55 protein-coding genes, 3 tRNA genes and 1 other annotated feature (2 of these 59 running past the window's edge) are annotated in these 57,341 nt (G+C 54.0%); of the genes, 22 read left to right on the top strand and 36 right to left on the bottom strand.

From position 1 onward, the window contains the following. Together dnaJ and dnaK are read right to left on the bottom strand one after the other, a co-directional pair. Positions 1–784, bottom strand: the 5' portion of a protein-coding gene (gene dnaJ / locus AC07RN_RS12230; RefSeq protein WP_012015988.1) for a molecular chaperone DnaJ. It extends 365 nt beyond the left edge of the window; 784 of the gene's 1,149 nt are visible here — the first part of the coding sequence; it begins with the start codon at positions 782–784; its stop codon lies beyond the left edge, outside the window. 86 nt (positions 785–870) lie between these two features. Further along, on the bottom strand, positions 871–2,793 hold the full coding sequence (gene dnaK / locus AC07RN_RS12225) for a molecular chaperone DnaK (protein ID WP_012015987.1): 1,923 nt from the start codon (positions 2,791–2,793) through the stop codon (positions 871–873). A 295-nt stretch (positions 2,794–3,088) separates the two neighbouring features. Between dnaK and satP the strand changes: the two genes are divergently transcribed. From satP to AC07RN_RS12200, 5 genes are all read left to right on the top strand, one after another. Continuing rightward, complete coding sequence (gene satP, locus AC07RN_RS12220) at positions 3,089–3,655, top strand: acetate uptake transporter (protein WP_012015986.1); 567 nt, start codon at positions 3,089–3,091, stop codon at positions 3,653–3,655. A gap of 116 nt (positions 3,656–3,771) precedes the next feature. After that, on the top strand, positions 3,772–5,022 hold the full coding sequence (locus AC07RN_RS12215) for a chloride channel protein (RefSeq protein WP_478336476.1): 1,251 nt from the start codon (positions 3,772–3,774) through the stop codon (positions 5,020–5,022). Between the two features lie 184 nt (positions 5,023–5,206). Then, positions 5,207–6,280 (top strand): FecCD family ABC transporter permease, encoded by a 1,074-nt coding sequence (locus tag AC07RN_RS12210; protein WP_478336475.1) that lies wholly within the window; start codon positions 5,207–5,209, stop codon positions 6,278–6,280. Next, the gene (locus tag AC07RN_RS12205) at positions 6,277–7,053 is read left to right on the top strand and encodes an ABC transporter ATP-binding protein (RefSeq protein WP_478336553.1); all 777 of its coding nucleotides are present in this window, start codon (positions 6,277–6,279) and stop codon (positions 7,051–7,053) included. Before AC07RN_RS12210 ends, AC07RN_RS12205 begins: the two co-directional genes overlap by 4 nt. A gap of 24 nt (positions 7,054–7,077) precedes the next feature. Then, positions 7,078–8,202 (top strand): ABC transporter substrate-binding protein, encoded by a 1,125-nt coding sequence (locus AC07RN_RS12200; protein WP_478336474.1) that lies wholly within the window; start codon positions 7,078–7,080, stop codon positions 8,200–8,202. Here AC07RN_RS12200 and AC07RN_RS12195 read toward each other — a convergent pair. The 3 genes from AC07RN_RS12195 to tal form a co-directional block, all read right to left on the bottom strand. Beyond that, complete coding sequence (locus AC07RN_RS12195) at positions 8,189–9,490, bottom strand: MFS transporter (RefSeq protein ID WP_478336473.1); 1,302 nt, start codon at positions 9,488–9,490, stop codon at positions 8,189–8,191. The two genes, AC07RN_RS12200 and AC07RN_RS12195, sit on opposite strands and share 14 nt — an antisense overlap. A gap of 119 nt (positions 9,491–9,609) precedes the next feature. Continuing rightward, complete coding sequence (mog, locus tag AC07RN_RS12190) at positions 9,610–10,197, bottom strand: molybdopterin adenylyltransferase (RefSeq protein ID WP_041689271.1); 588 nt, start codon at positions 10,195–10,197, stop codon at positions 9,610–9,612. A gap of 111 nt (positions 10,198–10,308) precedes the next feature. Then, a complete protein-coding gene (gene tal, locus AC07RN_RS12185) occupies positions 10,309–11,262 on the bottom strand; it encodes a transaldolase (RefSeq protein WP_133631746.1) in 954 nt (317 codons plus the stop codon). A 262-nt stretch (positions 11,263–11,524) separates the two neighbouring features. On the opposite strand from tal, the gene AC07RN_RS12180 reads away from it, so the two are divergent. Continuing rightward, a complete protein-coding gene (locus AC07RN_RS12180) occupies positions 11,525–12,955 on the top strand; it encodes an alanine/glycine:cation symporter family protein (RefSeq protein WP_478336472.1) in 1,431 nt (476 codons plus the stop codon). A gap of 66 nt (positions 12,956–13,021) precedes the next feature. Further along, positions 13,022–13,795: a peroxide stress protein YaaA gene (yaaA, locus tag AC07RN_RS12175; RefSeq protein ID WP_478336471.1), complete on the top strand. Its 774-nt coding sequence runs from the start codon at positions 13,022–13,024 to the stop codon at positions 13,793–13,795. A gap of 96 nt (positions 13,796–13,891) precedes the next feature. Here yaaA and AC07RN_RS12170 read toward each other — a convergent pair whose 3' ends face one another. The 7 genes from AC07RN_RS12170 to yjjY all read right to left on the bottom strand — a co-directional run bounded on the left by AC07RN_RS12170 (position 13,892) and on the right by yjjY (position 20,673). Further along, entirely contained in the window at positions 13,892–14,188 is a 297-nt protein-coding gene (locus AC07RN_RS12170) for a DUF2502 domain-containing protein (protein WP_449554735.1), read from the bottom strand. Between the two features lie 213 nt (positions 14,189–14,401). After that, positions 14,402–15,688, bottom strand: coding sequence for a threonine synthase (gene thrC, locus AC07RN_RS12165; RefSeq protein WP_478336470.1), 1,287 nt, complete (start codon positions 15,686–15,688; stop codon positions 14,402–14,404). Between the two features lie 3 nt (positions 15,689–15,691). Continuing rightward, positions 15,692–16,621, bottom strand: a complete 930-nt coding sequence (thrB, locus tag AC07RN_RS12160) for a homoserine kinase (RefSeq protein ID WP_012015974.1) — start codon at positions 16,619–16,621, stop codon at positions 15,692–15,694. A gap of 1 nt (position 16,622) precedes the next feature. Next, on the bottom strand, positions 16,623–19,085 hold the full coding sequence (thrA, locus tag AC07RN_RS12155) for a bifunctional aspartate kinase/homoserine dehydrogenase I (protein WP_478336469.1): 2,463 nt from the start codon (positions 19,083–19,085) through the stop codon (positions 16,623–16,625). 25 nt (positions 19,086–19,110) lie between these two features. After that, positions 19,111–19,229, bottom strand: a sequence feature (Thr leader region). Next, positions 19,168–19,236: a thr operon leader peptide gene (gene thrL / locus AC07RN_RS12150; protein WP_107704209.1), complete on the bottom strand. Its 69-nt coding sequence runs from the start codon at positions 19,234–19,236 to the stop codon at positions 19,168–19,170. (Overlaps the previous feature by 62 nt.) A 210-nt stretch (positions 19,237–19,446) precedes the next feature. Further along, a complete protein-coding gene (locus AC07RN_RS12145) occupies positions 19,447–20,133 on the bottom strand; it encodes a tRNA/rRNA methyltransferase (RefSeq protein WP_478336468.1) in 687 nt (228 codons plus the stop codon). Between the two features lie 399 nt (positions 20,134–20,532). Beyond that, the gene (gene yjjY, locus AC07RN_RS12140) at positions 20,533–20,673 is read right to left on the bottom strand and encodes a YjjY family protein (protein ID WP_042998021.1); all 141 of its coding nucleotides are present in this window, start codon (positions 20,671–20,673) and stop codon (positions 20,533–20,535) included. Between the two features lie 95 nt (positions 20,674–20,768). Here yjjY and arcA point away from each other — a divergent pair, with 95 nt between their 5' ends. After that, the gene (arcA, locus tag AC07RN_RS12135) at positions 20,769–21,485 is read left to right on the top strand and encodes a two-component system response regulator ArcA (protein ID WP_006174002.1); all 717 of its coding nucleotides are present in this window, start codon (positions 20,769–20,771) and stop codon (positions 21,483–21,485) included. A gap of 45 nt (positions 21,486–21,530) precedes the next feature. On the opposite strand, the gene creD is transcribed toward arcA, so the two are convergent. Genes creD through creA form a run of 4 tightly spaced genes read right to left on the bottom strand, consistent with a single transcriptional unit; the run spans position 21,531 to position 25,554 of the window. Next, a complete protein-coding gene (gene creD / locus AC07RN_RS12130) occupies positions 21,531–22,898 on the bottom strand; it encodes a cell envelope integrity protein CreD (protein ID WP_478336467.1) in 1,368 nt (455 codons plus the stop codon). Between the two features lie 57 nt (positions 22,899–22,955). Beyond that, entirely contained in the window at positions 22,956–24,380 is a 1,425-nt protein-coding gene (gene creC, locus AC07RN_RS12125) for a two-component system sensor histidine kinase CreC (RefSeq protein WP_478336466.1), read from the bottom strand. Then, a complete protein-coding gene (creB, locus tag AC07RN_RS12120; protein ID WP_407436942.1) occupies positions 24,380–25,069 on the bottom strand; it encodes a two-component system response regulator CreB in 690 nt (229 codons plus the stop codon). The genes creC and creB overlap by 1 nt, the downstream gene beginning before the upstream one ends. Positions 25,070–25,083: 14 nt before the next feature. Further along, positions 25,084–25,554, bottom strand: a complete 471-nt coding sequence (gene creA, locus AC07RN_RS12115) for a protein CreA (RefSeq protein WP_012015968.1) — start codon at positions 25,552–25,554, stop codon at positions 25,084–25,086. A 211-nt stretch (positions 25,555–25,765) separates the two neighbouring features. Between creA and robA the strand changes: the two genes are divergently transcribed. Continuing rightward, a complete protein-coding gene (robA, locus tag AC07RN_RS12110) occupies positions 25,766–26,635 on the top strand; it encodes an MDR efflux pump AcrAB transcriptional activator RobA (protein WP_012015967.1) in 870 nt (289 codons plus the stop codon). Here the strand turns inward: robA and gpmB are convergent. Beyond that, complete coding sequence (gene gpmB, locus AC07RN_RS12105) at positions 26,632–27,279, bottom strand: 2,3-diphosphoglycerate-dependent phosphoglycerate mutase GpmB (RefSeq protein WP_012015966.1); 648 nt, start codon at positions 27,277–27,279, stop codon at positions 26,632–26,634. The genes robA and gpmB overlap by 4 nt on opposite strands. Before the next feature lie 49 nt (positions 27,280–27,328). Here gpmB and yjjX point away from each other — a divergent pair, with 49 nt between their 5' ends. Next, a complete protein-coding gene (yjjX, locus tag AC07RN_RS12100; RefSeq protein ID WP_478336465.1) occupies positions 27,329–27,844 on the top strand; it encodes an inosine/xanthosine triphosphatase in 516 nt (171 codons plus the stop codon). Here the strand turns inward: yjjX and trpR are convergent. Together trpR and sltY are read right to left on the bottom strand one after the other, a co-directional pair. Further along, positions 27,835–28,164 (bottom strand): trp operon repressor, encoded by a 330-nt coding sequence (gene trpR / locus AC07RN_RS12095; RefSeq protein WP_478336464.1) that lies wholly within the window; start codon positions 28,162–28,164, stop codon positions 27,835–27,837. The two genes, yjjX and trpR, sit on opposite strands and share 10 nt — an antisense overlap. Positions 28,165–28,226: 62 nt before the next feature. Beyond that, positions 28,227–30,164, bottom strand: coding sequence for a murein transglycosylase (gene sltY / locus AC07RN_RS12090; RefSeq protein ID WP_012015963.1), 1,938 nt, complete (start codon positions 30,162–30,164; stop codon positions 28,227–28,229). A 227-nt stretch (positions 30,165–30,391) separates the two neighbouring features. Between sltY and ettA the strand changes: the two genes are divergently transcribed. Continuing rightward, the gene (ettA, locus tag AC07RN_RS12085) at positions 30,392–32,059 is read left to right on the top strand and encodes an energy-dependent translational throttle protein EttA (RefSeq protein WP_012015962.1); all 1,668 of its coding nucleotides are present in this window, start codon (positions 30,392–30,394) and stop codon (positions 32,057–32,059) included. Between the two features lie 319 nt (positions 32,060–32,378). Here the strand turns inward: ettA and AC07RN_RS12080 are convergent, their stop codons facing one another. Then, a complete protein-coding gene (locus AC07RN_RS12080) occupies positions 32,379–33,278 on the bottom strand; it encodes a LysR family transcriptional regulator (protein WP_235134698.1) in 900 nt (299 codons plus the stop codon). Positions 33,279–33,384: 106 nt separating this feature from the next. Between AC07RN_RS12080 and AC07RN_RS12075 the strand changes: the two genes are divergently transcribed. Further along, positions 33,385–34,386: a zinc-binding alcohol dehydrogenase family protein gene (locus AC07RN_RS12075; protein WP_478336463.1), complete on the top strand. Its 1,002-nt coding sequence runs from the start codon at positions 33,385–33,387 to the stop codon at positions 34,384–34,386. Between the two features lie 521 nt (positions 34,387–34,907). Here AC07RN_RS12075 and nadR read toward each other — a convergent pair. The 3 genes from nadR to serB form a co-directional block, all read right to left on the bottom strand. Beyond that, positions 34,908–36,140 carry a multifunctional transcriptional regulator/nicotinamide-nucleotide adenylyltransferase/ribosylnicotinamide kinase NadR gene (gene nadR / locus AC07RN_RS12070; protein ID WP_012015959.1) on the bottom strand — a complete coding sequence of 411 codons (1,233 nt, stop codon included), beginning with the start codon at positions 36,138–36,140 and terminating at the stop codon, positions 34,908–34,910. Between the two features lie 67 nt (positions 36,141–36,207). Beyond that, positions 36,208–37,593, bottom strand: coding sequence for a DNA repair protein RadA (gene radA / locus AC07RN_RS12065; protein ID WP_131487351.1), 1,386 nt, complete (start codon positions 37,591–37,593; stop codon positions 36,208–36,210). Positions 37,594–37,604: 11 nt separating this feature from the next. Then, positions 37,605–38,573, bottom strand: a complete 969-nt coding sequence (serB, locus tag AC07RN_RS12060) for a phosphoserine phosphatase (protein ID WP_133631764.1) — start codon at positions 38,571–38,573, stop codon at positions 37,605–37,607. Positions 38,574–38,690: 117 nt separating this feature from the next. Between serB and AC07RN_RS12055 the strand changes: the two genes are divergently transcribed. Then, entirely contained in the window at positions 38,691–39,335 is a 645-nt protein-coding gene (locus tag AC07RN_RS12055; protein ID WP_012015956.1) for a YtjB family periplasmic protein, read from the top strand. A 39-nt stretch (positions 39,336–39,374) separates the two neighbouring features. Further along, the gene (lplA, locus tag AC07RN_RS12050; RefSeq protein ID WP_478336462.1) at positions 39,375–40,391 is read left to right on the top strand and encodes a lipoate--protein ligase LplA; all 1,017 of its coding nucleotides are present in this window, start codon (positions 39,375–39,377) and stop codon (positions 40,389–40,391) included. Positions 40,392–40,448: 57 nt separating this feature from the next. Here the strand turns inward: lplA and deoD are convergent, their stop codons facing one another. The 4 genes from deoD to deoC all read right to left on the bottom strand — a co-directional run bounded on the left by deoD (position 40,449) and on the right by deoC (position 44,741). Then, positions 40,449–41,171, bottom strand: coding sequence for a purine-nucleoside phosphorylase (gene deoD, locus AC07RN_RS12045; protein ID WP_012015954.1), 723 nt, complete (start codon positions 41,169–41,171; stop codon positions 40,449–40,451). A 136-nt stretch (positions 41,172–41,307) separates the two neighbouring features. Continuing rightward, positions 41,308–42,531 carry a phosphopentomutase gene (deoB, locus tag AC07RN_RS12040; RefSeq protein ID WP_012015953.1) on the bottom strand — a complete coding sequence of 408 codons (1,224 nt, stop codon included), beginning with the start codon at positions 42,529–42,531 and terminating at the stop codon, positions 41,308–41,310. A 52-nt stretch (positions 42,532–42,583) separates the two neighbouring features. Continuing rightward, on the bottom strand, positions 42,584–43,906 hold the full coding sequence (deoA, locus tag AC07RN_RS12035) for a thymidine phosphorylase (RefSeq protein ID WP_235134695.1): 1,323 nt from the start codon (positions 43,904–43,906) through the stop codon (positions 42,584–42,586). Between the two features lie 55 nt (positions 43,907–43,961). Then, a complete protein-coding gene (gene deoC / locus AC07RN_RS12030) occupies positions 43,962–44,741 on the bottom strand; it encodes a deoxyribose-phosphate aldolase (RefSeq protein ID WP_012015951.1) in 780 nt (259 codons plus the stop codon). Between the two features lie 262 nt (positions 44,742–45,003). Between deoC and AC07RN_RS12025 the strand changes: the two genes are divergently transcribed. Then, a complete protein-coding gene (locus AC07RN_RS12025; protein ID WP_478336461.1) occupies positions 45,004–46,551 on the top strand; it encodes a YjjI family glycine radical enzyme in 1,548 nt (515 codons plus the stop codon). Then, positions 46,526–47,386 carry a YjjW family glycine radical enzyme activase gene (locus AC07RN_RS12020; RefSeq protein ID WP_235134693.1) on the top strand — a complete coding sequence of 287 codons (861 nt, stop codon included), beginning with the start codon at positions 46,526–46,528 and terminating at the stop codon, positions 47,384–47,386. Before AC07RN_RS12025 ends, AC07RN_RS12020 begins: the two co-directional genes overlap by 26 nt. Here AC07RN_RS12020 and AC07RN_RS12015 read toward each other — a convergent pair. The 8 genes from AC07RN_RS12015 to AC07RN_RS11980 form a co-directional block, all read right to left on the bottom strand. After that, entirely contained in the window at positions 47,381–48,163 is a 783-nt protein-coding gene (locus AC07RN_RS12015; RefSeq protein ID WP_478336460.1) for a TatD family hydrolase, read from the bottom strand. The genes AC07RN_RS12020 and AC07RN_RS12015 overlap by 6 nt on opposite strands. Next, positions 48,160–49,230 (bottom strand): patatin-like phospholipase family protein, encoded by a 1,071-nt coding sequence (locus AC07RN_RS12010; protein WP_478336459.1) that lies wholly within the window; start codon positions 49,228–49,230, stop codon positions 48,160–48,162. Before AC07RN_RS12010 ends, AC07RN_RS12015 begins: the two co-directional genes overlap by 4 nt. A 148-nt stretch (positions 49,231–49,378) precedes the next feature. Beyond that, on the bottom strand, positions 49,379–49,540 hold the full coding sequence (locus AC07RN_RS12005; protein ID WP_012015946.1) for a DUF1328 domain-containing protein: 162 nt from the start codon (positions 49,538–49,540) through the stop codon (positions 49,379–49,381). Positions 49,541–49,623: 83 nt separating this feature from the next. Continuing rightward, positions 49,624–50,241: a molecular chaperone OsmY gene (gene osmY, locus AC07RN_RS12000; protein WP_012015945.1), complete on the bottom strand. Its 618-nt coding sequence runs from the start codon at positions 50,239–50,241 to the stop codon at positions 49,624–49,626. A 303-nt stretch (positions 50,242–50,544) separates the two neighbouring features. After that, positions 50,545–52,134 carry a peptide chain release factor 3 gene (gene prfC, locus AC07RN_RS11995; protein ID WP_012015944.1) on the bottom strand — a complete coding sequence of 530 codons (1,590 nt, stop codon included), beginning with the start codon at positions 52,132–52,134 and terminating at the stop codon, positions 50,545–50,547. A 91-nt stretch (positions 52,135–52,225) separates the two neighbouring features. Beyond that, entirely contained in the window at positions 52,226–52,903 is a 678-nt protein-coding gene (gene yjjG, locus AC07RN_RS11990; protein ID WP_478336458.1) for a pyrimidine 5'-nucleotidase, read from the bottom strand. A 14-nt stretch (positions 52,904–52,917) separates the two neighbouring features. Beyond that, complete coding sequence (gene rimI / locus AC07RN_RS11985) at positions 52,918–53,361, bottom strand: ribosomal protein S18-alanine N-acetyltransferase (protein ID WP_449554750.1); 444 nt, start codon at positions 53,359–53,361, stop codon at positions 52,918–52,920. Then, on the bottom strand, positions 53,330–53,743 hold the full coding sequence (locus AC07RN_RS11980; RefSeq protein WP_235134688.1) for a DNA polymerase III subunit psi: 414 nt from the start codon (positions 53,741–53,743) through the stop codon (positions 53,330–53,332). The genes rimI and AC07RN_RS11980 overlap by 32 nt, the downstream gene beginning before the upstream one ends. Before the next feature lie 102 nt (positions 53,744–53,845). Between AC07RN_RS11980 and rsmC the strand changes: the two genes are divergently transcribed. From rsmC to AC07RN_RS11960, 4 genes are all read left to right on the top strand, one after another. Beyond that, a complete protein-coding gene (gene rsmC, locus AC07RN_RS11975; protein ID WP_478336457.1) occupies positions 53,846–54,874 on the top strand; it encodes a 16S rRNA (guanine(1207)-N(2))-methyltransferase RsmC in 1,029 nt (342 codons plus the stop codon). A gap of 155 nt (positions 54,875–55,029) precedes the next feature. Continuing rightward, a tRNA-Leu gene (locus AC07RN_RS11970) sits at positions 55,030–55,116 on the top strand. A gap of 28 nt (positions 55,117–55,144) precedes the next feature. Next, positions 55,145–55,231: transfer RNA gene (locus AC07RN_RS11965), tRNA-Leu, on the top strand. Positions 55,232–55,262: 31 nt separating this feature from the next. Next, positions 55,263–55,349, top strand: a tRNA-Leu gene (locus AC07RN_RS11960). 40 nt (positions 55,350–55,389) lie between these two features. On the opposite strand, the gene AC07RN_RS11955 is transcribed toward AC07RN_RS11960, so the two are convergent. Next, on the bottom strand, positions 55,390–55,620 hold the full coding sequence (locus AC07RN_RS11955) for a DUF1435 domain-containing protein (protein WP_407436902.1): 231 nt from the start codon (positions 55,618–55,620) through the stop codon (positions 55,390–55,392). Positions 55,621–55,875: 255 nt separating this feature from the next. On the opposite strand from AC07RN_RS11955, the gene AC07RN_RS11950 reads away from it, so the two are divergent. Together AC07RN_RS11950 and fhuF are read left to right on the top strand one after the other, a co-directional pair. After that, positions 55,876–56,940 carry a GGDEF domain-containing protein gene (locus tag AC07RN_RS11950; RefSeq protein WP_478336456.1) on the top strand — a complete coding sequence of 355 codons (1,065 nt, stop codon included), beginning with the start codon at positions 55,876–55,878 and terminating at the stop codon, positions 56,938–56,940. 98 nt (positions 56,941–57,038) lie between these two features. Beyond that, positions 57,039–57,341, top strand: the 5' end (the start) of a protein-coding gene (gene fhuF / locus AC07RN_RS11945; RefSeq protein ID WP_478336455.1) for a siderophore-iron reductase FhuF. Its footprint extends 486 nt past the window's final position; only the first 303 of its 789 coding nucleotides appear in the window; its start codon is at positions 57,039–57,041; its stop codon lies off the right edge, out of view.

The raw sequence follows: 57,341 nt of genomic DNA, 5'->3' as shown, positions 1-57,341 counted from the left end.
AAATAGCGTGCTGTTTTACCTGAACCTGAACGTACAGATCGCCTGCCTGCGCACCGTGTTCACCCGCTTCGCCTTCACCCGCCAGACGAATACGGTCACCGGTATCAACGCCTGCCGGAATTTTCACGGACAGGGTTTTGGTTTTCTCGACGCGGCCATGACCGTGACATTTGTTGCACGGATCTTTGATAAGCGTACCGCGACCATGACAGTGTGGACACGCCTGCTGCACCGCGAAGAAGCCCTGACGAATCTGGACCTGGCCGGAACCATGACAGGTTGGACACGTCTGCGGTTTGGTGCCGACTTTCGCGCCGCTGCCATGGCAGATATCACACTCTTCCAGCGTAGGAATGCGGATCTCTTTGGTCACGCCACGTACCGCTTCTTCCAGCGTCAATTCCATGTTGTAGCGCAGATCTGCGCCACGGGATGCACGCTGGCGTCCACGGCCACCGCCGAAGATATCGCCGAAAACGTCGCCAAAGATATCGCCAAAATCAGCACCGCCGCCACCAAAGCCGCCGCCACCGTAACCACCACCGCCCATACCGCCTTGTTCAAACGCGGCATGACCGTACTGATCGTATGCCGCACGCTTCTGCGCATCGGTCAGGATCTCGTAGGCTTCTTTGATCTCTTTAAATTTGGCTTCGGCCTCTTTGTCACCCTGATTACGATCCGGGTGAAACTTCATGGCCAGGCGCTTGTACGCCTTCTTGATTTCACGCTCTTCCGCGGTTTTCGGAACGCCTAAAATCTCGTAAAAATCTTGCTTTGCCATTGGTTTTTTCAGCCCCTTAACATGCGAGCACGGGCGGAGAGGAAACCTCTTCGCCCGTGCCGATTAATTACCCTGCATCAGGGCGATTACTTTTTGTCTTTAACTTCTTCGAACTCAGCGTCAACAACGTCGTCGTCTTTCGCATGGTTCTGAGAAGCGTCAGCGCCTGCTGCACCAGCCTGCTGCTGTGCGTGCTGTTGCTGAGCAATTTCCATCAGCTTCTGGGACGCTTGCGCCAGTTCCTGCATTTTCGCTTCGATATCCGCTTTGTCTTCGCCTTTCAGAGACGTTTCAAGCGCGCTCAATGCAGTCTCGATAGCGGTTTTATCATCAGCTGGCAATTGATCACCTGCCTCTTCAACCTGCTTACGAGTGCTGTGCAGCAAATGGTCACCCTGGTTACGGGTCTGAACCAGTTCTTCGAACTTACGGTCAGACTCGGCGTTAGCTTCCGCTTCACGCACCATTTTCTGGATCTCTTCTTCGTTCAGACCAGAAGACGCCTTGATGGTGATCTTCTGCTCTTTACCGCTGTTTTTGTCTTTCGCGGAAACATGCAGGATACCATCAGCATCGATGTCAAAAGTCACTTCGATCTGAGGCATACCGCGCGGTGCCGGGCTGATACCGTCGAGGTTAAACTGGCCCAGATCTTTGTTGTCCGCAGCACGTTTACGCTCACCCTGCAGCACATGGATGGTTACCGCAGACTGGTTGTCTTCAGCGGTAGAGAACACCTGGCTGTGCTTGGTCGGGATGGTGGTGTTTTTGCTGATCAGCGCCGTCATCACGCCGCCCATGGTTTCGATACCCAGAGACAGCGGGGTAACGTCCAGCAGCAGTACGTCTTTCACTTCACCGGTCAATACACCACCCTGAACAGCAGCACCGATTGCAACGGCTTCGTCCGGGTTAACGTCTTTACGCGGCTCTTTACCAAAGAATTCAGCAACTTTCTTCTGAACCATTGGCATACGCGTCTGACCACCGACCAGGATAACGTCCTGGATATCAGATACAGACAGACCCGCATCCTGCAGAGCAACTTTCAGTGGCTCGATAGAACGGTTCACCAGGTCTTCGACCAGGCTTTCCAGTTTCGCACGGGTCACTTTGATGTTCATGTGTTTAGGACCGCTCGCGTCTGCAGTGATGTACGGCAGGTTAACGTCGGTCTGTTGCGCAGAAGACAGCTCAATTTTCGCTTTTTCTGCGGCTTCTTTCAGGCGCTGCATGGCCAGCGGATCGTTACGCAGGTCAATGCCCTGATCTTTCTTAAATTCGTCAACGAGATAGTTGATCATACGGCTGTCGAAGTCTTCACCACCCAGGTGGGTATCACCGTTGGTTGCCAGAACTTCGAAGGTTTTTTCGCCGTCAACTTCGTCGATTTCGATAATAGAGATATCGAAAGTACCACCACCGAGGTCATAAACCGCGATAGTACGGTTGCCAACTTCTTTGTCCAGGCCGTAAGCCAGAGCAGCAGCAGTTGGTTCGTTGATAATACGTTTGACTTCCAGACCCGCGATACGACCGGCATCTTTCGTTGCCTGACGCTGTGCATCGTTGAAGTATGCAGGTACGGTGATAACCGCTTCAGTTACCGGTTCGCCCAGGTAATCTTCAGCCGTTTTCTTCATTTTCTTCAGCACTTCAGCAGAGATCTGCGGTGGTGCCATTTTCTGGCCCTTCACGTCGATCCATGCATCACCGTTGTCTGCACCGATGATTTTGTACGGCATGATGGCTTCATCACGCTGCACTTCTTCGTCCTGGAAGCGGCGACCAATCAGGCGTTTAATCGCAAAAAGCGTGTTTTGCGGGTTTGTCACGGCCTGACGTTTAGCCGGCTGGCCAACCAGAGTTTCACCGTCCTGGGTATACGCAATAATAGAAGGCGTGGTGCGATCGCCTTCGGCGTTCTCCAGCACACGAGCAGTAGTACCATCCATAATCGCTACACAAGAGTTGGTAGTACCCAAGTCGATACCAATAATTTTACCCATCTAAACGTCTCCACTAAAAATTTGTTCATCATGTGGTTGTGAATCTGTAATAAGGGCGAAACGTGCGGTTTCAACTGCCCAGATTTGATTTTTTTCAGCTTCACTCACTGCGGTTGACTACAAGATGGGGTCGTAACCGCATCCATCAAGGGGGAAGCATAAAAAATATTTTAAATTCCCCCTGTTCAGATCATAGACGCCGAGTGTTGTGCCCTTTATGATGCCGCGCCCCGCCAGGGAGAGTTGGCGGGGCTTAACCACTTCACCATTTAATGATGATTTATTTTGAGGACTTATGGGCAACACTAAGTTGGCTAATCCGGCTCCGCTGGGCCTGATGGGTTTTGGCATGACCACAATTCTGCTGAACCTGCATAACATCGGTTTCTTCCCGATGGATAGCATTATCCTGGCGATGGGCATTTTTTACGGCGGTATCGCGCAAATCTTCGCGGGCCTGCTGGAATATAAAAAAGGCAATACTTTCGGTTTAACGGCATTCACCTCTTACGGTTCATTCTGGCTGACTCTGGTCGCTATTCTGATTATGCCGAAAATGGGTCTGGCTGACGCGGCAAACGCGCACTTCCTGGGCGTTTACCTGGGTCTGTGGGGCGTCTTCACGCTGTTCATGTTCTTTGGCACTCTGGCAGGCAACCGCGCGCTGCAGTTCGTGTTCCTGAGCCTGACCGTTCTGTTCGCCCTGCTGGCGATTGGTCATCTGGCGGATAACGAAGGTATCGTTCACATTGCAGGCTGGATTGGTCTGGTGTGTGGCGCAAGCGCGATCTACCTGGCAATGGGTGAAGTGCTGAACGAACAGTTTGGCCGCACCGTTCTGCCGATTGGTGAAAAACACTGATCCCCCTTCGTGCCCGCCTCGCGGGCACGAAATCTCCCGCTTTATGCTTCTGATTGATATCCTGTTAATGCGCTTTGTGGAACACTGGTTCTCACTCTTTTCTTAAAGATGCTCATATGACGGCGAATGTCCCCTCTCGTTCTTACTGGCTGCAACGCTGGACCGCATTATTGCTCACCGGAATTTTAGCCGGGCTGGGTGGTATGCTGCTCGCCCTGCTGTTGCACGAAATCCAGCATCTCGTTTACGGCTATAGCCAGAAAGCGCTCATTAGCCCGCAATCGTTTTTAGAAGGCGTGATGGATGCCAGTGCGCAGCGGAGATTTCTCGCTCTGCTGGCTGCGGGCCTCATTGCGGGCTGTGGCTGGTGGCTCCTTGCCCGCTACGGTAAAAAACGCGTCAGTATTATCGCCGCCGTCAACCAGCCCGATAAACCGATGCCGGGCATCACCACGCTAATTCACTCCCTGCTGCAAATTATCACCGTTGCGATGGGCTCACCGCTGGGTCGCGAAGTCGCACCGCGTGAACTGGGTGCGTTATTTGCCGGAGGGATTGCCCGGCGTTTGCACCTGACGACAGCAGATATCCAACTCATGATTGCCTGCGGCGCGGGCGCGGGGCTGGCTGCGGTGTACAACGTTCCGCTGGCTGGCGCGATATTCACCCTCGAAGTGCTATTAATCAGCTTTAGCTGGGAAGCCGCCATTGCTGCTCTGGTCACGTCAGCCCTTGCGGCGTGGATCGCCACGCTGGGACTGGGCGATGAGCATCAATATCGCTTTACGACCGAAATGGCCGCCACCTCGCTGGTGTTCTGGGCGGCGCTTTCAGGCCCATTGTTTGGCATTGCTGCCTTCTGGTTTCGCCGCATCACCCAGCGCGCACGCAGCAAAGTGCGCAGTAACTGGCAGATGCCGGTGTTCAGTCTGGTGGCATTTGCGGCGCTCGGCGCGTTATCGATGTGGTTTCCGCAGTTGCCCGGCAACGGCAAAGGCCCGATTCAGCTCACGCTTGCAAGCGACGTCACGTTAAAACTGGCAGCCGCGATTCTGTGTCTCAAAATCTTCGTGATCTGGGCCGTTTTGCGCGGCGGTGCGGAAGGGGGATTACTGACGCCCGGTCTCGCCGTTGGTGCACTGCTGGGTTCGCTGCTTTTTATGCTGCTTGGCCGCTTCTTTCCCGGGAGCGATATGGCCAGTTTTGCGCTCACGGGCGCGGCAGGTTTTTTATCGGCGTCGATGCAAATGCCCGTTACCGCTATCGCACTCATGATGGAATTCACCCGCATGGACCATAGCTTCCTGGTCCCCTTGGCCCTGAGTGCAGCCGGGGCGTACATGACGTTTCGAAAACTCGACGGTTAATTTTCGTGCGAAATTGCAACCGTAGCTAAACGACTTCTCTGATTCCTGTTTTTTCAATTGATAAGCATTATCATCCGGAATATTGTCACCGGCAGCATCCCCCAGATATTGGATATCAGGCAGCCTTTGTACAGGAACGTTTAGGGATAAAATACGGTTCTGATGTGTTGCATAAGGTAAGCCAATGAGTTCCATTTTAGCCAGCCGGGATAATCCTGACGGCGCGGCTGTCGCGTCGCATTACAAAAAAATCATCTTGCGGCGCTTTATCGTCGCAGGTGTCCTCCTGCTGTTGATCCTGCTCTCGCTGCTGCTTGATTTTACCCTCGGCCCGTCCGGAATTTCCGTCGCCACACTTTGGCATACGCTGTTTGATGCCGCCTCCGCTGACGCAGGCACGCGCGTGATCGTCTGGGATTTACGGCTGCCTTTCGCGCTGATGGCGGTGGTCGTCGGCCTGGCGTTGGGTTTAGCCGGTGCCGAGATGCAAACCATCCTGAATAACCCCCTCGCCAGCCCGTTTACGCTGGGCGTGTCGTCTGCTGCCTCGTTTGGTGCCGCACTGGCGATCATCCTCGGCCTTGGAATTCCTGGCGTGCCCGACCAGTGGTTTATCTCGGTGAACGCTTTTGTTTTTGCACTGATGGCCTGTTTTATTCTCGACGGGATCAGCCGCTGGACGCGCGTCGCCACCTCCGGCGTCGTGCTGTTTGGGATTGCGCTGGTGTTCACGTTCAATGCGTTGATTTCGATTCTGCAGTTTGTCGCCAGCGAAGACACATTACAGGGTCTGGTGTTCTGGACGATGGGCAGCCTGGCCCGCGCGTCGTGGGACAAACTGGCGATTCTGGTCGTGGTGTTGCTGATCGTCGTCCCGCTCTCGCTGAAAAACGCGTGGAAGCTCACCGCCCTGCGCCTGGGTGAAGATCGCGCCGTCAGCTTTGGTATCAACGTGCGCAAGTTACGGCTCACCACCCTGCTGCGCATTAGCATCATTTCGGCGCTGACGGTGGCGTTTGTCGGCCCGGTCGGCTTTATCGGTCTTGTCGCCCCGCATATTTCCCGCATGATGTTTGGCGAGGATCACCGCTTTTACCTGCCGGGCAGTATGCTGATCGGCGCGCTGGTGCTTTCCCTGGCCTCCGTCCTCTCAAAAAATATCGTGCCTGGCGTCATCATTCCCGTCGGGATTGTCACGTCACTGGTCGGCGTACCTTTCTTCCTGAGCATTATTATTCGCCACCGGGGAACGCTCTGATGGACGGTTTACTCGTTACCGATCTGCACACCGGTTATCGCAAAAAGAAAATCATCGACGGGCTAACCACCCCACTGCTGCCGCGTGGCAAAATCACCGCCCTGTTAGGACCCAACGGTTCGGGGAAATCAACCCTGCTGCGCGCGCTGGCAGACCTCAATCCGGCGCAAGGCAAAATCGCGCTCAACGGCGAGGATCTGATGACCCTGCCGCCCGCGAAGCGTGCGCAAAAAGTGGTGTATTTGCCGCAGTCGCTTCCGGCAGGTGTGCATTTGCACGCCCTGGAATCGGTGATTGTTGCGCGCCGCGCCAGTGGCAGCGATACCCACGGCAATGCCGAACAAGAAGCCTATGACATTCTGCATAAACTCGGCGTCTCGCATCTGGCGATGAGCTATCTCGACCAGCTTTCCGGCGGCCAAAAACAGCTGATCGGTTTAGCGCAGTCGCTGATCCGCCAGCCGGATTTACTCCTGCTGGATGAACCGCTTAGCGCGCTCGACCTCAACTATCAGTTTCACGTTATGGATATCGTTGCCCGTGAAACACGTCAGCGGAATATCGTCACCGTCGTGGTGATTCACGACATCAACATCGCGCTGCGCCACGCGCAATATGCGGTGATGTTAAAAAACGGCGCGCTGATTGCCAGTGGTGTTCCGGGTGAGGTCGTCACCCCCGCCAATCTGGCGACGGTTTATGGTGTGCAGGGGCGTGTAGAAACGTGTTCGCAAGGACTACCGCATGTGGTGGTCGATGGTTTAACAACATAAAAATAAAGGAATGACGGGGAAATAATGACACTGAAGAAGGCATTACTTGGCGCAGCGCTGCTGCTCTCACCGCTGCTGGCGATGGCGCAAAACTGGCCGGTGACGGTCAACGATATTGATAACCGCACGGTGACGATCCCACAGGAGCCGAAGCGCATCATTTTACAGGATGGCCGCGATATCCTGACGCTGGCGATGCTTGAGCGCGACAATCCGTTTGCCAAAGTGGTGGCGTGGAATAATTTGCCGAAAAAACAGGACACCGAAACCTGGAACGTGCTGAAGCGCAAATGGCCGGAAGCAGAAAACATCCTCGATATGAAATTCTCCGATCAGGGGAATGTGGATCTGGAAACGGTGATCTCACGCCAGCCGGACCTGATGATCGCCCAGCTCCGCGCCAAGCCGTCGCTGGTACAGAGCGGCGTATTAGCCAAACTTGAGGCACTACACGTTCCCGTGGTCTTCGTGGATTACGAATTGCACCCGGTTGAAAACACCGTCCCGAGCATTGCCCTGCTGGGTAAAGTGTTGGGGCAACACGAGCGAGCGCAGGCGTATATTGATTTTTACCAGCAGCGTCTGGACCGAATTCACCAGCGTCTGGCGAAAGCAGAGAAAAAACCGCTGGTATTTATTGAGCCGATCGCAGGGGTTGCCGGGCTGGATAACGGCTGCTGCTTTACTCATGCGCGCAACGGCTGGGGAGGTTTGGTTGAAGCGGCTGGCGGTGTGAATATTGGTTCACAGCTGCTGCCAGGTGCGAGCGGAAATGTCTCGGTCGAAAAGATTATCTCTCTTAACCCCGATTATTACCTGATGACCGGCTCAAAACGTCCGGCTAAAGGCACGGCGATTATTCCGTTTGGCTACAACGTGGCGGAAAGTGATGTGGCTGCGGCCTTTAACGCGCTGGTGTCGCGCCAGGGCGTGAGCAGCATTCCGGCCGTGGCGCAAGGCAATACCGGCGCGCTTTATCATCACTTCTATAACAACCCGTACAACATTATCGCCATTGAAGCGTTGAGCAAAATTTTCTACCCAACGCTTTTCAATGACGTCGACCCGCTGGCGGATTATCACGAGCTGATTAAAAACTTCACGCAGATCCCGGATGACAACATCATCCTGAGTTTTACCCCTCACTAACCGGCGTATGCGCCATCAGCTGATGGCGCTCACCGCGCAACCAAATCCCTAACGCCAGCCCCATCAGTGACAGCGCCAGCACATACCAGGCCGGAGCGATCGGCGACACGCCCATCAGCAGCGTGACGGCAATCGGCGTCAGGCCACCAAAGATGGCGTAGGAGACGTTATAGGAAAACGAAATGCCGGTGAATCGCACTTCTGCCGGGAACGCGCGGACCATCACATACGGCACTGCGCCCACGACGCCGACGCAAAGCCCCACCACGCCATACAGCAGGAAAAGCTGTTCCGGATGACTTCCCGCAAGGTGATAGAACGCCCAGCTTGATCCCGCCAGCAACAGGCTGCCGACGATAAACGTCAGGCTCGCGCCAAAGCGATCCGCCGCAACACCGGCAATCAAACAGCCAAAGCACAGCATAATGGTCGCGATACTGTTCGCCTGCAGCGTGACCGCTGGGGCAAAACCGTACTGTTTTTGCAGCCAGACGGGCGACATAAGAATCACCACCACAATCCCGGCGGAAAGCAGCCAGGTCAGGAGCATAGAAATCACCACGGCTTTTTTGTGATGCGCCACAACGGCCTTGACAGGCAGATCCTGCGCCAGCGCTTTACGCTGCTGCATTTCGAGGAAGATAGGGGTTTCCTGCAACCAGCGGCGGAGATACATCGCCACCAGGCCAAACGCACCGCCGAGCAGGAACGGGAGACGCCAGCCCCACTCATGCACCGCCTGCGTGGTCATACTGGTGTTGATGAGCGTCGCGACGACGGATCCGAGCAAAATCCCGACGGTCAGGCCCGCGGTTAACGTTCCGCACGCGATGCCGATGCGGCGCGCCGGTACGTGTTCTGCTACAAAAACCCATGCGCCTGGCACTTCTCCGCCAATCGCTGCACCCTGCAAAATACGCATCAGCAGCAGCAAAACAGGGGCGAGAATGCCCATCGTGGCGTACGTCGGCAGCAAACCAATGGCCAGCGTTGGCACGGCCATGAGCAGGATGCTGAGGGTAAACATTTTTTTACGCCCGACCAGATCGCCAAAGTGGGCCATGATGATGCCGCCGAGCGGACGCGCAAGATAACCCGCCGCAAAAATGCCGAAGGTCTGAACCTGGCGCAGCCATTCCGGGATATCCGCCGGGAAGAAGAGTTCTCCCACAACGGCCGCGAAAAAGACAAAAATGATGAAATCGTAGAACTCCAGCGCGCCGCCAAGGGCTGCGAGCGTGAGCGTTTTGTAGTCCTGACGATTCAGAGGCCGGGTGTAATGTGACATAGCGAACCTTTCCAGCGTTGTTGATTTAATTTTACAGTGATCGTAAAGAAAAAATTACTATACCGTAAATCTAACACCACGCTATTCCGGCTGTAGCTTATGTCATAGATGCGTTAATTTCAGGAGATTGTTTCGCGCCTTGCGCTTTTAGGCCGAAATGCTGCTACCACTTGTGGATCGGTTTCGACGTAAGGCCCATCAAGCAACTGTATACAATACGGTACACTGGCGAAAATACCCGCGACAACCACATTGCCATCTTCACCTTTCACGCCTTCCAGCGTCTCTTTGATCGACTTCGGCTGGCCTGGCAGATTCAGAATCAACGCCTGTTTGCGAATCACACCAACCTGACGGGACAGGATCGCCGTCGGCACGAAGTGCAGGCTTATCTGGCGCATCTGTTCGCCAAACCCTGGCATCTCGCGATCGGCAATCGCCAGCGTCGCATCTGGGGTGACATCCCGGCGCGCCGGACCCGTTCCGCCGGTGGTGAGCACCAGATGGCAGCTCATTTCATCCACCAGCTCGCACAGCGTCTGTTCAATGATCGCCTGCTCGTCGGGGATTAAACGCGTCTGGATTTCAAAAGGCGTTGTGAGCGCCGTCGCCAGCCACGCTTCCAGAGCCGGAATGCCTTTATCTTCGTAAATACCGCTGGAGGCGCGGTCAGAAATCGACACTAAGCCGATGCGTAATGTATTCATAGCCATTTCCATTCAAACAATACTGATTAACGGGAATGATACACGCAGAGGGGGAATTCAGACAGGGTAGGAAAGAAGTCGCGTGACCGGAGGCCCGGTCACGCAGAATGATTACAGCAGATCGCCGATCATTTTTTCCAGTTTTTCCTGGTCAACAGCAAACTTACGGATACCGTCCGCCAGTTTGTCTACGGCCATTGGATCCTGGTTGTGCTGCCACAGGAACTCGGATTCAGTGATGCGTTCTGGACGCGCTTTCACTTCACCGGTGTAGGACAGTTTACGCTCCAGCGCGCCTTCGCTCTCTGCCAGCTCTTTCAGCAGTGCAGGGGCGATAGTCAGGCGGTCACAACCAGCCAGCTCGATGATTTCACCCACGTTACGGAAGCTTGCGCCCATAACGACGGTTTCATAGCCGTGCTGCTTGTAGTATTCGTAGATTTCAGTCACAGAAACCACGCCTGGATCTTCTGCAGGTGCGTACTCTTTCTTATCGGTGTTGGCTTTGTACCAGTCCAGAATACGGCCCACAAACGGAGAAATCAGGAACACGCCTGCTTCAGCACATGCACGCGCCTGCGCGAAGGAGAACAGTAGCGTCAGGTTACAGTTGATGCCTTCTTTTTCCAGCTGTTCAGCAGCACGAATGCCCTGCCAGGTAGATGCCAGTTTGATCAGAATGCGATCGTTGCTGATGCCAGCATCGTTATACAGTTTGATCAGGTGTTTAGCTTTGGCGATTGAAGCTTCGGTGTCGTAGGACAGACGCGCGTCAACTTCGGTAGAAATACGGCCCGGCACCAGTTTCAGGATTTCCAGACCGATGTTTACTGCCAGTTTGTCAGTCGCGTCCACAACCTGCTGCGCACGATCGTTGCTCTGGCCTTTCGCCCAGGTGACAGCTTCGTCGATCAGTTTGCGGTACTCAGGAATCTGTGCAGCGTTAAGAATCAGAGAAGGGTTGGTTGTTGCATCCTGCGGCTGGTACAACTTCATTGCCGCGATATCTCCGGTGTCAGCTACGACAGTGGTGAACTGACGAAGGGAGGTCAATTTATCCGTCATGATAGTCTTTCTCTTTTTACGTGCCCTGGATAATTCACGCCACCGACAGCATGCCAGCAACGGAAAAATGACAGGTTTACTTGTTAGGGGGATGTAACCGGTCTGCCCTGATGATAACACGACGGAATAGCAGCGCAACCGCAGACAGTGCGCTTACGGATAGTATGATAAACTCCGAATATTAACAGCCTGCTAAGTACCACTCCGTTCATTCAATGGTAGCGCTTACAATTTCACTTTGGCATCAACAAGAGGGACGTTAATGCCTGATTTCTTTTCCTTTATCAATGAGGTCCTGTGGGGCTCAGTGATGATCTATTTGCTGCTGGGAGCCGGAATATGGTTCACGGTACGCAGCGGATTTATTCAGTTTCGCTATATTCGCCAGTTTGGCAAAAGTCTGAAAAACAGCGTCAGCCCGCAACCCGATGGATTAACCTCTTTTCAGGCACTCTGCACCAGCCTGGCCGCCCGCGTGGGTAGCGGTAATCTGGCAGGTGTGGCGTTAGCCATTGGCGCAGGTGGCCCGGGTGCCGTGTTCTGGATGTGGGTCACGGCGCTTATCGGCATGGCGACGTCGTTTGCCGAATGTTCACTGGCGCAGCTCTACAAAGAGCGGGATCGGCACGGTCAGTTTCGCGGCGGCCCGGCCTGGTACATGTCGCGCGGCCTGGGTATGCGCTGGATGGGCGTGCTGTTTTCTGTTTTTCTGCTCTTGGCTTACGGTCTTATTTTCAACACGGTACAAGCCAACTCGGTAGCGCATGCCCTGCGCTACGCGTTTGATTTCCCGGAATGGATAACCGGCGCGATGCTGGCTATCGCGACCCTGCTGGTTATCGTGACGGGCATCAAAGGCGTTGCGCGCCTGATGCAGTGGCTGGTGCCGGTGATGGCGCTGTTATGGGTCACCACCAGTCTGGTCGTTACCGCAATGCACATTGGTCAGCTTCCGGATGTGATCGCCACCATTTTCAAAGCCGCTTTCGGCTGGCGAGAAGCCGCAGCAGGGGCGCTGGGATATACCCTTAGCCAGGCGCTGACGGCGGGTTTCCAGCGCGGCATGTTCTCTAACGAAGCCGGAATGGGTTCCACACCGAATGCCGCTGCGGCAGCGGCTTCATGGCCCCCACACCCAGCCGCGCAAGGTATCGTGCAGATGATTGGGGTATTCATCGACACCATCATTATCTGTTCCGCCAGCGCCATGATTGTGCTGCTCGCGGGCCCTGTCGCGCATACCAACAGCCCAGAAGGCATACAGATCGTTCAGCAGGCGCTGGTGAATCTTGCGGGTAGCTGGGGCGCTGGCTTTGTGTCGCTTATCGTGATCCTGTTTTCGTTCAGCTCGATTGTCGCCAATTATATTTATGCTGAAACGAACCTGATTTTTCTGCGTTTTGATTCGCGCAAAGCACTATGGATTCTGCGGGTCGGAATCGCTGGAATGGTGATGGTCGGGTCGATGCTGAGCCTGCCGCTGGTCTGGCAACTGGCGGATGTGATTATGGCGCTGATGGCGATCACTAACCTGACGGCTATTTTGCTGCTGTCCCCGGTTGTCGCGCTTATCGCCAGCGACTATTTACGCCAGCGTAAACTGGGTCTGAAACCGGTGTTTGATGCGGCTCGTTATCCCGAAATCGAGTCACAAATTGCGCCGGGCACCTGGGATGATTTGCCACGGCAATAGCAGCCATCGATCAACTGAGGCGGATTTTTTGCTAAAGTCGCCCTAAATTTCCTGCAAGGACTGGTTATGCTGATTCTGATTTCACCTGCAAAAACGCTCGATTACCAGAGCCCGCTCGCCACCGAGCGCTATACCCAGCCCGAACTGCTGGATCATTCGCAACAGCTAATTCGTGAGGCGCGCAAACTTTCCGCCCTGCAAATTGGCAAGTTGATGAGCATCAGCGACAAACTCGCCGATCTCAATGCCACCCGTTTTCACGACTGGCAGCCGGATTTCACACCGAAAAATGCCCGCCAGGCGATCCTCGCGTTCAAAGGTGACGTGTATACCGGCTTGCAGGCCGAAGAATTCAGCGAGGCCGATTTTGATTTCGCCCAGCAGCATCTGCGTATGTTATCGGGTCTGTACGGCGTGCTGCGCCCGCTGGATTTGATGCAGCCGTACCGTCTTGAGATGGGCATCCGCCTGGAAAATGCCAAAGGCAAAGATCTGTACCAGTTCTGGGGCGATATCATCACTGAGAAGCTCAACGACGCGCTGAAAGCCCAGGGTGACAACATCGTCATCAATCTGGCATCCGATGAATATTATCGATCAGTTAAGCCGAAAAAGCTGAATGCGGAGATTATTAAGCCCGTCTTCCTCGACGAGAAAAAGGGCAAATTCAAAGTCATCAGCTTCTACGCCAAAAAAGCGCGCGGGCTGATGAGCCGTTACATCATTGAAAATCGTCTGACAAAACCTGAGCAACTCACCGCATTTAACAGTGAAGGCTATTTCTTTGACGGCGACGCGTCCGAGAAAGGCGAGCTGGTGTTTAAGCGACACGAGCAGTAATTCCGCCCCTCACCCTAACCCTCTCCCCAAAGGGAGAGGGGACTGTTTTGTGCACGCTTTTCCCCCTCGCCGCTTTGGGGGAAGGGACGAGAAAAATCAGCGATGCTTCCAGTCCGGGCCGTGTCCGCGATCGTCATGAGGCTTGTCGCGGCGGTTATCATGACGATCGCGGTGTTCGTCATGCGGATGCCAGCGGTTATCTCGCCACTCGTAATGCGATTTCCACCAGTCGTTGTCGCGCCAGCGGCCGCCATCCCAGTGGTGACCCCGATCGTCTCGATCGCCAATCTGTAATTTTACGGCTGGCACTAACGTGATTTCGGCTGCCTGCACCACCGTGGGAGCCACCAGCATCAGTGAAAGTGCAAGCAAAGCAGGTTTCAGTTTAGACATCGGGTACTCCTTCTCATTCTTGCCCTATGCGGGCCGATGGAAGGAGATTACGTGAGGTGAATGCGGGTTGTTATCCTCTGCAATCCTATTCTCTAAGTGAGCGCATTTATTGGGAATTTCTGCTTTTTCCCTACACTTTCTCTCCTTATTTTCTCCGTATTTCGGCATAAAAAAGGCCGGATATCATCCGGCCTAAATCATCGCGCGTTAAAACTATCCGCGGGTCATCATCAGCTTACGCAGCGCGGCAAATTCCGCAGGCAGAGAGTGAGACAGCAGCGGCAAATCGGCGCGATCCGCCAGCTCTTTTGGCAGCGGCAGCGACTCGCCCAGAATCTCATCCACGCTCTCTTTAAATTTCGCCGGATGCGCAGTGCCAAGGAACAATCCGTACTCACCTGGATTGAGCTGGTCACGCAGCGCGCGGTACGCAATCGCCGCATGCGGTTCAGAGATGTACCCCACCGCTTTCAGCTCGCGCATCGTCGCTTTGGTGGTTTCGTCGGTAACGGCGGCATAACCCAGATCGCTCAGACGCCAGATTTTACGGCGGAACAGCTCCTCTACACGCGGCCAGTTGTTCGGCTGTGACACATCCATCGCGTTAGACAAGGTCGCTTTGGTCGCGTTTGGCGTCCATTTGCCCTCTTTCAGGAAACGGGGAACCGTGTCATTGGCGTTAGTGGCGGCGATAAAACGCTTCACCGGTAAACCGAGGGATTTCGCCAGCAGGCCTGCGGTCAGGTCGCCGAAGTTACCGCTTGGCACGGAGACAACCAACTGGTTACGTGCTTCCTGTGGGAGCTGCGCGACCGCTTCGAAGTAGTAGCAAATCTGCGCCAGCAGGCGGCTAATGTTGATGGAGTTGGCGGAGTTTAAGCCCAGAGCCACTTTCAGCTCTTCGTCGTCAAAGGCCTGTTTCACCAGTGCCTGACAAGCATCAAAATCACCGTCGATAGCCACGGTTTCAATATTGCCGCCCAGCGTACAGAACAGTTTCTCTTGCAGCGGGCTGATTTTGCCCTGCGGATAGAGGATCACTACGCGCACGTTTTTCAGACCGTAAAATGCGTGAGCCACTGCCGCGCCGGTGTCACCGGATGTCGCAGTCAGGATAGTGACCGGTTTATCACCGCTGATGTGCGTCAGCATTTGCGCCATAAAACGGCCACCGAAGTCTTTAAACGCCAGCGTCGGACCGTGGAAAAGTTCCAGACAGCCAATGTCCGGCTCAACCGATTTTACCGGTGCCGGGAACGCAAACGCTGCGCGAACACGCTCTTCCAGCTCTGCTTGCGGAATTTCATCGCCAATAAATGCTGAGACGATTTTGGCGCTGCGGCTGACAAAATCCTGCTTCAGCATTTCATCGATTTCGGTCAGGCTAAATTCCGGCAAGTCGTGCGGAAAGAACAACCCCTGATTTTTGCCCAGGCCCTGAGTCACCGCCTGCGCGAAGCTGACCTGCTCGTTATGATCTTTCAGATTGTAGAGTTTCATCAATTATCCCAGTACTCGTGCGCCTGCCGTGTCCAGCCGGCAAATATGAACAAAGCCTTCCTGATTTTGCAGGTAGTTTTTCGCCAGCCAATCCGCCACGCGCTGCGCGGTGTCAGGCTTATCGCATAACGCGAACAGCGTCGGGCCGGAGCCAGAAATGCCGCACGCCTGCGCGCCGATATCCAGCGACGCCTGACGCGCTTCAGTGAAGCCCGGCAGAAGTTTGGTGCGGTACGGCTCGGCGATGACGTCTTTCATCAGCTTCGCCGCTAACGCAGGCTGACGGGTATAACAGGCGTGAATGAATCCTGCCAGATGACGACCGTGTGCGATGCAATCCTGACGCCGGTACTGCGCGGGTAAAATCGCGCGCGCTTCGGCGGTCGACACTTTAATGCCCGGATAGGCCAGCACCCACAGCCACTCGTCAAAGCCTGGCACCTGTTGGCTGATAATGCCGTTCTCTTCGATCATCAGCTGCATACCGCCGAGGAAGCACGGTGCGACGTTGTCGTAATGAATGCTGCCGGAGATACGCCCTTCCAGCTCGCCCATCAGCGCCAGCAGGCGGTTGTTGTTCAAGGGTTTACCGCAATGTTCGTTCATCGCGACCAGCGCGGCGACCACGGAACAGGCGCTTGAACCGAGACCGGAACCAATCGGCATGCTTTTTTCGAGCGTCATCGCGACGGGGACGTTCTTGCCAATTTCCTGACAAAAGCGCTCCCAGCACTGATAAACAATATTTTCGCGCGGCTCTGGCGGCAGCTTGCTGGCGAAACGGCCCACATTATTGAGGCTAAAACTGTCGGCGGCTTCAACCGTTACCGTATCGCCCAGCGGCGAACCGTCGACCGGCGCAACCGCCGCACCCAGCACATCAAATCCGACGCTCATATTGGCGCTGGAAGCCGGGGCATAAACTTTGACCATGTTAAACTCCTAACTTCCATGACAGGGTACGGAGCAGATCGGCAAATACGCCCGCTGCAGTGACATCGTTCCCTGCGCCGTAACCGCGAAGCACAAGCGGTAATGGCTGATAATAGTGGCTGTAAAACGCGAGGGCATTTTCGCCATTTTTGACTTTGAATAGCGGATCGTTACCGTCCACTTCAGCAATTTTGACGCGGCACACGCCGTCGTCTTCAATATTGCCAACATAGCGCAATACTTTGCCTTCATCACGGGCTTTCGCTACGCGAGCGGCAAAGCCATCGTCAAGCTGCGGCAAACGGCCCATAAATGCTGCGACGTCACCGCTATCATCAAATCCTGCTGGAAGAACAGGTTCGATAACGATGTCAGAAAGCTCCAGCTCGCGCCCGGTTTCACGGGCGAGGATCAGCAGCTTTCGCGCCACATCCATGCCGGATAGATCGTCACGCGGATCTGGCTCGGTATAGCCGAGTTCGCGCGCGGCGGTGGTCGCTTCTGACAGGCTCATGCCTTCATCCAGCTTGCCGAAGATAAACGACAGTGAACCAGAGAGAATGCCGGAAAAACGCTGCAGTTCATCACCCGCATTCAGCAGGTTTTGCAGGTTCTCAATGACCGGTAAACCCGCACCCACGTTGGTATCGTATAAGAACTTGCGGCGCGATTTGCTGGCTGCGGTGCGCAGCTGATGGTAATAATCCATCGACGAGGTGTTGGCCTTTTTGTTCGGCGTCACCACATGGAAGCCTTCGCGCAGGAAATCAGCGTACTGATCGGCCACGGCCTGATGAGAAGTACAATCGACAATTACTGGGTTAAGCAGGTGATACTCTTTCACCAGACGGATCAAACGGCCCAGATTGAACGGCTCTTTGGCTTCGGCTAACTCCGCCTGCCAGCTTTCCAGATTCAGCCCGTGAACGTTGGTCAGCAGCGCTTTTGAGTTCGCCACCCCACACACACGCAAATCGATATGTTTTTTCTTCAGCCAACCCTGCTGGCGCTTAACCTGTTCCAGTAACGCACCACCCACGCCGCCTACACCGATCACAAACACTTCGATGACCTGATCGGTGTTGAACAGCATCTGATGGGTAACGCGCACGCCCGTGGTCGCGTCGTCGTTACTCACCACCACAGAAATAGAGCGCTCGGAAGAGCCCTGCGCAATGGCCACGATGTTGATATTGGCGCGAGCCAGCGCAGCAAAGAACTTAGCGGAGATCCCGCGCAGGGTGCGCATGCCGTCGCCCACGACGGAAATGATCGCCAGACGTTCCTGAATCGACAGCGGCTCTAAAAGTTCTTCTTTCAGTTCCAGATAGAACTCTTCTTCCAGCGCACGACGGGCACGCATGCAATCCGCCTGCGGCACGCAGAAGCTGATGCTGTATTCGGAAGAGGACTGGGTAATCAGCACCACCGAAATACCGTTGCGTGACATCGCCGCAAATACGCGCGCCGCCATGCCGACCATGCCTTTCATGCCCGGTCCGGAAACGCTGAACATCGCCATGTTATTCAGGTTGGAAATGCCTTTAACCGGCAAATCATCTTCGTCATGGCTGGCGCCAATCAACGTACCCGGTGCCTGCGGGTTGCCAGTATTTTTGATTAAACACGGGATCTGGAATTGAGCGATAGGAGAAATAGTACGAGGATGAAGCACTTTAGCGCCGAAATACGACAGCTCCATCGCTTCCTGATACGACATTGATTTCAGCAGTCTTGCGTCCGGCACCTGACGCGGATCGCAGGTATAGACGCCGTCGACGTCAGTCCAGATCTCGCAACAATCGGCACGCAAGCACGCAGCCAGCACGGCGGCTGAATAGTCAGAACCGTTACGGCCCAGCACCACCAGCTCGCCTTTCTCGTTACCGGCGGTAAAGCCTGCCATTAAAATCATGTGATCCGCTGGAATTTTGCTGGCGGCAATGCGGCGGGTGGACTCGGCAATGTCCACTGTAGACTCGAGGTAATGTCCAACGGCCAGCAGTTTTTCGACCGGATCAATCACCGCCACTTTGTGACCGCGGGCTTCCAGAAGGCCCGCCATGATGGCGATAGAGAGTTTTTCACCACGGCAAATCAACGCCGCGTTGATGCTGTCCGGGCACTGACCGAGCAGACTGATACCGTGCAGAACATGCTTGATCTGTGCGAATTCTTGCTCAACAAAAGCTTTTAACGGTGCGAGTGGGAAACCTGGCTGCAAATCCGCCAGCCCCTGAAGCAGCTCAGTAAAAATACGTTCAGCATCGCTGATGTTCGGAAGGGCATCCTGACCACCGATGGTTTTTTCAATCATCGCCACCAGATGGTTGGTGATTTTCGCCGGGGCAGAAAGCACGGTTGCGACCTGCCCCTGCCTGGCGTTGCTTTCCAGGATATCGGCAACACGCAGAAAACGTTCTGCATTTGCCACTGATGTACCGCCGAACTTCAAGACGCGCATGGTATTACCTCAATAATCTTTAGCCGAAAAAAAAGCCCGCACTGTTTAGGTGCGGGCTTTTTTCTGTTTTTCCTGTTACGCGTCAGCCCGCATCGTTACCTGTGGTAATGATGATGGTTGTTGTAATGGTGGTGGTGCTAACGCGATTCATGGATGTTGTGTTCTCTGTCGTTATTATCTGTCTGTCCTGTATCCCTAAGGGTTAAGGGATTCGGTACCCTAAGTCAATAAATTTCTAATTTGATCACAATTTGCGCATCTTCTCTGACGCGCTGCTTGCCGTTTATTTTCATCCAGATACGACCAGTCACAACCCTTATAATCAGACTCATAAGCCATATTAAATTCAAATGTCAGATTTTTACTCTGCCAATTTTTTTTCAATATCATGAAGCAATCGGTGCAGCATGACGGTGTCTCGCTGCTCAAGACGCCCTAACCGCTGGTGTAGCCACTCCACCATTTTTTGATCGTCGGCGACATTCAGTTGCGACAACAGGGCTTCTGCACGAACACGTAACGCACGCAGTTGGTTTTCATCAACGCTGCTCGACGCGGGTGCGGCAGTTTGCATTAAAGATGCTAATTGATAGCAATAGACCATAACCGCCTGGCCCAAATTGAGCGACGGGTAATCCGCGACCATCGGCACGCCGGTCAGAACATCGGCGAGCTCCAGTTCTTCATTTGTGAGGCCCGAATCCTCACGGCCAAACACCAACGCCGCCTTCGATATCCATTCGCTTTTTTCCGTTAGCATCGGCACCAGTTCAGCAGGCGTGGCGTAGTAATGAAATTTCGCCCGGCTGCGAGCGGTGGTCGCGACGGTGAATGAAATATCATGCAGTGCGTCGGCGAGTGTCGCGTAAGTGGTTATATTATCGATAATTTCACCCGATCCGTGCGCTACCCAGCGCGTGGCAGGTTCAAGGTGAGCTTCACTCGCCACGATCCGCAAATCGTTGAATCCCATCGTCTTCATCGCGCGGGCGGCGGCGCCAATATTTTCTGCTCTTGCTGGGGAAACCAGCACTATCGACAAATGCATTTATGTTCTCTTATTAATCAGTTAACGGGTGAAAGTGTGATCCACCTCAACATATTACGCGGCACGAATTTACAAAATTGCAACACAAATCACCGAAATAGCGTTTCACTACAAATTAAAAACGTTAAACTGTTCAGTGAGTGAATTATTGGTAAAAATGTTAACAGACATTACTTATCCGTATGTTTATTAATGATAATACCTGTATTGATAGCTTTTTCGAATTGGATTCGCGTTGTTTATTAATCAATACCTGCAACTAATTGGTTTATTGAAAATTTGTGACAAAGGCTAGCAATCGGATACGATGATTTCATCAAACTGTTAACGTGCTACAATTGAACTTGATATATGTCAACGAAGCGTAGTTTTATTGGGTGTCCGGTGTCACTTAGCCTGTTATGTTGCTGTTAAAATGGTTAGGATGACAGCCGTTTTTGACACTGTCGGGTCCAGAGGGAAACTACCCACGACCAAGCTAATGATGTTGTTGACGTTGATGGAAAGTGCATCAAGAACGCAATTACGTACTTTAGTCACGTTACGCCGGTCATGTTAATTTGCGACATGCATCAGGCAGGTCAGGGACTTTTGTACTTCCTGTTTCGATTTAGTTGGCAATTTAGGTAGCAAACATGCAGACCCCGCACATTCTTATCGTTGAAGACGAGTTGGTAACACGCAACACGTTAAAGAGCATTTTCGAAGCAGAAGGCTACGATGTCTTTGAAGCGACCGATGGCGCAGAGATGCATCAGATCCTGTCTGAAAATGATATCAATCTGGTCATCATGGACATCAATCTGCCAGGTAAAAACGGCCTTCTTCTGGCGCGCGAACTGCGTGAACAGGCGAATGTGGCGTTAATGTTCCTGACAGGCCGTGACAATGAAGTGGATAAAATCCTCGGCCTGGAAATCGGCGCTGATGACTACATCACCAAACCGTTCAACCCACGTGAGTTGACGATTCGTGCACGCAACCTGCTGTCCCGCACCATGAATCTGGGTACGGTGAGCGAAGAGCGTCGTAGCGTCGACAGCTACAAATTCAACGGCTGGGAACTTGATATTAACAGTCGTTCGCTGGTTAGCCCGAACGGTGAACAGTATAAGCTACCGCGCAGTGAATTCCGCGCCATGCTGCACTTCTGCGAAAATCCGGGCAAGATTCAGTCCCGCGCAGAACTGCTGAAAAAAATGACCGGCCGTGAGCTGAAGCCACACGACCGTACTGTTGATGTGACGATCCGTCGTATTCGTAAACATTTCGAATCTACGCCGGATACGCCAGAAATCATCGCCACGATTCATGGCGAAGGTTACCGTTTCTGCGGCGACCTGCAGGAATAATCCCGCATTCAAGGCATTAAAAACGGCGCTTTACGCGCCGTTTTTTTATTTCCAGATCCGTAAAGCATCGTCATCCGTATTATTCGACGAGTCACCATCTGGCGGGTCGCTACGTTTTGACTGCGACAGCGAATACCAGTCAAAGTGACGCGTGAGATACATCACCGCAAACAATGCGATTGCCAGCACGGCCGACCCCAACAGCAGCGCACTGTCTTCCGAGCGCAGCAAGAACCACATCACCGCATCAAGCCCTAACAGTGCCAGGATAAACACTGCACTGCGCTTCCAGCCTTTAAGCACCGCCTGCAAATACACCCCGTTCATCATCGCGCCGACCAGGCTTGCGATAATCCAGGCGGACGTAAATCCAACGTGCTCTGACAGCGCCAGCAAGACCAGATAAAACAGGACCAGAGACAGTCCAACCAGCAGGTACTGCATCGGGTGCAGACGAAGATGGGTTAATGTCTCGTAGACAAAGAACGCCATAAACGTCAGCGCGATCAGCAAAACGGCATATTTGATGGCGCGGTCAGTCAGTTGATACTGATCGGCAGGCGTCGCCACGGTCACGCTAAAGGCGGGAACGTGTCGCCACTCGGGCTGCTCTTGATTGCCAAACAGGCTTTCGAGATTGTTAGCAAACCAACTGCTTTTCCAGCTTGCCTGGAAACCCGACGCGCTAATCTCACGCTGAACCGGTAAGTAATCGCCCATAAAACCCGGATGCGGCCAGTTGCTGCGTAAGGTTAGCTCGCTGTTACGCCCGACAGGCACGACGGAAAAACTGCCCGTCCCGTTGAGGCTCAGCGACATGTCCAGCGTCAGGGTTTTCATCGCCAGCAGATTTTCATTCAGCGGAATATGAATGCCTTGCAATTCGCCCGAAACACCAGAACCGGGTTCAACAGTCAGCGCTTCGCCGTTGATTTTCGAGATGCTTACCGCGCCGATCCCCCGCGCGTCGCCCACGCCGACCGCAACAAACGGCTGCCCAAGGGTGATCGTTTCGCCTTTTAAACGCGTTAATTTTTCAGTGCTAAACTGCGCTTTTAGCGTGAGATCGGTGGTCCAGATTTGTCCGTCATAGATACCGATGCTCCTGGATTGCACCTGCTGATTGCCGTCGATAACCAATGATTCCGGCAGCACAAAATGCAGATAGCTGCGCTTATGTTCGACCTCTTTTTTATCCTCAATTTTGTAGTAGATCTCGGTGACCGGAATGGCGATAAGTGGCCCGGTGAGCTGCTGCGGCCCGCTGGTGCTTTGTCGTAGCGTGTCTTCCACGTCGTCACGATAGCTGGCGCGCTCCGAAATCAGGTTACTCACCATCAACAACGGCACTAACAACAGCAGGATGCACCCAATCAGGGTGCTGACTTTCCAGAACAGGGGGGATTTTTTCATGACCTTCTCCTTTGTGATGAAAGGAGCGTAACGGGGCTATGTGCGTTCAGTTTGAAGTTATGTGAAGGGACGGTGAAGTGTCAGTAGCGCCTCAACGCCGCCTTCTTTGCGGTTGCGAAGCTGGATATCGCCATGGTGCAGACGGGCGACTTCCTGGACAAAGGCCAGCCCCAGCCCGCTGCTTTTCAGCCCATTTTCACGCGGGAGCGAATAAAAGCGCTCAAAAATGCGGGTATGTGCGTACTCAGGAATGCCGCTGCCGCTATCGGTTACGCTGAGCTGCACTTTTTTGTGCACCTCTCGGGCAGCAAGCTCGATGCTTCCCCCTTCGGGCGTAAAATCGAGGGCATTATCCAGCAGATTACCCAGTGCCTGCTCGAGTAAATCCTCATCGCCTTCGACTGCCGTTAAGGAATTTTTCGAGGTCAGGGTAATATTTTTGACAGCGAGTAACGCCGCGCGCGCCGTGCTCAAACGTGTAAACAGGGCGTCGATATTCACGCTATCAGGCGTGATCTCCACGCGATTTTCCAGCCGCGCCTGCTCAAGGAGTTTCTCAACCAACGACTGCATGCGTGCGTTTTGCACCAGAATATTATCGACAAACCGCGCGGCAACCTGCGGCGGCGGCTGTTCCGCCAGAATCTCAGCCGAACCGCGAATGGCCGCCAGCGGGCTTTTCAGCTCGTGGGTCAACGCGTGGACGTAGTGTTCGATATAATTTTTGCCTTCGAGGCGAATGCGCATATTTTCCAGCGCCTGCGCCAGTTTGCGCAGTTCGCTACTTCCCGAATCGGGCAGCGGCAGAGGGGTATCCGTCGTCACCGAATCGGCATAGCGCGACAGTGAACTGATTGAGCGATTAATCCACCACGCCACCACCAGCCCAATCAGCAGGGCGATACCCAGTAGCGCCGCGCCAGCCCATAAAATCCGGCGCTCACTGCGATGGATAACCGGTGCCATGGCGCTATTGGGTTTGCCTACCGATAACACGCCAATAATCTTTCCGTGGTCAATAATAGGCGCGGCGACATACATCACGGTGCTTTGCGGATCGTCAGGGTTAATTTGTGTGCTACGCGCGCCATAGTCGCCACGCAACGTTTTCCACACATCGTTCCAGCGCGAATAATCTTCGCCGAGCGCTTTACCGGCCGAATCGAACACCACCCTGCCCTGCGCATCCGTCATGTACACATGATATTCGTTGCGCACTTTATGGATGCCGCCAATGTTGGCGCGAAACGGACGCAAATGAAGCTGCGAGAACGCCTGGGCCAATCGGCCATTTTGCGCAGCGCCTGACAGCAAATCGTCACGTCCCACTTCTGCCAGCAGAGTAGCGGTATCAATCAGCGTCCCTTCCGTAGCCCTGCGCACGCCAGGCTTCACTTCCTGGACAAATATCGACAGCACAAACCACGCGGCAATCGCCACAATCAGGAAATAGCCCAATAACAACCGCATACCGATGCGCATCAGTACAATCCCAGGCTGTAGCCCATTCCGCGGTGAGTGCTGATCGGCGAAAGATCAGCATTAATGGCGCGCAGCTTGGCACGCAGGGTTTTGATATGGGTATCGACCGTGCGATCAAAACTGTCGCCCTCATCGCCCCAGACTTTGTCCATCAACTGCTGACGAGAAAATACGCGGCCAGGCGCGTTCAGCAGGGTTTTCAGCAGTAAAAATTCATACCGTGTGAGCGGCAAAGCGTGCCCGCACCAGCTGATGTGTGCCGCAGGCTCGTTCAGCTCGAATTGACCAATGCGGACAATGTCAGAAGGCGCAGCAGACTTTTGCATCCGTCGTAAAATGGTTCTGACACGCGCGCAGACTTCGCGGGGAGAAAAGGGCTTAGCGACGTAGTCATCCGCCCCCATTTCCAGACCAAGCAGTTTATCCACTTCATCACTTCGTGCCGTGAGAAACAGCACCGGCAGCGACGGATGCTGCGCCAGGAGCTGACGGCACAGCTCAAAACCGCTGATATCCGGCAGCCCCACGTCGAGAATAGCCAGAGCCGGAGCCTGCCGCCGCGCCTCATCCAGCGCAGGAAGCCCACGCTCAAAGGCTTTCACGGCGAATCCTTCCTGCGAAAGCATGTAAATGAGCGTCTCGGCAATGCTGATCTCATCTTCTACCAGCCAAATCAACGGTTGCTGCATCGTCATTCCCTGCATTAACGCCACGGCATAATCGGTACTGCGCTCAGCGCATTTTTCGGCGAGCCTTCGACCACTTTATCCGAGTACGCCAGATAGGCTAACGTGTTGCGCTTCGCATCGTAAAAACGCACGACCTGGAGTTTTTTAAACACCAGCGAGGTGCGTTTCTGGAACACGACGTCACCCTGCGCTTTACCGTTTTTGATTTTGTCGCTCAACTCCACCGGCCCCACCTGCTGGCAAGAGATCGCCGCATCAGCCGTATCTTCAGCCAGGCCAAGCCCACCTTTAATGCCGCCCGTTTTAGCGCGACTGATGTAGCACGTGACGTTCTTGACGTCGGGATCGTCAAACGCTTCGACGACAATTTTGTGGTCCGGACCAAAGACTTTAAATACGGTGTCAACGGAGCCCACTTCTTCTGCAAACGCGGTACGCCCGACCAATACCATCAGAGCGGTGAAGATCAATGTCTTGTATTTCATATTGTTACCATTTTTTAAAATTGCATTTAGCGATTATTCAATAATCCAGATAAAAACCTAGCAAGATCACAGGATTAAAAAATTCATCCCGATAATGTGCGGCAAAAAGCATGAATGCGCAAAAAAAACACCGAATGCTAAAACATCAAAAAATGCTATTATCCGCTACCCTGTTATCAGGCACCTGCTGTTTTAAGGATGAGGATAGTATATGGATCAGGCTGGAATTATTCGCGATCTGCTTACCTGGCTGGAAGGTCATCTTGACCAGCCATTGTCACTGGATAATGTGGCGGCTAAAGCAGGCTATTCCAAGTGGCATCTGCAAAGGATGTTCAAAGATGTCACCGGTCATGCTATCGGTGCCTATATTCGTGCGCGTCGACTGTCAAAATCTGCCGTCGCCCTGCGCCTGACGGCACGTCCGATTCTGGATATTGCCCTGCAATACCGTTTCGACTCGCAACAAACATTCACCCGCGCCTTTAAAAAACAGTTCTCGTTGACGCCTGCGCTTTATCGCCGCTCGCCCGACTGGAGCTCGTTCGGTATGCGTCCGCCGCTGCGTCTGGGTGAATTCGCCATGCCGAAACATGAGTTTGTCACGCTGCCCGAAACGCACCTGATCGGCACAACACAAAGTTACACCTGTTCGCTTGAGCAGATTTCCGAATTCCGTCATCAAATGCGTGTGCAGTTCTGGCGCGATTTCCTGAGCCACGCGCCGGCCATTCCGCCGCTGCTGTATGGTCTGAACCAGACGCATCCAAGCCAGGAAAAAGACGACGAACAGGAAGTGTTTTACACCACCGCACTCACCCCAGAAATGGCCAATGGCTATGTTCAGGGATCGAAACCGGTGGTGCTTGAAGGCGGTGACTACGTGATGTTCACCTATGAAGGGCTGGGCACGGGCGTTCAGGAATTCATCCTGACCGTTTACGGAACCTGCATGCCAATGCTGAATCTGAACCGCCGTAAAGGTCAGGACATTGAGCGTTACTATCCGACCAGCGATGTGAAGCCGGAAGAACGCCCAATCGATCTGCGTATGGAATACCTGGTTCCGATTCGCCGCTAGCGCTGTAGCTCATCCAGTGCAGGGGCGTCCAGATGCGAGATGTCCCCTGCCATTTCCACGACCCAACCAGACGCCAGCCATGGGCTTTCCTGATAGTCGATGCGGGAAATAGAGCAGTTACGCAGACGCAAACGGCGCTCCGCATAGGCGGGCAATCCAAGAATCGTACTCACCAGACAACCCAGCGCAATGCCGTGGCTCACCAGCAGCGGACGACTGCCTTCTGGCAACTTCAGGCAATCCGCCAGAGCCGCCTGCACACGCACGCTCAGCTCCTGCATGGACTCACCATCAGGAATGCGGCCATCTTCCGTTCCGTTCACCAGCGTACGACGCCAGCCCTCCTCCTCGTCAGTTAAAGAGTCCACATGGCGTTTTTCCAGCACGCCCATGTCGAGTTCGCGCAGACGCGGATCGAGGATGATGTCGCAGCCACAGGCATCGGCAATAATACGTGCCGTTTGCTGGGTACGACCGAGATCGCTGGCAATGATGTGCGTGATGCCTAACGTTCTGGCACGTTCCGCCACTTGCCGCGCTTGTTGCTCACCTTTCGCGGTGAGAGGACTGTCTGACTGCCCTTGAATACGTCGCTCGGCGTTCCACTGCGTTTCACCGTGGCGAACAAGGTAAACCTGTAACATGCTATTTTTCCGTTATACTGCGATGAATTTTTTTAAACTGAGCTTAATTATGCACCAGGTTGTCTCCGCTACCACCAATCCTGCCAAAATTCAGGCAATTCTAAGGGCATTTGAGGAGATCTTCGGCGAAGAATCCTGCCATATCGAGGCTGTCGCCGTCGAGAGTGGTGTCCCTGAACAGCCGTTTGGCAGTGAGGAAACGCGGGCTGGCGCACGAAATCGCGTACTCAACGCAAAAGCGCTGCGCTCTGATGCCGATTTTTGGGTGGCGATAGAAGCGGGAATTGACGACGGCGCGACGTTTAGCTGGGTGGTGATTGAAAACCGCGAGCAGCGCGGAGAAGCGCGTTCCGCCACGTTGCCGCTGCCCGCCATCATTCTGGAAAAAGTACGAGCAGGTGAAGCCCTCGGCCCGGTGATGTCACAGTACACTGGCATCGACGAAATTGGCCGCAAAGAAGGAGCCATCGGCGTGTTTACCGCAGGCGCACTGACGCGCTCAAGCGTCTACCATCAGGCCGTTATTCTGGCGTTAAGCCCGTTTCACAACGCGATTTATCGCTGAACGCCTAACAGGACTGACTCCAGCCACTGACGCAGTTCAACCGGTGCGGACTTTAGGCTGTTCGACCCGCGGGTAATCGTTGCGATGCCCGCGCCCAGCTCGGTTTTCAACTCGCGCTGGCTCATCTCGCCCCGCAGTAATTCTTCAATAATGCGCACCCGCGTGCCCAATGCTTCGCGTTCATCAGGCGTGAGCATCAGCTGCATCAGGGGTAAATGCAGATCGTGTTTATAGGACTGGCGAAGCAGCTCCACAAAGCGAAGCCACTCCTGATTGCGCTGTTCGGCCATCGCCGATGAATAAGGGGAATTCTGGGTCATGTTATGCCGCCGTTTTTCCATTGTACTCTTTGACGAGTACAGCATAACACAACCCACGCCAATCAGTAACGTCGCTCCCACTCCGCATCGCTCATCAGGGTATCTTTCTGCCCCATGAAGTAGCGGTAGTACGCATCATACGCCATTACATTTTTCACATAGCCACGCGTTTCAGAGAACGGAATACTCTCGACAAACGCCACGGCGTCAATGCGTCCGGCACTGTTCCCCAGCCAGGTGCGCACGCGTCCAGGCCCGGCGTTATACGCCGCCGATGCGAAGATGCGGTTCTCACCAAACTGCTGATAAACGTACTGCAAATAGCTGGTGCCGATATTGATGTTGGTGTCCGGATCCAACAGCTGCGAAGGGCTGCTGTAACCTGGAATGTTAAACATCTTCACCGTATGCGTCGCGGTGCCGGGCATGATTTGCATCAGGCCGCTGGCCCCCACCGGTGAGCGCACTTTCGGGTTCCAGGCGCTCTCTTGACGGGCAATCGCCATCGCATAACTCTTCGGAATGTCTTTTCCGCTGGTATAGCGATCGAACAGATCTTTGTAGGCCAGCGGGAAACGCTCTTCAAGATGATCCCATAGCTTACCGGCGATCGTCGCCTGCACGCTCAGATCCCACCAACGATTATCAAAGGCATAACGTGCAAGCTGGGCCTTTTCATCCGTCGTGCGGCTGGTGACCAGATTGGCCCATTCGCTGCGCGCGGTATTATCCATATTCCAGTACATCAGCTCGCGCACGCGCGCCATTTCCGGCCCTTGAACCAGCGCCGGGCTGGCGTTCGCCGGCGCTTTGTCGATTTTAAGCTGGTACTCTTCGCCCAGACGCTGCGCCGCAGCCATCGGGTAGAAACCGCGCTGCAACATCAGCGAATGCAGGATCTCTTTCGCTTCACCTTCGCGGCCACGCTCCATCAGCAAATCAGCCTGCCAGTAGCGCCATTCGTCTTTCTCTTTCGCATCCATCGGCAGACGTGATAGCCAGGTATTTAAGCCACGACGATCGCCCGTGCCCAGCGCCATACGCACCCGGCGCTCCACCAGCGAAGTGGAATTGGAACGCATAATCGCGTCGTCACGCCAGCGCGCTTGCTCATCGGTGACGTCCGTCCCCATCAAACGCCACGCCACAATATCGCGCAGCTCCTGGGTTTGATCGTCATTCAGCTGCTGCACCTGCACCAGTTGCGGAATCATCAACCGGGCATTTTCAACGTCATTGCGTGCAACGCTACTAAAGGCCACAGCAGCCATCTGGCGGGTAAAATCGGTCGCGCCGGTTGAACGGGCAAACGTCATCACCGAGTTAGGATCGTTCGCCAACTGGATCACGGCGGTAGAAATCGTTTGATAGTCGGACGGCATTTGCCCCGCGAGTGTCGTCACCAGGCGCGTATTGCCCGCTTTCATCGCCAGACGGATGCGCTCAAGATAGGCCAGCGGATCTTGTTTACCGGACGCACGCCACGCGCCGAACAGTGAATCACAGGCATTCGGCTGACTCTTACCCGACAGCCACAGCTCTTTCGCGCCGTTCCACGCTTCTTCGGCTTGTCCGGTATTCCACTTGGCATAGTAGTAATTACACTGCGCTTCAGTCGTTCCCGGTTTGTCCGGGCTGAACGCCAGCAAACCACGCCAGTCCTCACGTCGCGCCAGCTCGTTCACAAAACGTGATTGCAGCGTGCGGGCGGGCGGCAGCGTTGGGTTTGCCTGAATAAAATTCGCGACGGTGACCGTCGGCTGGTTCATCAGATCGTCAGTGATTTGACGATATTCAAGATACGGGTACAGAGGATAATCTTTCAGCGTGGGCATCAAGGCCTGCACGGTATCCATCTGTTTACTGTCCCACGCCTGCTTGATTTGTGCATAGCGGTTACGTTGTTCATCCAGTGAATCAGCTCGCGCGGCGTTGCTTATCGTCAGCACGCACACGCTGGCAGCCAGCAGACGCCAGACCACCTGTTTGGCTTTTTCCACAAGCTCTCCTTCATATTGTTGATTTCAGTTGTAGCGTCGTGCCACGTCAAAAATGTCATTCACTTATGCTAACCAGGAGTACCACAACGCGCCACGCTGCGGACACTTTTTTACCTTTCTTGCGCGTTTTAACACTCCCGAAGTTCCTGGCTGGGATTAGCCACTGAAAAAGGCTACACTTCGCAGCTGAATTCTATTTTCTCTACTATAAAAGAGGCGAAGTCCACGTGGCTCAATTCGTTTATACCATGCATCGTGTCGGCAAAGTCGTTCCGCCGAAACGTCATATTCTGAAAAATATCTCGCTGAGCTTCTTCCCGGGCGCAAAAATCGGTGTTCTGGGTCTCAACGGTGCCGGTAAGTCCACCCTGCTGCGCATCATGGCGGGCATCGATACCGATATCGAAGGTGAAGCTCGCCCACAGCCTGGTCTCAAAATCGGTTACCTGCCACAGGAACCAAAGCTGAACCCGGAACACACAGTACGTGAATCCATCGAAGAAGCCGTTTCTGAAGTGGTTAACGCGCTGAAAGGTCTGGATGAGGTGTACGCGAAGTACGCTGAGCCGGACGCTGATTTCGACAAGCTGGCGGCGCAACAGGGTAAATTTGAAGAAATTATCCAGGCGCACGACGGTCACAACCTGAACGTACAGCTGGAGCGTGCGGCCGATGCCCTGCGTCTGCCGGACTGGGACGCGAAAGTTGAAAAACTCTCCGGTGGTGAACGCCGCCGCGTCGCACTGTGCCGTCTGCTGCTGGAAAAGCCAGACATGCTGCTGCTCGACGAACCAACGAACCACCTGGATGCTGAATCCGTGGCGTGGCTTGAGCGCTTCCTGCACGACTTCGAAGGCACCGTGGTGGCCATCACCCACGACCGTTACTTCCTCGATAACGTTGCGGGTTGGATTCTGGAACTTGACCGCGGCGAAGGTATTCCGTGGGAAGGCAACTACTCCTCCTGGCTGGAGCAGAAAGATCAGCGCCTGGCGCAGGAAGCTTCTCAGGAAGCGGCTCGTCGTAAGTCGATTGAGAAAGAGCTGGAGTGGGTTCGTCAGGGCGCGAAAGGCCGTCAGTCTAAGGGCAAAGCCCGTCTGGCTCGCTTTGAAGAACTGAACAGTTCCGAATACCAGAAACGTAACGAAACCAACGAACTGTTTATCCCACCAGGAGCACGTCTGGGCGATAAAGTCGTTGAAGTGAACAATCTGCGTAAATCCTACGGCGATCGCCTGCTGATTGACGACCTGAGCTTCTCCGTGCCAAAAGGCGCGATTGTCGGGATCATCGGCCCGAACGGCGCGGGTAAATCAACGCTGTTCCGCATGATGTCCGGTCAGGAACAGCCTGACAGCGGCACGATTACGCTTGGCGAGACCGTGAAACTGGCCTCTGTTGATCAGTTCCGTGATTCAATGGATAACAGCAAAACCGTTTGGGAAGAAGTGTCCGGCGGGCAAGATATCATGCGTATCGGAAACACTGAGATGCCAAGCCGCGCCTACGTTGGCCGCTTCAACTTCAAAGGTGTTGATCAGGGTAAACGCGTTGGCGAACTGTCCGGTGGTGAGCGTGGTCGTCTGCATCTGGCGAAGCTGCTGCAGGTTGGCGGTAACGTGTTGCTGCTCGATGAACCAACCAACGACCTGGACATCGAAACCCTGCGCGCGCTGGAAAACGCCATGCTGGAGTTCCCAGGCTGTGCAATGGTTATCTCGCATGACCGTTGGTTCCTTGACCGCGTGGCGACCCACATTCTGGATTATCAGGATGAAGGTAAAGTGGAGTTCTTCGAAGGTAACTTCACTGAATACGAAGAGTACAAGAAACGCACGCTGGGCGCAGACGCGCTGGAGCCGAAGCGCATCAAGTACAAGCGTATCTCCAAGTAAAAACAAAACGGCAACCTCGGTTGCCGTTTTTAGTTTTTCGCCCTCTCCCTGTAGGACAGTGCCGGGGTGAGGCAAGGTAAAAGCAAAAGGCAACCTCAGTTGCCTCCCTCTCCCTGTGGGAAAGTACCGGGGTGAGGCAAGGTAAAAGCAAAAGGCAACCTCAGTTGCCTTTTTAGTATTTTCTCCCTCTCCCTGTGGGAAAGTACCGGGGTGAGGAAAGGTAAAAGCAAAAGGCAACCTCAGTTGCCTTTTTAGTGTTTTCTCCCTCTCCCTGTGGGAGAGGGCCGGGGTGAGGGCATCAGACCGCACAGAGCTAGAACTACCCACTCACATAAAACCGTTTCACCTCATCGTACTGCAGCGCAAAATCCACATAGCTCATCAGCGCGGGAGAGTTCAGCTTACGGCTTGGATACGCCAGCCACAGCTCATTGCCCTCGACGTTCCACTCCGGTAACACCTGCACCAGCGCGCCATTCTCGAGTTTATCCTCCAGCAAAAATGCCGGTAACAGCGTAATCCCTGCCCCCGCGATGGCACTTTCTCGGGCATACACCAGGTTATCGCTGATGTGCGCATTATCCGGCAGATGGCGATAGTCTTCGCTTTCGCGGCGCAGCAGCCACTCAGGCCAGGCTTTGTGCGTGATGCAACGATGCTCAACGAGCTGGCGCGGGTGTTCCAGCGGCTCACAGCGTGCCAGATAGTCGGGTGACGCGAGCATATAGCGCGGGCAGTGACCAATCATGCGGCCAATCAATGACGAGTCTTGCGGCTTACCGGTGCGAAGAGCCACGTCAAAACCGGATTCCACCAGATCAAGCAAATCGTCAGAAATACAGACATCAAGCGACACATCAGGATAACGGCGCTGAAAATCAGCGTTCAGATGCGCCAGCAGCGTTGCTCCAATCCCCGCAGGACAGGTAATGCGCAGCCGCCCGCTGGGATTATCACGCAGGCGTTGAATGGCGTATTCCGCGCGTTCGCTCGCCGCCAGCATCTCGCGGCAATGCACCAGATAGTGCTCGCCCGCAAACGTCAGGTTTAGCTTGCGGGTGGTGCGATTGAGCAGCCGGATACCCACCTGCTGCTCAAGTTGGCTCACGCGCTGGCTCACGCTGGACTTCGGTAAACCCGCTTTACGCGCGGCGGCAGTAAAGCTGCCCATCTCTGCCACCAGCGCAAACAGGGCCATATCCTGAAGCTGTTTAAACATACTGTTCATCCTGAGCGAACACTTCGTTCTTGATTGTCCATCTTATCACGCGTCTGGCGGCTGAATAGACTAGCCTCAACATAACGTCATTCATGAGGAGCTCACCATGTCAGTTAAAGCCATCGCCGTGAACCCGAACGCACCTTCAACATTCATTGAAATCACGCAACCCATGCCGCAGCCGGGTGAACACGATCTGCTGGTCGAAGTGAAAGCGGTTTCCATCAACCCGGTTGATACCAAAGTCCATGCCGGTATCGTGAAAAACGGTCTGCAGGCACCCCGTATTCTGGGATGGGATGCCAGTGGGATCGTCAAAGCCGTCGGTGCAGGCGTCACGCAATTCAAGCCCGGCGATGAAGTGTGGTATGCGGGTGATATCACTCGTCCAGGCAGTAACACCAGTCACCAGCTTATCGACGCACGGATTGTCGGCCACAAGCCAACCCGTCTTGACTGGGCGTCAGCCGCCGCGTTGCCATTAACGGCCCTGACCGCGTGGGAAGGACTGTTTGAACGTCTGAACATTCAGGACGCCGGTGCGGGCAAAACGCTGCTGATTATCGGCGGTGCGGGCGGAGTAGGATCGCTGGCGATCCCGTTTGCGAAGCACAACAGCAACGTTAAAGTGATCGCTACGGCATCTCGGGAGGATTCCGCGCAGTGGTGTCGGGATCGTGGCGCGGATCTGGTAGTGAACTACCGCGATCTTCAGGGCGAACTGGCGAAACATGACATCAAATTCGTGGATTACATTTTCATTCTCAATGATACCGACGGCCATTGGGCTGCCGTGAGTGAGCTGATTGCCCCACAGGGACATATTTGCAGCATCGTGGAGAACGATCGTCCGCTGGATCAAAACGCGCTTAAGTCAAAATCCGCCGCGCTGCACTGGGAATTTATGTACACCCGCAGCATGTATCAAACCGCCGATATGGCGCGTCAGGGCGAGATTTTAAATGAGGTGGCAAAGCTGGTGGATGATGGTGTGGTGGAGAGTTCGCTCAGCGAAACGCTACATGGTTTGAGCGTGGAGAGCATCACACAAGCGCACCGAAAAGTGCTGGACGGGCATATGCGCGGGAAAGTGGTGGTGGCGTTCTGAGTTGTCTGGTTCCCTCACCCTAACCCTCTCCCAAAGGGAGAGGGAATACTCGGGGATAGCTTTCACCCTCTCCCCAAGGGAAAGGGGACGCTCGGGAATAGCTTTCACCCTCTCTACAAGGGAAAGGGAACGCTCGGGAATAGCTTTCACTCTCTCCCAAAGGGAGAGGGAATGCTCGGGGATATCTTTCACTCTCTCCCAAGGGAAAGGGAATGCTCGGGAATAGCTTTCTCCCTCTCCCAAGGGAAAGGGGACGCTCGGGAATAGCTTTCACTCTCTCCCAAGGGAAAGGGGACGTTCGGGGCCATCTTTCTCCCTCTCCCATTGGGAAAGGGAACGCTCGGGAATAGCTTTCACCCTCTCCCAAAGGGAGAGGGAATGCTCGGGGATATCTTTCACTCTCTCCCAAGGGAAAGGGAATGCTCGGGACCATCTTTCTCCCTCTCCCCAAGGGAAAGGGAACGCTCGGGAATAGCTTTCACTCTCTCCCATGGGGAGAGGGCTGGGGTGAGGGGGAAAATTTACCCCTGCTCGCCCATCAAACCTTTCACCAGCTCAACGCAGCGCAGGAAACGGTTGTCGTAATCTGACTCTTCCACATGCACAAACTCCACGTTATTTTCGTGCAGCATCTCCACCAGCATGGTCTGGAACTCTTTTCTGTCGACCGAGCTGCCCAGGCTGCGCATCCCATCGGCCACCCACGGCGTGTTGTTTTCCAGCAGGATCACCAGGTCAAAGCGGTACTCATCAATCAGCGCTTGTACGAACGGATGCTCACGCCCTTCGTACTTTTTACAAAACGCCTGAGTCGTCACAAAATCAGTATCCACAAACGCCACTTTATTGGCGTATTTCACCGCGAAATCAATGTACTGCGCGTGTCCCAGTGCGATTTTATCGTAATCGGAATACTGGAGCGCCATCTCGTCGCCGCCAAGGTGCGAGAAAACATAATCACGCCCGTATTCCCACGCACTGGTGGTATTGAAAATATTGGCGAGCTTGTTCACCAGCGTCGACTTACCGCTCGACTCCCCGCCCAGAATTGCCACCGTGCGCACAAAGAACGGCTTCACTTCCGTCGGAATATAGTCCCAGTAGCGGAAAGGGTTTTCGCGAATCTGTCCGCCGCTGATATTCATAAAGGTGCGCTTAGGATCGATAAGCACCGTCTCAGTGCCCAAATGCTCGCGGAACTGCGGGGCATCAGACTCTTCAGAGGTGTAGATCCAGTTAGGCGTAATCCCCTTCTCTTCCATAAACGCTTTGATGCCGTTACTCCAGACATCCCAGCCGTGCGGATACGGCTCCATGCCCTCTTCGTTAAAGGCATGAATGCGAATATTTTTCTGGTATTTAAAGGTCTGGAGCAGCCAGCGCAGGCGGTCGGAAACGGTCGGCTGTTGCGACATCGCGCTGTCTTCAAACAGGGCACGGTCACGCGTGTCGTCGTAACCCATAATGATATGTAGCTCATCGACCTGGCTACAGGCGCGCTGAATCAAATAGATGTGCCCGGTATGCAGCGGGTAAAACTTGCCGAACACCACGCCGATATTCTTTTGCATCCGTGGGAATTCAAGCCCGAGGAAACGGTGCAGCGCCTCCAGCTTTTGCGCGCTGGGGCTTTTGATTTTGGCATTGAGAAGCTGGCTCAAGTAGCCCTTGGTCATGCCGCTGGCTTCGGCCACCTGCTGCAAAGTACAGCCTTTCTGGCGGATCGCGGTTTTGAGATAGTCAAATGCTGACACAAGAGCCTCCTGCTAAATGGATTTGCCCGGCCGGACCCAGCCGGGAAATAAAGTATGACGGGGTTAATTATAAGTCGTCAAAGACGCTGAGTGCATCCGAGAGTTTTTTGACAGGGAAAACCTTCATCCCTTCCGGCACTTTTTTCGGCACATTGGCAGCGGGGACAATCGCGCGACGGAAGCCGTGTTTGGCCGCTTCTGAAATACGCTCCTGCCCGCTCGGAACCGGACGAATTTCCCCGGCCAGCCCGACTTCACCAAATACCACCAGATCCTGCGGCAACGGGCGATTGCGCAGACTGGACACCATCGCCAGCAGCAGCGCGAGATCGGCACTGGTTTCCGTGACTTTCACACCGCCGACAACGTTCACGAAAACGTCCTGATCCGCCATTTGCAAACCGCCATGACGGTGCAACACCGCCAGCAGAATCGCTAATCGGTTTTGCTCCAGGCCCACCGCGACGCGGCGTGGATTGCCCATCATCGACTGATCCACTAACGCCTGGATCTCGACCAGCAGCGGACGCGTCCCTTCCCACAGCACCATCACCGAGCTGCCGGAGGTGACTTCTTCACCGCGGCTCAGGAAAATCGCCGACGGGTTGCTGACTTCACGCAGCCCCTGTTCGGTCATGGCGAACACACCCAGTTCATTCACCGCACCGAAACGGTTTTTATGGCTGCGCAGCGTGCGAAAGCGGGAATCGGCATCGCCGTCCAGCATGACGGAACAGTCAATACAGTGCTCAAGCACTTTCGGGCCAGCCAGCGAGCCGTCTTTGGTGACATGACCGACCATCACAATCGCAACGCCGCGCGTTTTGGCAAAGCGCGTCAGATAAGCTGCGGTTTCACGCACCTGGGCCACGCTGCCCGGCGAGGACTGGATGTCCGCCATGTGCATCACCTGGATGGAGTCGATCACCATCAGCTTTGGCTGCTCTTCTTCGGCAATCATGCAGATCTGCTCAATGCTGGTTTCCGAGAGCATATTGAGATTACCGGTCGGCAGGCCGAGACGGTGCGCACGCATCGCCACCTGTTGTAGGGACTCTTCGCCCGTGACATACAGGGTTTTCATCTGCTCTGAGAGTCTGCACAGCGTTTGCAGCAATAACGTGGATTTACCCGCCCCCGGATTACCACCGATCAGAATCGCACTGCCCGGCACGACGCCGCCGCCCAGTACGCGGTCAAACTCTTTAAATCCGGTAGAAAAGCGCGGCACTTCGTCCAGGCTGATGTCTGAAAGTTTCTGAACTTTAGAAATCCCTGCATTGCCCGCGTAGCCGCTCAGGCGTTCGTTGCGAGCGACCGTTGGCGAAGCGGCCACACCACGCACTTCAGTGATGGTATTCCACGCCTGGCAGGCGCTGCACTGCCCCTGCCAGCGCGGATAATCTGCACCACATTCATTACAGACAAATGCGCGTTTTGGAGCTTTCGCCATGGTTTACCTCTTTATTTGTGATTCACGCTGCCGGACAGGATGCAAAACACGCCCATCAAGTCAGCATGACGGATAGTTACTTCCGTCTTTTCATTCACTTTTGGCTTGGCATGATAAGCGATGCCAAGTCCCGACACCTTGATCATCGGCAGATCGTTCGCCCCGTCGCCAATGGCCACGGTCTGCTCAACAGGAATTTCGTATTTTTCCGCCAGACGCATCAGCGTATTGGCTTTGTATTGCGCATCCACGATATCGCCGATCACCTGGCCGGTCAGTTTCCCGTCCATGATCTCCAGTTCGTTGGCGACCACCGTCGTCAGGCGCAGCTTGTCGCGCAGATAATCCGCGAAGAAGGTAAATCCACCCGATGCGATAGCCACTTTCCAGCCCAACGTTTCGAGCTTGAGCACCAGTTGCGTTAGGCCCGGCATCAGCGGCAGTTCGTCACGCACCTGACGCAGAATATTCGCGTCTGCGCCTTTCAGCGTGGCGACGCGCTGCTTCAGGCTGGCGGCAAAATCTAATTCGCCGCGCATCGCACGCTCGGTCACTTCCGCCACCAGTTCGCCGCTGCCGGCCAGTTTAGCGAGCTCATCAATACACTCGATTTGAATAGCGGTTGAATCCATGTCCATCACCAGCAGGCCTGGCGTTTTCAGATGCGGGATTTTACCCAGCGGGGCGACGTCCAGCCCGGCGTCATGCGCCAGGCGGGTTGCGCGCTGCGTCAGAGAACCGGCCAGCCGAAGCACCTGATAATCTTCGACACACCACGCCGCCACGATCACCATCGCGGCACCAAGTTTCGTTTGGTATTGGGTAAGGCGTTGCTTATCCAGGCCGCGTCCGTACAGCAGCCAGCCGCTACGGCCAGCATGGTAATCCAGTGGCATTACCTCATCGCCACTTAAAGAAAGCGGCAATCCTGGCCAGAAAGAGACATCGTCAGGCAGGTCGCACCAGGTAATGTTTGGCATTGAAGCTCCTGTAAATTGGTTCGCGCCGGAAGGTTCCAGGGGGAAAATAACGCATGAGGCTACCTTGTAACCATCACTTCTGGCAACATTAAGCGGTAAATTTTCAGCAGGTGGAATATGGCTCGCGCAAAACTGAAATTCCGGCTTCATCGTGCAGTGATTGTTCTTTCATGTCTCGCGCTGCTGGTAGCCCTGATGCAAGGGGCGTCCTGGTTTAGCCAGAATCACCAGCGACAGCGTAATCCGCAGCTCGAAGAGTTGGCCCGAACGCTCGCGCGCCAGGTGACGATCACTATCGCTCCCGCGATGCGCACCGAAACCCCGGATGATAAACGTATCAGCCAGGTGTTGCGCCAGATTACGGAAAATAGCCGGATTCTGGATGCAGGCGTGTACGACGAGCAAGGCGCGTTGATTGCGCGCACGGGCGAGCATGTTGATGTTCGCGACCGTCTGGCGCTCGATGGCAAAAAAGCCGGTGGCTATTTTAACCAGCAAATTGTCGAACCCATTCAGGGAAAAAATGGTCCGCTCGGCTACTTACGCCTGACGCTCGATACCCACACGCTGGCGACAGAGGCCAAACAGGTCGATAACACCACCAATATTCTGCGCCTGATGCTGCTGCTTTCGCTGGCGATCGGCGTGGTACTGACGCGCACGCTGTTGCAGGGCAAACGCACCCGCTGGCAGCAATCGCCGTTCCTGCTCACCGCCAGCAAATCGGTGCCGGAAGAGGAAGAGAGCGAGAAGAAAGATTAATGGTAAAGTAGGCGAACGATTCGGAAAAGGAAATCTGCCATGACGACGTTACGCCTGCTTATCTCTGACTCTTACGATCCCTGGTTTAATCTCGCGGTGGAAGAGTGCATTTTCCGCCAGATGCCTGCCACCCAACGCGTGTTATTCCTGTGGCGCAATGCCGACACGGTAGTGATTGGGCGGGCGCAAAACCCGTGGAAAGAGTGTAATACGCGACGTATGGAAGAGGACAACGTGCGCCTCGCCCGTCGCAGCAGCGGTGGCGGCGCGGTGTTTCACGATCTCGGCAACACCTGTTTTACCTTTATGGCCGGTAAACCGGAATACGATAAAACCATTTCCACGGCCATTGTGCTAAAAGCCCTGAACTCACTCGGCGTCAATGCCGAAGCCTCCGGACGCAACGATCTGGTGGTGAAAACCCGCGAAGGCGATCGAAAAGTGTCTGGCTCGGCGTATCGCGAAACCAAAGATCGCGGTTTTCACCACGGCACGCTGTTGCTCAACGCCGACTTAAGCCGTCTGGCTAATTACCTCAACCCGGATAAGAAAAAGCTGCAGGCTAAGGGGATTACCTCTGTGCGCGGTCGCGTGGCGAATCTGGTGGAGTTAATGCCGGGCATCACCCACGAACAGATCTGCGATGCCATTCGCGAGGCGTTCTTTGAACACTACGGCGAGCGCGTTGAGGCCGAAATTATCTCTCCGGATAAAACGCCCGATCTGCCGAACTTTGCCGAGACGTTTGCCCGTCAGAGTAGCTGGGAATGGAATTTTGGTCAGGCGCCTGCTTTCTCGCATTTACTGGACGAGCGATTCACCTGGGGCGGCGTGGAGCTGCACTTCGACGTTGAGAGAGGTCATATCACCCGCACGCAGGTGTTTACCGATAGCCTGAATCCGGCACCGCTGGAGGCGCTAGCGGCACATTTGCAGGGCTGTGAGTATCGCGCAGAAACACTGAAACAGGAGTGTGATGCGCTGGTGGTGGATTTCCCGGAGCAGGAAACGGAGCTAAGAGAACTGTCACATTGGATTGCCCAGGCAGTTCGCTAGATGTGCTGATCCCCTCACACCGCCCTCTCACACAGAGAGGGCGGGAAAGAGAGAAAATTACTCTTTATCGCCCAGCAGAACGGATTCCAGCGCGATTTTGATCATGTCGTTGAAAGTGGTCTGACGCTCAGCAGCAGAAGTCTGCTCATGAGTACGGATGTGATCAGATACGGTACAGATGGTCAGCGCTTTCGCACCGAACTCAGCCGCAACGCCGTAGATGCCCGCCGCTTCCATTTCTACGCCCAGGATGCCGTACTTTTCCATCACGTCGAACATTTCGCCGCCGTCCGGAGAATAGAACAGGTCAGCAGAGAAGATGTTACCGACGCGCGCGTCAACGCCCAGCGCTTTCGCAGCGTCAACCGCGTTACGCACCATGCCGAAGTCAGCGATCGCAGCAAAGTCGTGATCTTTAAAACGCATACGGTTCACTTTGGAATCAGTGCAAGCACCCATTCCGATAACCACGTCACGCAGTTTCACGTCCATGCGCACAGCGCCACAAGAGCCCACGCGAATGATTTTCTTCACGCCGAAATCGGTGATCAGCTCTTTGGTGTAGATGGAGCAGGATGGGATACCCATGCCGTGACCCATTACGGAGATTTTGCGGCCTTTATACGTCCCGGTGAAGCCCAACATGCCACGCACGTTGTTCACTTCACGCACGTCTTCGAGGAAAGTTTCAGCAATGTGCTTCGCGCGCAGCGGATCGCCAGGCATCAACACGACGTCAGCGAAATCGCCCATTTCTGCATTAATATGTGGGGTAGCCATAAATTATCCTTATTTAAAGTGTAGAAATACCCTGCGGATTTCGCGTTACAGGAAAGCGGTGATTTCATCCATCCCCGAGAGTAACCGGGGTGAATGAATAATATCAACGCACCTGTAGCGCGAAAAACGACGGGTATTACAGCATGTTTTTACCGTAGTCCATCGGTGACGTGCCGAAGTAGCTGGCAATGGTCTGTCCGATATCGGCAAAGGTTTCGCGGTGACCGAGAGAACCCGGTTTCACTTTCGGGCCGTAAACCAGTACCGGAATGTGCTCGCGAGTATGGTCAGTGCCGGTCCAGCTTGGGTCGCAGCCGTGGTCAGCGGTCAGGATCAGAATGTCATCTTCACCCACCAGCTCCATCAGTTCAGGCAGACGGCGGTCAAACAGCTCAAGCCCAGCAGCGTAACCGGCGATATCGCGACGGTGGCCCCAGGAAGAGTCGAAGTCAACGAAGTTGGTGAAGACAATGGTTTTGTCGCCCGCTTCTTTCATCTCTTTGACGGTAGCGTCAAACAGCGCATCCAGACCGGTGGCTTTCACTTTCTTGGTGATGCCGCAGTTAGCGTAGATGTCCGCGATTTTACCCACGGAAACCACCTGGCCATCTTTCTCATCAACCAGTTTCTGCAGCACGGTCGCGGCTGGCGGTTCAACGGCCAGATCGTGACGGTTACCGGTACGCTGGAATTCACCAGGCTTGTTGCCGATAAACGGACGCGCGATAACGCGGCCAATGTTGTAGCCGCCTTCGGTCAGCTCTTCGCGCGCGATTTCGCACAGTTCATACAGGCGGTCGAGACCGAAAGTCTCTTCGTGACAGGCAATCTGGAACACCGAGTCAGCCGAGGTATAGAAAATCGGCTTACCGGTTTTCATATGTTCTTCGCCGAGCTGATCCAGAATCACCGTACCCGATGAGTGGCAGTTACCGAGGTAACCTGGCAGATTGCCGCGCTCAACCAGCTTATCCAGCAATTTCTGCGGGAAGCTGTTCTCGTGATCGGAGAAATAACCCCAATCAAACAGCACCGGCACGCCGGCGATTTCCCAGTGACCTGACGGGGTATCTTTCCCGGAAGAGAGCTCGTGAGCCCAGGCGTATGCGCCAACTACTTCCGCGTTTGCGTCCATACCTGCAGCCACTTTACCGGTAGAACCTTCATGCGCTTTCACCAGACCCAGACGAGTCAGGTTTGGCAAATTCAACGGGCCTTGACGGCCGATATCCGCTTCGCCTTTAGCACAGGCTTCTGCGATGTGACCCATGGTGTCAGAACCTACGTCACCAAAGCGATCCGCATCTTCTGTAGCGCCGATGCCGAATGAGTCCAGCACCATAATAAATGCACGTTTCATCATATTCTCCGTACTCAGTGCTTCATAAAAATTCGATCAGATCAGTATACGACTAATCGGTGATACGACGATAGACCGTTGGTGTGGTTTCTGGTGCTTTGTCGTCAAGCTGAATGGCCGCTTTCACCGCTTTCGCCGCTTCCTGCCAGCTGTTTTCGTCCTTCGCATGGATAACGGCTAACGGACGCTGTCCGTCCACGCTGTCGCCCAGACGTGCCATATCGGTAAAGCCAACGCTGTAATCAATGGTGTCCGACGCCTGGCGACGACCGCCGCCCATCGATACCACTGCCATGCCGAGCGCACGGGTGTCCATTGCGGAGACAAAACCTTCTGTATCGGCATACACCGCTTTGCTGAGCATGGCGGTCGGCAGGTATTTCGCGTAGTTCTCAACGAAATCGTTCGGGCCTTTTTGCGCAGCGACCATGCGGCCAAAGATCTCTGCCGCTTTACCGTTATCCAGCACGGCCTGCAATTTCGCACGCGCTTCGGCGTCGTCTTTGGCCAGCTTGCCGGAGATGAGCATCTCAACGCACAGCGCCATGGTGACGTCGAACAGACGCGGATTACGGTATTCGCCCGTCAGGAACTGCACCGCTTCACGGACTTCAACCGCGTTACCGGCGCTGGACGCCAGCACCTGATTCATGTCAGTCAGCAGTGCCGTGGTACGCACGCCCGCGCCGTTGGAGACGCCAACGATCGCTTCAGCCAGTGCCGCAGAAAGTTCAAACGTCGGCATAAATGCACCGCTGCCCACTTTCACGTCCATCACCAGCGCATCCAGCCCTTCGGCCAGTTTTTTCGCCAGGATTGAAGCGGTGATCAGCGGGATGGAATCAACCGTCGCGGTAATATCGCGTGTTGCGTAGAAACGCTTGTCCGCCGGAGCCAGAGAGCTGGTCTGGCCGATAATCGCCACACCAACATCTTTAATAATTTCGCGAAAACGCGTGTCGTTCGGGAAGATATCGAAGCCAGGAATGGCTTCCAGTTTGTCGAGCGTACCGCCCGTGTGACCCAGGCCGCGCCCGGAGATCATCGGGATGTAGCCGCCGCATGCTGCGACCATTGGACCGAGCATCAGAGAGGTGACATCACCTACGCCGCCCGTGGAGTGTTTGTCCACGATCGGGCCGTTAAGATTGAGGCTTTTCCAGTCCAGAACGCTACCTGAATCCCGCATCGCCATGGTCAGCGATACACGTTCCGGCATCGACATATCGTGGAAGAAGATGGTCATCGCCAGGGCGGCAATTTGCCCTTCAGAGATGGTGTTGTCACGAATGCCGTTGATAAAGAAACGGATCTCTTCGTCACTTAATGCATGACCATCACGTTTTTTACGAATAATTTCTTGTGCGAGAAACAAAGTAACCCCCAGGAATCAGGTTAAATGCGGCGAAAAAACCGCCGCAGGAATGATATTAGTAGGCGCTTGCGCTCTTACCGTCGCCGTGACCCAGCGTTTTCAGCAGGCTAGCCAGCAGGCTGGAAGCACCGAAACGGTAGTGACGGGAATCGGCCCAGTCTGCGCCGAACAGATCGTCAGCAATCGCCAGGAACTGCTGCGCGTCTTCGGCTGTACGCACGCCGCCCGCAGGTTTAAAACCAACGGTTTTAGAAACGCCCATATCGCGAATCACTTCCATCATGATGCGTGCGCTTTCTGGCGTGGCGTTGACCGGTACTTTACCGGTGGACGTTTTGATGAAATCCGCACCGGCTTTGATAGAAATTTCAGATGCTTTACGAATCAACGCTTCTTCTTTCAGTTCACCGGTTTCGATGATCACTTTCAGCAGAACGTTTGCCGCCGCACAGGCGTCTTTACAGGCTTTCACCAGATCAAAGCCGACCTGCTCGTTACCTGCGATCAGCGCACGGTAAGGGAATACCACGTCAACTTCATCCGCGCCGTAAGCAATCGCTGCGCGAGTTTCTGCCAGTGCGATCTCGATATCGTCATTGCCATGTGGGAAGTTGGTCACGGTCGCGATGCGCACATCAGGCGTGCCCTGCGCGTTCAGCGTTTTACGTGCAATGGGGATAAAACGCGGATAAATGCAGACAGCGGCGGTGTTGCCCACTGGCGTTTTCGCCTGATGACACAGCGCGATCACTTTTTCATTTGTGTCGTCATCATTCAGGGTAGTCAGGTCCATCAGTTTCAACGCGCGCAGGCTGCTTGCGGTTAAATCAGTCATAACAATCTCCAACGGCATCGCCGTATAATTTTTCACCTTGCGGGTATGTGAGTATTCTAACATTCACCCGCACTCACACTTCGACATTCATCACAGTTAATGAAAACTGCATACAAATTTGCATTACTGTAATGAGATCCACTTCAAATTTCAGTCCTGAAATAGCTGACTAAAGCAGCAATCACCCGCTTCCGATCAATAGCTTCAGCGTAATGACTTCCTACAATCTGCCCATCATCCGCAGAATAATAAGGAAGCGACTATGTCCACCTCCGGTCTCGATGCTATGCAACAACGTTGCCAGCAAATTGTGACAAGCCCGGTACTGACGCCTGAGCAAAAACGCCATTTTCTGGCGCTGGAAGCGGAAAACAATCTGCCCTATCCCGGTCTGCCACACGCGGCGCGTGCAGCGCTGGATGACGGGTTTATCTGCGATATGTTTGAAGGTCATGCGCCTTTCAAACCGCGCTACGTTCTGCCTGATTACGCCAAATTTCTGGCGAACGGGTCAGAATGGCTAGAGCTCGAAGGCGCAAAAGATCTTGATGATGCGCTTTCGCTCCTGACCATTCTTTATCACCATGTTCCTTCCGTCACATCGATGCCGGTGTTTCTGGGCCACCTCGATGCACTGTTGCAACCTTATGTTAGAATTCTAACACAAGAAGAAATCGAAAGCAGAATAAAACGCTTCTGGCGTTACCTGGACAGAACGCTGCCAGACGCCTTTATGCATGCCAATATCGGTCCAGGAGATTCCCCTGTCACACGCGCCATTTTACGCGCAGATGCAGAACTGAAGCAGGTTGCACCGAATATCACCTTTATTTACGACCCAAAAATCACGCCGGACGATCTGCTCCTGGAAGTGGCTAAAAATATTTGTGAGTGCAGTAAACCGCATATTTCTAACGGCCCGATGAATGATAGAATTTTCACAAAAGGCGGTTTTGGCGTCGTCAGTTGCTACAACTCGCTACCGTTGGCCGGCGGTGGCAGCACCCTGGTACGTCTGAATCTGAAAGCCATCGCCGAGCACAGCGAGTCCGTGGCGGATTTCTTTGACCGCACCCTGCCGCATTACTGTCAGCAGCAAATCACCATCATCGATGCCCGCTGTGATTTTCTGTATGAACAATCCGGCTTCTTTGAGAATAGCTTTTTGGTGAAAGAGGGGCTGATCGATGCGGAGCGTTTTGTGCCGATGTTTGGCATGTACGGTCTGGCAGAGGCGGTAAATACGCTGTGTGAGAAATCGGGTTACCCAGGACGTTACGGGAAAGATGAGCAAGCCAATGCGCTGGGCTATCGTATCAGCGAACAGCTCGCCCACTTTGTCGAGAATACGCCGGTAAAACACGGCTGGAAGCAGCGCGCCATGCTGCATGCCCAGTCTGGCATCAGCTCTGATTCCGGCACCACGCCGGGCGCACGATTGCCGTACGGCGATGAGCCCGATCCGATCAGCCATTTGCTCGCCGTCGCGCCGCATCACAAACACTACCCTTCCGGGATCAGCGATATTTTGACACTGGACGAAACCATCAAACGTAATCCGCAGGCCGTTGTTCAGCTGTGTCTCGGCGCGTTTAACGCCGGGATGCGCGAGTTTACCGCTAACGTTGCCGGAAACGATCTGGTGCGCGTCACGGGCTATATGGTGCGTCTGTCGGATCTGGAAAAATATCGCGCCGAAGGGTCACGCATCAATACCACCTGGCTTGGCGAGGAGGCCGCGCGCAATACCCGTATCCTGGAACGTCAGCCACGCGTGATAAGCCATGAACAGCAGATGCGCTTTAGTTAGTCAGGTTATTCCTTTCTCCTGCGTGGATGGGCCGGGCAGCCGCCTGGCCCTTTTCCTGCAGGGCTGCAACCTGCGCTGTAAAACCTGCCACAACCCGTGGACGATCGGTCGCTGCAATGACTGCGGCGACTGCGTACTCCATTGCCCGCACGATGCGCTGAACATTCAAGCCGGACGCGTCTGGTGGCAGGAAAGCGACTGTCAGAAATGCGATACCTGTTTGCGCATGTGTCCACAGCAGGCCACGCCCATGGCGCAGCGCTTAAGCGTTGACGACGTGATTGGCCACATCCGCAAAGTCGCCCCCTTTATCGAAGGGATCACCGTCAGCGGCGGGGAAGCGACGACTCAACTGCCGTTTTTGGTGGCGCTGTTTAGCGCCGTCAAAGCCGACTCCTCGCTAGAGCATCTCACCTGTCTGGTCGACAGCAACGGCTTACTGAGTGAAACCGGCTGGCAAAAACTGCTTCCCGTTTTTGATGGCGCAATGCTGGATCTGAAAGCCTGGAACAATGAGCATCATCGCTTTCTGACCGGGCGCGAGAATCCGCAGATCAAACACAGCATCCGCTGGCTGGCACATCATCAACGGTTAGCTGAGCTGCGCCTGCTGATGATCCCCGATCGTTGTGATTATCTGGAACATCTGGGTGCTTTGACGGCCTTTATCCGATCGCTGGGTTCTGTCCCGGTGCGAATCAACGCGTTTCATGCGCATGGCGTGTATGGCGAAGCGGCATCGTGGCGCAGCGCCACGGCTGACGATGTGGAACCGCTGGCGCTGGCATTAGAAAAACATCGGATCACAGTGATCCGCCCAGCGCTTTATTTATAGTGTGATCCCAAAGAGATCGTGAGTATTTCGTAACAGCGCATCTGCGATAACATCTGCTGGCTCGTCGCGGAGTTCGCATAATGTCGCAAAAACGCGTGCGGCCTGCTCCGGACGGTTGGGCTCTCCCTGAAAACCATTGAGCGGCATATCAGGCGCGTCGGTTTCCAGAAGCAACGATGAAAGCGGCAATTGCGTCATCACATCACGGGTTTTACTGGCGCGCGGATAGGTGATCATTCCGCCCACGCCGATTTTATAACCCAGCTCAATAAAGCGCTGCGCCTGCTGAAGGCTTCCGGCGAAACCATGCACCACGCCGGTTCGCGGTAGATCGTGACGTTTGAGATGCATCGCCAGCTTATCGTGAGTGCGCCGCGAATGCAGAATCACCGGTAAATTATGGTGTCTGGCCAGTTTAAGCTGCGCATCCAGGATCGTCTGCTGGCGTTCAAACTGCGGATCGTCACGATACAGATCCAAACCGATCTCCCCTATCGCCACCAGTTTCTTGCTTTCGGATCGCAGTTTGTCCTCAAGCACCTCAATGTGTGCGTCCAGATGCTTTTCGATCACAATCGGATGCAGACCCAAAGCAGCGTACAGCGCGGTATGCGTCCCAGCCAGATCGAGTACCCGATCGAAATGTGCGGCTTCGATCGCCGGGACGATTATCGCCTGGACACCTGCATCCGCCGCTTGCTGAATGCTTTGCGCTTCATGGCCGGTAAACGGCGGAAAATCAAAGTGGCAATGAGTATCAACAAAGCGAAAAGTCACGCCAGATCCTCATTTTCAAAAGTGGTGTCGTTGGCATGAGGAGCGTCAATCAGCGGCGTAGCCACAACATCATTCGCGACAGCAGCAGGCGGAACCACGAACGTTGGCGGCGTGATGATCCTTTTATGCCGCCGTATTGGTGGCTGTTCAGCCAGCATTTTTCCGACCGTCGCCAGGAAATAACGCCCGCAAAGTCGTCCTGTTTTGTAATCATCGCGAAGGGATGGCAGACGGCTTCCCAGCGCCATGCTCAGGAGCGGTTTTGGCGGGTAGATTTCAAAAATACGCAGCTTGCCGGGCGGTTTCTCGATAAAACGCTGCATCGCGCTGTAGCTGGATTCATGCTGATGCGCAATGTTCACCAGCGACTGCAGGCTGCTGTCGCCCAGCCAGCGCTCCATCCGTTTAAACCACTGCGGGGTGTAGTACATCTGTGACGGCACGGTGCGGATCACCACGATCGTTTTCGCACCGCGACGGGCGGCCTCCTGAACGGGGACCGCATCACTGATCCCGCCATCAAGATATGGAATACCATCGAGCGCAGCGGCAGTACGGTAAAAACCAGGTATCGCACTCGAGGCACGAATAATATCCAGCCAGTTCTCCTTTTGTGGCGAGAAATAACCCGGCGTGTAGTCGTCGCCCCGGCTGGCACACATCCAAAACTCTTTGCCCGTATCGAACAGGCGCGCAGCAGTATCCATCTCCAGCGGCATCTTGCTGGCGGTGGAATCTAACAGCCAGTCCAGATCGATAAGGTTGCCGCCGCGGACAAAGCGAATCGGATTAAAAAAATCGCGTGAAGTGGTGTAGCGCATGATCACTTTGCGGGCGTAACCGGGCTGGTTGCAGACGTAGGCGGAGAGATTCTGTGCGCCGGCGGACGTGCCAAAGAATTGGTCGAACGGGTTAAATTGCGCGCGCATAAATTCATCCAGCACGCCAGCCGTGAAGATTCCTCGCTGTCCACCGCCTTCACACACGATTGCGAGCTGGCCGGGACGAAAGGGTTTTAACGCTAGCGGCGCTATATTACCGAGCGTAACGGGAATTCTTTGTCCCACTGCTGCATTCCTGTTCTGATTTTTATCATAAGGACACAGTAGCGCATTCTGTACCCCTTACTCAAACCAGAAAAAGCCAGTCACAAGGACTGGCTTGGATGTGGGTGTCGATTGTCGCTTCGCGTATCGACGGGCGTGTTGCGCTCAGCTAGGGACGACGGCGTCCGGTAAACAGGCTGACCAGGAACAGGACAATACCGACAACGAAGACAAGTTTAGCGGCCCATGCGGCTGTACCAGCCAGACCACCAAAGCCCAGAGCAGCGGCAATTAACGCGATAACCAGAAATATGATGCCCCAACGAAACATAGAACTCTCCTTTACCATAGTTAATATCGGCCGCTTAATGTGGGCGCTCAGGACGCCCACCGGCGTTCAGCCAAATGTTGTTTTTATTTCGCTTTCAGATCGTTTTTAACGCTTTTCACGCCATCAACGGCTTTAGCGATAGTTTCGGCACGCTCAACCTGCGCCTGTGAATCAACCGTACCGGAGAGCTGCACCACACCATCGGTGGTTTCCACTTTCACTTTACGTGACGGCACGATGTCATCTGCTAATAGTTTAGCTTTGATTTCGCTAGTGGTTGCCGTATCGCCTGCATAGCCTTTCACAGACTGATCTTTGGCATCACGTACGTGCAGTTTGTCGCTGACTGAGGTTACACCCTCAACGCCTTTCGCCACGGTGACCGCTTTTTCAGCTTGCGCCTGGCTTTCGACAAAGCCACTTAACGTGACCACTTTCTTGTCCGTTTTCACGGAAATGTCGGTGCTCTTGATGTTTTCATCATCCACCAGAGCGGCTTTCACTTTTGCTGTGATAGAGCTGTCATCCATGAAATTACCGACTTTATTCATAGAGCTATCGATTTTTTGCCCTGCGGAATCAGCGGTGGATTGCGCTTTATCCGTGGCGGTGGTTTCTGCCAGTGCAGAACCGCTTACCAGGATGCTACCCAAAGTGACTGCCAGCAGAGTTTTAGAAATCTTCAGTCTTGTCATATTCATCGATGTATTCCTGTAGTTTGCTCGTAATTTGAGCGTCAAACATCCCTTGGACTAGTTATTAATTTTGCGATTAAACACACGGTCGGGATGAGAGGCTTATCAACACGCATTGAACAGAGCTTTCATCCGCGCCCGGTGCTAAACACTGAGTTAAATATAGATCACAATTTGAGGGCTGCTTTCGGAAACGGCGAAATAATGAGCGATAGAGATAAAAAAGCGATGAATTAAGAAAATTCCGCAAGGGATTAATAAAGCAGGGAATTAAGAAGAGCGCGGCGATCGCCGCGCTCTGAGATAGGATTAGTGCTCGCGCGTTTTGCGGAACTGAACGTCCGGGTAACGCTCCTGAGTGAGGTTCAGGTTAACCATGGTCGGCGCGATGTAGGTGAGATTATCACCGCCATCCAGTGCCAGCTGGATTTCATTCTTACGCTTAAATTCTTCGAATTTTTTCACGTCAGAACATTCAACCCAGCGTGCTGTCGCAACGTTCACCGATTCGTAAATCGCCTCAACGTTGTACTCGCTTTTCAGGCGCGCAACGACCACGTCAAACTGAAGTACACCCACAGCGCCCACGATCAGATCGTTGTTCGAAATAGGACGGAAGACCTGCACCGCGCCCTCTTCGGACAGCTGAACCAGACCTTTCAGCAGCTGTTTTTGCTTCAGCGGATCGCGCAAGCGAATACGGCGGAACAGTTCCGGGGCGAAGTTCGGGATACCCGTAAACTTCATCATTTCGCCCTGAGTGAATGTATCGCCGATCTGGATCGTGCCGTGGTTGTGCAGACCAATGATATCGCCCGGATAAGCTTCTTCGACGTGGGAACGGTCACCCGCCATAAAGGTCAACGCGTCGGAGATCACAACGTCTTTGCCGATACGCACCTGGCGCAGCTTCATGCCTTTTTCATACTGACCTGAAACCACACGCAGGAACGCGACGCGGTCGCGGTGTTTCGGGTCCATGTTGGCCTGAATCTTAAAGACAAAACCGGTGAACTTCTCTTCAGAAGCTTCAACCAGGCGGGTATCGGTTTTACGCGGCATCGGCTGCGGTGCCCACTCGATCAAGCCGTCGAGCATATGGTCAACGCCAAAGTTACCCAGCGCAGTACCAAAGAAGACAGGCGTGATTTCACCGGCCAGGAATAACTCGTGGTCAAATTCGTGCGACGCGCCTTTCACCAGCTCCAGCTCATCACGCAACTGCACCGCCAGCTCTTCGCCGACAGCCGTTTCCAGTTCAGGGTTATCCAGGCCTTTTACGATGCGAACTTCCTGAATGGTGTGACCTTTACCGGTCTGGTAGAGATACACTTCGTCTTTATAAAGGTGGTAAACGCCCTTAAACAGCTTGCCGCAGCCAATCGGCCAGGTGATAGGCGCGCAGGCGATTTTCAGCTCACGCTCCACTTCGTCCATCACTTCCATCGGGTCACGGATGTCACGGTCAAGTTTGTTCATAAACGTGAGGATCGGCGTGTCGCGCAGACGGGTGACTTCCATCAGCTTACGGGTACGATCTTCTACCCCTTTTGCGGCGTCGATCACCATCAAACAGCAGTCAACCGCCGTCAAGGTACGGTAGGTATCTTCAGAAAAGTCTTCGTGGCCCGGGGTGTCCAGCAGGTTCACCAGGCAGTCGTGATACGGGAACTGCATCACGGACGTGGTAATCGAAATACCACGCTGCTTTTCCATCTCCATCCAGTCCGATTTCGCGTGCTGGCTTGAACCACGGCCTTTTACCGTACCGGCAGTTTGAATCGCCTGTCCGAATAAAAGCACCTTTTCGGTGATGGTCGTTTTACCGGCATCCGGGTGAGAGATAATGGCAAAAGTACGGCGCTTCGCCACCTCTTGCAGATAAGGGGACAACGTCATAATTGAATCTTCTTATATAAGCGCGGCAGTTGGCCACGCATCATGGAATACGAAATTGCGGCTATTTTACCCATCAACGGGGGGCAGGCAATCATTGTTTACACAGGAGTTGCTCCAGTTCGTTCAATGATGTGACGGTCCAGGTCGGATGAATGCCGTCTGGTAAGTCGCGGCTATGAGCATTAAGCCAGACAGTTGCAAGACCAGACTTCATGCCGCCCAGAATATCTGACTCGGCGGTGTCGCCCACCATCAGCACGCGTTCACGATCGGGGTGACCCGCTTGTTCCAGCGCATAATCAAAAATGCGCGGATCCGGTTTGGGTACACCCACCTGTTCGGAAATCACTAACGCATCAAAATGATCGCGCAGACCGGTGCGCTCAAGGCGGATCTGCTGCAAGGCGGTAAACCCGTTGGTGATGATCCCAAGCTTCGCTTTGCCTTTCAGTGCATTAAGCAACGACACCGCACCCGGTAAAGGCGCACAGATCTCTGCCATCGCATTCAGAAAGGCTTCATTGAGCGAGCCGGGATTCACGTTCAAACGCTCCGACCAGCTTTGAAAGCGCTGATGCTGAAGCTGCAACGCGGTGATGGTTCCGTTCTGGTAATCCACCCACAGCGGCTTATTCACCGCCTGATAGTCCTGAAAATCCTCAGCGGTAAAGGTAACGCTATAATCCAAAAACATCCGCTGTAGACCGCCAAACGAATCAAACGTAAACAGCGTTTCGTCGGCGTCAAAGAAAATCCAGTCCCATTTCATCGTTACAACCTTTTTTATCCAATCGGCAGAGCCATGATGATGGCGTCTTCGCGCCCGTCTGCAGTGGGGTAATAATTACGGCGAATCGTCGCCTCGTTAAAGCCTAAGCTTTCGTAGAGCGCAATGGCGGCGGTATTCGACGCGCGCACCTCAAGCCAAAGCGTGAAAACGTCCCGCGCTTCCAGCTCGCGAATCAAAAATTCAAGCAGTTCTCTGCCCAAACCTCGGCGCTGAAAAGCCGGATCGACAGCGATATTAAACAGCGTTGCCTCATCCAGAACGACCTGCGTAATGGCAAACGCAGCCATCTCGCCGTCAACATCCATACGGAGATTGAGATAACGCTCGCCCTGATTGCTGGCAAAGGTTTTTTCGCTCCACGGGAAAGCGTGGGCGCGTGTTTCAATCGCAAACGCCGATGCGAGATCAGTCGTCGTGAGGGAAGAAATCGTGTTCATATTCGCAGATTTGTTGCCATAGAGCGCTTCGCGCTGCTGGGTTTGCTTTTAGTTCTTCCAGGGTTGGCGAAGAGAGCCGGCCGCCACGAAACGTAAGCGCTTCTTCTACGCCTAACTGCCAGAAATTACAGTGACTTTCGGCGGGTAACATGGCGACACGATCGGGCGTGAGTTGCAACACCTGATCCTGGCTCACTTTCAGCGTGCGCAACACATCATTGATCAGCGTTTCATTCAATGCGGGCAATGCTTCTGCCACCATAACCAGACGAACATGCGCAGGAATTGAGATAGCAATTTCGCCCTGCAACGCCGTCGGGCGACGCAGAGCCCACTGGGTAATGCCCAGTTGCTGTAACTGCCAGTCTCGTCGGGATGTCATAGCGAAAACTCCTGTCTGTCAGGCGCGCAAATATAGCAAATATGTCGTATCTGCGCCATCAACCAACTATACTCGCCGCCATAGTTTATTGAGGAACAATTCATGTCTGCATTTACCCCGGCAAGTGAAGTCTTGCTGCGCCACAGTGATGATTTCGAACAAAGCCGTATTCTTTTTGCCGGAGATATGCAGGATGACCTGCCTGGCCGTTTCGAGTGCGCCGCTAGCCGCGCCCATACTCAGCAATACCACCATTGGCAGCTTTTGAGCCGTCAGATGGAAGACCGCGTGCGCTTCAGCCTGGTGGCTGAGCAAAGCGACGTGGCCGACTGCGACACCCTGATTTACTACTGGCCAAAGAACAAGCCAGAAGCCCAGTTCCAACTGATGAACCTGCTGTCCATGATGCCAGTAGGCTGCGATATTTTTGTTGTGGGTGAAAACCGCAGCGGCGTGCGCAGCGCAGAGTCTATGCTGGCGGAATACGCGACGCTGAACAAAATCGACAGCGCTCGCCGCTGTGGTCTGTACCATGGTCGCCTGGACAAACAGCCGACCTTTGATGCGGAAAAATATTGGGGCGAGTATCAGCTTGATGGGCTGACGATCAAAACCCTCCCAGGCGTATTCAGCCGTGACGGTCTGGACGTGGGCAGCCAACTGCTGCTTTCCACTTTCACGCCACACACCAAAGGGAAAGTCCTTGATGTGGGCTGTGGCGCAGGCGTGCTCTCCGCCGTGCTGGCAAGCCATTCACCGAAAGTCCGACTAACCTTGAGCGATGTGAGTGCGCCTGCTGTTGAAGCCAGCCGCGCGACTATCGCCGCTAACGGACTGGAAGGTGACGTTTTCGCCAGCAACGTGTTCTCTGAAGTCACTGGCCGTTTTGATATTATTATCTCCAACCCACCGTTCCACGACGGAATGGAAACCAGCCTCGAAGCCGCACAGACCTTGATTCGTGGGGCCGTCCGTCATCTTGGTAGCGGTGGTGAACTGCGTATCGTTGCAAACGCCTTCCTGCCTTATCCTAAGCTTTTGGATGAGATTTTCGGCTTCCACGAAGTACTGGCACAGACCGGTCGCTTTAAGGTTTATCGTACCGTGATGACGCGTCAGGCGAAAAAGTAATCGCCATCAGCCCGGTAGCGTAATTTCTGCCGGGCAACGTAAATGTCCATTTTTGCAGCAAATAAAACGCCCTACACAATTTTCTATTGACGAAATGCTGAAAACATCTAGAATGCGCCTCCGTGGTTGCAATACTTTTTAAGTATTGATGGTATGCGACGGTGGCGGAATTGGTAGACGCGCTAGCTTCAGGTGTTAGTGTCTTTACGGACGTGGGGGTTCAAGTCCCCCCCCTCGCACCAAAAACCATGTAGATATTGTTCTCACCGGGCGACGGTGGCGGAATTGGTAGACGCGCTAGCTTCAGGTGTTAGTGTTCTTACGGACGTGGGGGTTCAAGTCCCCCCCCTCGCACCAACGAGGCAATATCAAAAAATAAGATAACAGTGCGAAGGTGGCGGAATTGGTAGACGCGCTAGCTTCAGGTGTTAGTGTTCTTACGGACGTGGGGGTTCAAGTCCCCCTCTTCGCACCACTTATCTTATCTCCTTCCTGATTTATCTCTGCTTTCTCAATCATTTTAAACTCATCGTTATTACCAGCATTGCGCCAATCAGCGCGACACATGACGGCAACAGTACAAAGTGGCGTAATTGCTTATGCCAAATCATTGCTGACGTGACCAACAAGCCCGAGACAATGATCATTTTCCAGACGTCTAATGAGAGGTCGGCAAAGGTCAGTCCAGCGATCAGTAGACCCGGCAGCAGCACACCCCATCCACTTCCCAGCGCTTTACTCAACATGGTTTACCCTCTCAACATGATAATGATAACCAATATCATATGATAGCTTTTCGCATTTGTCAGTATATGTCGCCACAATCTCATCACCTTTACCTTTCCTGTAATGACAGGAAATGAGGAAGGTGATAAATTGCACACCTGTTAACTACACATAACTATTTCCTGATTATTAAGTTCCTGATTATTTCTCAGTTTTATATTCAAATCGGCTGCCATTATATTGATTTAATTAAGTATTAATAAAAACATACCGACATGACATCACAATCCTGGCGTTCCTTACGCCACAAGAAATATCAGTTATCTTTACGTTTATTTTTATTCCTGAACGCCGTTTCAGCCCTTTTTACGCTGCTGAACCCGCTGTACAACGTGCGTATGCTGACGCTTCCTGTCGCGTTGATTTTTACGCTCAGTGTGACATTGCTTATCTGGCACTGGAGAAATAAAACCAGGAAGATCAATATTCCGCTGATTTCACTGACCTTTGGTGGAATATGGGCGTGGCATATTGCCTATAAATTTACGCTGGTCACGGAAGATCCTTTTACCTTTCTTTTATTAGGCTTATTGAGCGTTCTATTTATTGGCTCACTGGCTTTCGCGAGTGATATCAAAGCATTTACGCTCCATTCGCTGCCGACTTTTGTCGTTTGCATGTGGTTTAGCCAGCATGAGCACTGGTTGCGAGTCATTTACTCTCTCGCTCTCCCGATGGCTGGGATTGCCATCCATCACGTCATTCAAAAGCGCAACGACCGCTTTGCACAACAGTTGCTGTATCGGCTGCTTGAGGAGCGTGAAACGCTCAACGACCTGAGCATGATGGACCCGCTGACAGGTCTGTATAACCGACGTGGATTGAATAACCGCCTGGAAAATCTCCCAACGCTGGAACAGGGAGAACACTTCGTCCTGCTGCTGGATATTGACCATTTCAAGGCCTACAACGATCACTACGGTCATATGATGGGCGATCAGGCGCTGATTCGGGTTTCCGCCGCCATCCGTGATGCCGTTCGCTCGCGGGATATCGTTGCGCGCTTTGGCGGAGAAGAATTTATGGTGTTGTTAACCAGCGTCACCCTTGAGCAAGCACGCCAGACCGCAGAACGTATTCGTCAGAAAGTCTACGATCTTAAAATCCCACACATGTTTAACGAGAGCGTGGCAACTAACGTCACCATCAGTATTGGTATCGCTATTTTTGAAGGCGAAGATATCGAAGGTGCGCTCGGTAAAGCAGATAAAGCGCTGTACGAAGCCAAACACCGAGGGCGCAACAATATCCTTATTAGCCCTGAGCTACTCGCTGGATAAGCTCTACCCCCCATTGTAATGACAAAAGGCTTGCGATCGGTTTTGTCTATAGTTAGGATTGGCAATCATTATCATTTAGATTTCTATCCTATTCCGATATGGCCACTCATTCCGCACAAGTCGTTGATTCCATCATCTGGCGAGCCCGTCTTACCAGCGGGAGCACTGCGCTTGCGGATTCGATTCGGGAGACGATTACAGAAAATCGTGCCTACCTGCTGGATTTCATCAAATTCGATGAGCCCCACCCGCATCAGGCAATGACACTCTCGCAATGGCAACGTCCGTCCGAGATACAATCCTTGCTCGCGGCATATTCCGATCATATTTACCGAAATCAGCCCACCCTTGCGCGGGAAAATAAGCCATTACTTTCTCTGTGGGCACAATGGTATATCGGT

This window comes from Lelliottia sp. GFLA7 (assembly GCF_056490165.1).
This window is presented reverse-complemented; position numbering and strand designations above follow the sequence as displayed.

Excerpts from the sequence above, each read along its gene's own strand:
- AC07RN_RS12195 (WP_478336473.1), bottom strand. The coding sequence starts at position 9,490 with ATGTCACATTACACCCGGCCTCTGAATCGTCAGGACTACAAAACGCTC.
- rsmC (WP_478336457.1), top strand. The coding sequence starts at position 53,846 with ATGTCTGCATTTACCCCGGCAAGTGAAGTCTTGCTGCGCCACAGTGAT.
- yaaA (WP_478336471.1), top strand. The coding sequence starts at position 13,022 with ATGCTGATTCTGATTTCACCTGCAAAAACGCTCGATTACCAGAGCCCG.
- deoB (WP_012015953.1), bottom strand. The coding sequence starts at position 42,531 with ATGAAACGTGCATTTATTATGGTGCTGGACTCATTCGGCATCGGCGCT.
- AC07RN_RS12005 (WP_012015946.1), bottom strand. The coding sequence starts at position 49,540 with ATGTTTCGTTGGGGCATCATATTTCTGGTTATCGCGTTAATTGCCGCT.
- radA (WP_131487351.1), bottom strand. The coding sequence starts at position 37,593 with ATGGCGAAAGCTCCAAAACGCGCATTTGTCTGTAATGAATGTGGTGCA.
- arcA (WP_006174002.1), top strand. The coding sequence starts at position 20,769 with ATGCAGACCCCGCACATTCTTATCGTTGAAGACGAGTTGGTAACACGC.
- AC07RN_RS12170 (WP_449554735.1), bottom strand. The coding sequence starts at position 14,188 with ATGTCTAAACTGAAACCTGCTTTGCTTGCACTTTCACTGATGCTGGTG.
- robA (WP_012015967.1), top strand. The coding sequence starts at position 25,766 with ATGGATCAGGCTGGAATTATTCGCGATCTGCTTACCTGGCTGGAAGGT.
- creC (WP_478336466.1), bottom strand. The coding sequence starts at position 24,380 with ATGCGCATCGGTATGCGGTTGTTATTGGGCTATTTCCTGATTGTGGCG.
- serB (WP_133631764.1), bottom strand. The coding sequence starts at position 38,573 with ATGCCAAACATTACCTGGTGCGACCTGCCTGACGATGTCTCTTTCTGG.
- satP (WP_012015986.1), top strand. The coding sequence starts at position 3,089 with ATGGGCAACACTAAGTTGGCTAATCCGGCTCCGCTGGGCCTGATGGGT.
- AC07RN_RS12075 (WP_478336463.1), top strand. The coding sequence starts at position 33,385 with ATGTCAGTTAAAGCCATCGCCGTGAACCCGAACGCACCTTCAACATTC.
- osmY (WP_012015945.1), bottom strand. The coding sequence starts at position 50,241 with ATGAATATGACAAGACTGAAGATTTCTAAAACTCTGCTGGCAGTCACT.
- AC07RN_RS11950 (WP_478336456.1), top strand. The coding sequence starts at position 55,876 with ATGACATCACAATCCTGGCGTTCCTTACGCCACAAGAAATATCAGTTA.
- AC07RN_RS12200 (WP_478336474.1), top strand. The coding sequence starts at position 7,078 with ATGACACTGAAGAAGGCATTACTTGGCGCAGCGCTGCTGCTCTCACCG.
- deoD (WP_012015954.1), bottom strand. The coding sequence starts at position 41,171 with ATGGCTACCCCACATATTAATGCAGAAATGGGCGATTTCGCTGACGTC.
- deoC (WP_012015951.1), bottom strand. The coding sequence starts at position 44,741 with ATGACTGATTTAACCGCAAGCAGCCTGCGCGCGTTGAAACTGATGGAC.
- AC07RN_RS11980 (WP_235134688.1), bottom strand. The coding sequence starts at position 53,743 with ATGACATCCCGACGAGACTGGCAGTTACAGCAACTGGGCATTACCCAG.
- trpR (WP_478336464.1), bottom strand. The coding sequence starts at position 28,164 with ATGACCCAGAATTCCCCTTATTCATCGGCGATGGCCGAACAGCGCAAT.
- AC07RN_RS12215 (WP_478336476.1), top strand. The coding sequence starts at position 3,772 with ATGACGGCGAATGTCCCCTCTCGTTCTTACTGGCTGCAACGCTGGACC.
- AC07RN_RS11955 (WP_407436902.1), bottom strand. The coding sequence starts at position 55,620 with ATGTTGAGTAAAGCGCTGGGAAGTGGATGGGGTGTGCTGCTGCCGGGT.
- thrA (WP_478336469.1), bottom strand. The coding sequence starts at position 19,085 with ATGCGCGTCTTGAAGTTCGGCGGTACATCAGTGGCAAATGCAGAACGT.
- AC07RN_RS12210 (WP_478336475.1), top strand. The coding sequence starts at position 5,207 with ATGAGTTCCATTTTAGCCAGCCGGGATAATCCTGACGGCGCGGCTGTC.
- prfC (WP_012015944.1), bottom strand. The coding sequence starts at position 52,134 with ATGACGTTGTCCCCTTATCTGCAAGAGGTGGCGAAGCGCCGTACTTTT.
- gpmB (WP_012015966.1), bottom strand. The coding sequence starts at position 27,279 with ATGTTACAGGTTTACCTTGTTCGCCACGGTGAAACGCAGTGGAACGCC.
- yjjX (WP_478336465.1), top strand. The coding sequence starts at position 27,329 with ATGCACCAGGTTGTCTCCGCTACCACCAATCCTGCCAAAATTCAGGCA.
- thrB (WP_012015974.1), bottom strand. The coding sequence starts at position 16,621 with ATGGTCAAAGTTTATGCCCCGGCTTCCAGCGCCAATATGAGCGTCGGA.
- creA (WP_012015968.1), bottom strand. The coding sequence starts at position 25,554 with ATGAAATACAAGACATTGATCTTCACCGCTCTGATGGTATTGGTCGGG.
- tal (WP_133631746.1), bottom strand. The coding sequence starts at position 11,262 with ATGACGGATAAATTGACCTCCCTTCGTCAGTTCACCACTGTCGTAGCT.
- creB (WP_407436942.1), bottom strand. The coding sequence starts at position 25,069 with ATGCAGCAACCGTTGATTTGGCTGGTAGAAGATGAGATCAGCATTGCC.
- creD (WP_478336467.1), bottom strand. The coding sequence starts at position 22,898 with ATGAAAAAATCCCCCCTGTTCTGGAAAGTCAGCACCCTGATTGGGTGC.
- AC07RN_RS12080 (WP_235134698.1), bottom strand. The coding sequence starts at position 33,278 with ATGTTTAAACAGCTTCAGGATATGGCCCTGTTTGCGCTGGTGGCAGAG.
- AC07RN_RS12180 (WP_478336472.1), top strand. The coding sequence starts at position 11,525 with ATGCCTGATTTCTTTTCCTTTATCAATGAGGTCCTGTGGGGCTCAGTG.
- AC07RN_RS12025 (WP_478336461.1), top strand. The coding sequence starts at position 45,004 with ATGTCCACCTCCGGTCTCGATGCTATGCAACAACGTTGCCAGCAAATT.
- yjjG (WP_478336458.1), bottom strand. The coding sequence starts at position 52,903 with ATGAAATGGGACTGGATTTTCTTTGACGCCGACGAAACGCTGTTTACG.
- thrC (WP_478336470.1), bottom strand. The coding sequence starts at position 15,688 with ATGAAACTCTACAATCTGAAAGATCATAACGAGCAGGTCAGCTTCGCG.
- AC07RN_RS12020 (WP_235134693.1), top strand. The coding sequence starts at position 46,526 with ATGAACAGCAGATGCGCTTTAGTTAGTCAGGTTATTCCTTTCTCCTGC.
- AC07RN_RS12055 (WP_012015956.1), top strand. The coding sequence starts at position 38,691 with ATGGCTCGCGCAAAACTGAAATTCCGGCTTCATCGTGCAGTGATTGTT.
- rimI (WP_449554750.1), bottom strand. The coding sequence starts at position 53,361 with ATGAACACGATTTCTTCCCTCACGACGACTGATCTCGCATCGGCGTTT.
- AC07RN_RS12145 (WP_478336468.1), bottom strand. The coding sequence starts at position 20,133 with ATGCATTTGTCGATAGTGCTGGTTTCCCCAGCAAGAGCAGAAAATATT.
- lplA (WP_478336462.1), top strand. The coding sequence starts at position 39,375 with ATGACGACGTTACGCCTGCTTATCTCTGACTCTTACGATCCCTGGTTT.
- mog (WP_041689271.1), bottom strand. The coding sequence starts at position 10,197 with ATGAATACATTACGCATCGGCTTAGTGTCGATTTCTGACCGCGCCTCC.
- dnaK (WP_012015987.1), bottom strand. The coding sequence starts at position 2,793 with ATGGGTAAAATTATTGGTATCGACTTGGGTACTACCAACTCTTGTGTA.